The organism is Variovorax sp. VaC1 (genome assembly GCF_043658315.1).
Classification (GTDB): Bacteria; Pseudomonadota; Gammaproteobacteria; order Burkholderiales; family Burkholderiaceae_C; genus Variovorax.
Genome location: NZ_JBIGLT010000003.1, coordinates 112,792 through 168,199 on the forward strand (window position 1 = coordinate 112,792; position 55,408 = coordinate 168,199).

The window sequence follows — 55,408 nt, forward strand, 5'->3', positions numbered from 1 at the left end:
CAACCTCGTGGCGAGCGCTGCGGGCACCTTCCAGTTCTTCGCCGCCGCGCTGGAGACGCTCGAAGAAACCATCACCCCGTCGCGCGGCGCGTTCGTCACGATGAGCGTGCACGAGCCCATGGGCGTGGTCGCCGCGATCACACCGTGGAACTCGCCGATTGCGAGCGAAGCGCAGAAGCTCGCACCCGCGCTGGCGGCCGGCAACGCGGTGGTCGTCAAGCCCGCCGAAGTGACGCCGCTCATGGCGCTGGAACTCGCGCGCATCTGCGAGAAGGCCGGCGTGCCCAAGGGCATCGTCAGCGTGCTGCCGGGCAAGGGCTCGGTGATCGGCGACGCGATCACCAAGCACCCGCTGGTCAAGCGCGTGTCGTTCACCGGTGGCACCACCACCGGCAAGCACATCGCCCACATCGCGGCCGACAAGATGATGCCGGTGTCGCTGGAGCTGGGCGGCAAGTCGCCGACCATGGTGCTGGACGATGCCGACCTCGACCATGCGGTGAACGGCGTGCTCTACGGCATCTTCAGTTCGTCGGGCGAGTCGTGCATCGCGGGCTCGCGCCTGTTCGTGGCGCGCGGCATCTACGACGAGTTCCTCACGCGGCTGGCCGAAGGCGCCAACGCACTGCGCGTGGGCGACCCGGCTTCGGAGCGCACGCAGATGGGCCCGCTCATCACGGCCAAGCACCGCGAGGGCATCGAGCGCTACGTGGACCTCGGCGTGTCCGAAGGCGGCCGGATTCGCACGGGCGGCGTACGCCCGCACGGCGACGGCTATGACCGTGGCTACTTCTACAAGCCGACCATCATCGAAGGCCTGGACAACAGCGCGCGCATCAGCCAGGAAGAGATCTTCGGCCCGGTGCTGGTCGCGATGCCTTTCGACGACGAAGCCTCGCTGATCGCCCAGGCCAACGACAGCGTGTATGCGCTGGCAGCCGGCGTGTGGAGCCGCGACTTCAAGCGCGCCTGGAAGCTCGGCCGCGCGGTGCAGGCCGGCACGGTCTGGGTCAATACCTACAAGCAGTTCTCGGTCTCCACGCCCTTCGGTGGCTGGCGCGACAGTGGCCTGGGCCGCGAGAAGGGCCGCGAGGGCATCTTCCAGTACATGGAGCAGAAGAGCATGTACTGGGGCACGAATGAACAACCGCTCCCGTGGGCGAACTGAACAGGACACCACCATGAGCGTTCTCGGCATCGACCAGATCACCTACGGGGCAGACGACCTGCCCACCTGCCGCCGCTTCTTCGAAGACTGGGGCCTCGCGCTGAAGTCGGAAGCGACCGACGAACTCGTCTTTGAATGCCTCAACGGCTGCAAGGTGGTCGTCGCAGCATTGGACAAGCCGGGCCTGCCGCCCGCAATGGAAGAAGGCCCGACGCTGCGCGAAGTGGTGTGGGGCGTCGAAAGCGATGCGGACCTCGACCGCTACGCCGCCGCCATCGCACACGACACAGGCTTCTTCGACAGCACGGTCGATGGCGCGCGCCGCATCGGCTGCATCGACCCCAACGGCCTCGCCGTGCGTCTGCAGGTCAGCCGCAAGCACGCCGTCGACGTCGATTGCGGCGCCATGAACACCTGGAACGCCAAGCCGCGCATCAACCAGGCCGCGCCGATCTACGACCACGCGACGCCCATCGAAGTCGGCCATGTGGTGTTCTTCGTCAACGACGTGAAAAGCACCAGTGCTTTCTATGCCGAGCGCTTCGGCTTCATCGCGTCCGACAGCTACCCGAACCGCGGCGCCTTCATGCGCTGCGCGGCCGAGGGCGGCCACCACGACCTGTTCCTGCTGCAGATTCCCTCGGGCAAGCGCGGGCTGAACCACGTGGCCTTCACCGTGCGCGACATCCACGAGGTCTTCGGCGGTGGCCTGCACTTCTCGCGCCGCGGCTGGGAAACGCAGCTCGGCCCGGGCCGCCACCCGGTGTCGTCGGCGTACTTCTGGTACTTCAAGAACCCGGCCGGCGGCCTCATCGAGTACTACGCCGACGAAGACCAGCTCACCGCCGACTGGCAGCCGCGCGAGTTCGAACCCGGCCCGACGGTGTTCGCCGAATGGGCCGTCGATGGCGGCCTCGATGGCAACACCCGCCGCCAGAAGAACGCCGAAGGCCCGAAAGGCGCGTTCCTTACCGAAAAGAAATAAGTCCCTCGATCCGTCATGCAACAACGTCTTTCTTTCTCTCTCCTGTTTGCCGCGCTTGCGGCGTTCACGCTCGGCACGACCGCGCATGCGCAGCAAAGCGATGCCCAGAAGCAACTGGCCAGCGAGCGCTTCACCATCATTTCGCCGTTCCCGCCCGGCGGGCCGGTCGACACGTTGGCGCGCATCCTGTCGGACGGCCTGGCCCGGCGCTATGGCCAGCCGGCCGTGGTCGACAACCAGGTCGGCGCGGCCGGCAACATCGGCATGGAGAAGGTCAAGCGCGCCAAGGGCGACGGCCACACGCTGCTGGTGATTCCTGCGGGCAACGTGACCATCAACCCGACGCTGATGCCGAACTTTCCGTTCAACATGGACAAGGACTTCGTGCCCGTCACCATGCTGGCCAAGGCACCCAACGTGCTGGTGGCCTCGCCGGCGTCGGGCATCAAGAACGCGAAGGACCTGGTGGCGAAGGCCAAGGCCAAGCCCAACACGCTGTCGTATGCCTCGCCGGGCGTGGGCAGCGGCCTGCACCTGGCGGGCGAGCTGTTCAAGCAGCAGGCCGGCATCGACATGCTGCACGTGCCCTACAAGGGCACGCCGCCCGCGCTGAACGACGTGCTCGGTGGCTCGGTGCCGCTGATGTTCAGCAACCTGCCCGCGACGCTGCCGTTCCTCAAGCAGGGCAAGCTGGTCGCCATCGGCGTGACCGAGGCCAAGCGCAGCGCCGCCGCGCCCGACATTCCCACGCTGGCGGAGCAGGGCATCCAGGGCGTGACCGTGACCTCGTGGTACGGCCTGATGGCGCCGAAGGGCACGCCGCCCGCCGTGGTCGAGCAGCTCGCGAAGGACGCGGCCGACATGCTCGCGCAGCCCGACATGCGCGAACGCCTCAAGCTGCAGGGCATGACCGATGCGGCCATGAAGCCCGCCGAGTTCACCGCCTACATCCACGATGAGACGGCCGTGTGGGCCAAGATCATCAAGGCCCGCAACATCGTCGCCGAGTAAGCGCCGGCAACCACGACAGGGAGGAGACTACCCATGAAGACCAGCGAATCCACCATCGGCATCGTCGGCGCGGGCATCGGCGGCCTCGTGGCAGCCATCGCGTTGCGGCGCGCGGGCCACGACGTGGTCGTGTTCGAACAGGCGAAGCAGTTCGCCCGCGTCGGTGCCGACATCAACCTCACGCCCAATGCCGTGCGCGCGCTCGACGGCCTCGGCGTGGGCGAGGCGGCCCGCGTGACGGCGGCGCGCCCGTCGCACCGCATCAGCCGCACCTACGACACCGGCGAGGAAACCTCGCGCCTCGAAATGGCCGACTCGGCGGAGCAGCGCTACGGCGCGCCGCAGCTCACCATCCACCGCGCCGACCTGCTGGCTGCATTGGCCGACATGTTCCCGGCCGGGCAGGTCGCGCTCGGCAAGCGCGCGGAGAAGATCGCGGCGGACGACAAGGGCGTGAGCCTCTCGTTCGCCGATGGCACCAGCGCCCGCGTCGGCGTGCTGCTGGGCGCCGACGGCATCCACTCGTGCGTGCGCACCGCGATGTTCGGCGCCGAGAGCCCGCGCTTCACCGGCATCGTGGCCTACCGCGCCGTGGTGCCCGCGGAGCGCGTGGCCGGCGTGCCCAACCTGGGCGCCTTCACCAAGTGGTGGGGCCCGAACCCGCAGAGCCAGATCGTCACCTTCCCGCTCAATCGCGGCAAGGACATCTTCATCTTCGCCACCACGCCGCAAGACAGCTGGCACCTCGAGTCGTGGACCGCGCCGGGCAGCGTCGACGAACTGCGCGAGCAGTACGTGGCCTACCACCCCGAGGCACGCGCGCTGCTCGACGCCTGCGACACGGTGCTCAAGACCGCGCTGTACGAGCGCGATCCGATGCCCGCCTGGGCCGTCGGCCGCATGGCGCTGCTGGGCGATGCCGCGCACCCGATGCTGCCGTTCATGGCGCAGGGCGCGGGCATGGCGATCGAAGACGCGGTCGTGCTGTCGCGCCATCTCGAAGGTGTCGCAATAGCCAATGCGGTCGATGCAGCCGATGCACTCCAGCGCTACGAGCAGGCCCGCATCGAGCGTGCGAGCCAGGTGCAGCTCGGCTCGCGCGGCAACAACTGGCTGCGCGAAGGCGGCAACGCCGACTGGGTCTACGGCTACGACGCCTGGGCCGTGCCGCTCGGCGCGCCCGCCAGGGCGAACGCCGCCACCGCCTGATTCCATTTCACCTCACCCCACGGAGGCACACGATGCAACAAGACCGCTATCTCCAACCGCACCAGGCGCGCCAGCGCCCCGCGACCACCTACGAAGACCTGCTGGGCGACGTGATCGAACGCGCCTTCGCCGATGGCATCCACGACCTGGCCGCCCTGGTGCAACGCCTGAACGACAGCGGCCTGGCCACGCCCGGCGGTCAGCCCTGGACCGAGGCGCTGTACCGCAAGGAGATGGCCGCGCTGGCCGCCTGAGAGGAATCCATCATGACCATCGCCATCCAACCCGTTCCCGCAGACCCGGTCGATCACCTTCTGGAGATCGGACTGAAAGACCTCTGGTACCCCATCTGCCCTTCGCACTTCATCAAGGAGAACCCCGTCTCCCTGCGCCGCCTGGGCCGCAAGCTTGCGCTGTGGCGCGACGGCGAAGGCGTGCTGCATGCGCTGGAAGACCGCTGCCCGCATCGTGGCGCGCCGCTGTCGCAGGGCGTGATCCTGGGCGACCGGCTCTCGTGCCCGTACCACGGCGTCGAGGTGCGGCATGACGGCGTCGTCACGCGCGTGCCCGGCAGCCCGGGTTGCAAGCTCGAAGGCTCGCAGGCCACGCGGCACTTTCATGTGCAGGAGCGCGCGGGTGCGGTGTTTCTCTACAACTCGAAGGAGTCCGTGGACACACCGCCGCCGCTGGTGCTGCCCGAGCAACTGACGGACGACGCCGAGTACAGCAGCTTCCTTTGCTACACCGAGTGGAAGGGCGACTACCGCTATGTGCTCGACAACGTGATGGACCCGATGCACGGCACGTACCTGCACAAGCAGTCGCATTCGATGGCCGAGGGCGACTCCAGCGCCAAGTTCGGCATCCGTGCGACCGATATCGGCTTCGTGTTCGAGAAGGAAGGCCAGCGCAACGTCAACTTCGACTGGACCGAGTGGGCCGACACCGGCATCCACTGGATGCGGCTCGAAATTCCGTACCCGAAGACGGGCGGCCCCGGCGGCAACTTCATCATCATCGGCGCCTTCTCGCCCATCGTGAAGGGCATGACGGCCACCTTCTTCTGGCGCGTGCGCAAGCTGCAGCCGGGCTGGCAGCGCGACACCTGGCGCTTTCTCTACAAGAACCGCCTGGAGGCACGCCACTGGCATGTGCTGGAGCAAGACCGCGTGATGCTCGAAGAGATGGAGGCCGACGCCAACCAGCACGAGAACCTCTACCAGCACGACCTGGGCATCGTTCGCCTGCGCCGCCACATGCGCAACCTGGCGCAGGCGCAGCTGGCCGAAGCGTCCAAGGCGGCCGAGGCCGCCACGGCCTGATCGGGGAAGCGATCGCCATGTCTTCTCCCACGCTCAACGCCCTCGTGCACACCATGCGCTACGAGGCTGACGGCATCGTGAGCGTCGAGTTCCGGCCGGCCACGCCCGCCGTGGACTTTCCGGCCTTCGAGGCCGGCTCCCACATCGACCTGCACCTGCCCAACGGGCTGGTGCGCAGCTACTCGCTGTGCAATCCGGCCAGCGACCGGCAGCGCTACGTGGTCGGCGTGCTCAACGACCGCAAGAGCCGGGGCGGCTCGCGCTACGTACACCAGCAGTTGCGCGTGGGCATGATGCTGCCGATCTCGGCGCCGCGCAACAACTTCAAGCTGGAAGAGGGGGCCGACCGCTCGGTGCTCGTGGCTGGCGGCATCGGCGTGACGCCCATCTGGTGCATGCTGCAGCGGCTCGTGGCGGTCGGAAAGCCGGTCGAAATTCTCTACTGCGCACGCACCCGCAAAGAAGCCGCCTTCTGCGATGCCATCGAAGCGCTGGCCGCTGAAAAGTCGGTGCAGATCACCTGGCACTTCGACGACGAGAAGGGCGCACCGCCTGACCTCGCGAAGCTGCTGGCCGGCAAGGGCGCGGCCAGCCACTACTACTGCTGCGGCCCCACGCCGATGCTCGATGCCTTCGAGAAAAGCTGCGAGCAGCTCGGCTATGCCAACGCGCACATCGAGCGCTTTGCCGCCGTGCACGTCGAAGCGCCGAGCGCCACGCAGGGCTGTGTCGTGCAGTGCGCCAAAAGCGGCAAGAGCGTCGAGGTACCGGCCGGCAAGTCGATTCTCGACAGCCTGATCGACGCGGGGCTCAACCCCGACCACAGCTGCAAGGAAGGCGTGTGCGGCGCCTGTGAAACAGCGGTTCTCGAAGGCGAAGTCGAGCACCACGACGGCATCCTCACCAAGATCGAACGTGCGTCGAACAAGACCATGATGATCTGCGTCTCTCGCTGCAAGGGCGAGCGGCTGGTGCTGGACATCTGAGGCCTTCACACCCGACGGCAAGAAAAAAAAGCCAACCGAGACATCCATGAAAAGTTACTTGATCGCGCTGGCTGCGGCCAGCACGGCTGGCGGAGCGCTGGCCCAGTCTTCCCTCACGCTCTTCGGCGTGGTCGATGCGGCCGTCACCTACACGCGCGGCAGCGGCGCCGGTTCGGGCAGCAAGCTGCAGTTGAGCAACAGCGGCAACATGTTCAGCCGCTTCGGCTTTCGCGGCACCGAAGACCTGGGTGGCGGGCTGTCGGCCAACTTCTGGCTCGAGATGGGGCTGCAGAACGACACCGGCACCGGCTTTCCGTCGAACTCGAACAACCAGGCCAGCGGCAACGGCCCCGCCGGCTCGCTCAGCTTCAACCGCCGCTCGACGGTGAGCCTGGCCGGCCCGTTCGGCGAAGTCCGCCTGGGCCGCGACTACGTGCCGGCGTTCTGGAACACGGCGATCTTCGATCCCTTCGGCACGGGCAGCGGCATCGGCGCCAACCAGATCTATTTTTCGGGCCTGGGCGGCCTCGTGGCCCCCACGGGCACGCGCGCATCGAACAGCGTGGGCTACCTGCTGCCGGCCGAGCTGGGCGGCTTCTACGGCCAGGTCATGTACGCGATGGGCGAGAACGACTCCACCTCGGTGCTGCCGGGCACGCTGGTGTCGAACCGGCACGACGGCGACCACACGGGCCTGCGCTTCGGCTACCAGGGCGGCGGGTTCAACGTGGCCATTGCCACCGGCCGCACCCGCTACGCCAGCGGCGACCTGCGCGTGACCAACCTCGGTGCCTCCTACACCTTCGGGCCGTCGCTCATGAACCTCAAGCTCACGAGCGAGCTGTACACCGAGTCGAAGGGCGCGACCGATGGCAAGGGGGCGCTCATCGGCTTCCACCTGCCCATCGGCCCCGGCGAGATCAAGGGCTCGTATGCGCGCTACAAGCTGCAGCCGGCCGGCGCGCTGTTGAACCCCACGTCGTCGAAGCTGGCCATCGGCTACGTGCACAACCTCTCGAAGCGCACCGCGCTGTACGCGACCATCGCGCGCATCAGCAACCGGAACGGCGCCACGCAGGCGCTATCGGGCGCCACCACGCTGCCGAACCGCGCCTCCAGCGGTGCCGAGTTCGGCATGCGCCACATGTTCTAGGCGCATCCGCGCATCACCCAACCCGCGGCAGGAGAACCATGCAGAGCAAGAACTTTCGTTGGTACGGCGTCATCACGCTGTTCGTGATCGTCGCGATCTCCTATGTGGACCGCATCAACATCGCCGTGCTCATCACCGACCCCGCGTTCCTGAACCACGTGGGCATCGCGCCCAGCGACCGCGTGAGCCAGGGCTTCCTGGCGACGGCCTTCATGCTGGGCTATGGCGTGTCGGCCTTCGTGCTCACGCCGTTCTGCTCGACGCTGTTCGGCGTGCGGCGCAGCCTGATCTACGGGCTGGTGCTGTGGGGCGTGGTGACCTGGGCCTCGCCCATGTTCCACAGCTACGGCATGCTGCTGGCCTCGCGCATCCTGCTGGGCGTGTCCGAAGGGCCGCTGTTCTCGCTGGCCTCGTCCTACATCAAGGCGCACTTCCAGAGCCACGAGAACGGCAAGCCCAACGCCATCGTCAACATGGGCACCGGGCTGGGCCTGGCCATCGGCTATCCGCTGGTCGGCTACCTGCTCACGCAGTTCGCTTGGGACAGCTCGTTCCACGTGCTGGGCGTGCTGAACATCGCGCTCGGCATTCCGCTGGTGCTGGCCTTCGTGCGCATGCCGCCCGCGCATGCCGACGGCGTGCGGCCGTCGTCGTTCGGCGATGCGATGGCGCGCGTGGGCAACATCGTGCGCGGCGCGCTGCAGACGCGACACCTGTTCCTCATCACGCTGCTGACCTCGGCGGCGTTGGCGTACCTCTGGGGCAGCAGCAACTGGCTGCCCACCTACCTGCGCGAGGCGCGTGGCTTCTCGATGCGCGAGATGGGCTGGCTGGCCTCGGCACCGCAATACGCCACCGTGCTCGCGGTATTCGCGGGCGGCCTGCTCATCGACAAGCTGGGGCGCGAGCGCGTGCCGTTCATCTTCATGGGCGCAAGCGTGGGCGTGGCGCTGTCGGTGCTGATGGCCATCAACGCGCACAACCCCTACGTGGCAGCCTCTTGCCTCGTGGCCGCCAATTTCTTCTGGGGGCTGCAGAGCCCGGCGATTCCGAGCACGGTGCAGCATTGCGCGCGGCCCGAGCACACGGCCAGTGCCTTCGGCGTGACCAATGGCGCTGGCAGTCTGGTGGCGGGCTTCATGCCCGCGCTGATGGGCGGCGTGATCACCGCGGTGTCGCATGGCACCGGCGCGGCAGGTGCGGCGGTGTCGCCGGCCGCATCGGCAGCGGGCTTCTTCGCGGGCTTCGCGCTGTTGATCGGAACGCAGCTGGTGGTGTTCGGATGCGGGCTCCTGCTGTGGCTTCGCGAGCGTTCGCGCAGCGCGGTTGCAGTTTCGGGTTCACAACTTTCGTAGCTCTGGCAGCCACACGAACCTTCGTACTGTGGCAGCGGTGTCACAGCCATCACGCTCAAATTTTGTCATCTGCGTGAGCATGTGTTGCAGCGGCTGAACCATCTTCGTATCGCACGAGATGCGTTGCACGCCATGACTCCATTCGGTCTATCGCGCGCGAACATTTTGAGAAAGAAAAGTTCCGCAAGTCGTTGAGCCGTCGCATTCGTTCAGATAAAACTGAGCGCACCTAATGGACGGGGGAATGCGCGTGACACCAACGAGAAGAGCCGCGAAGAATCTTGCCATTGCCACCACGGCACGTACGCTTTCTGCCTCGCAGAAGCGAATCGCGCCGGTGCGTGGACGCTGAAGGCGCATCACCAGCCTCCAGGCCACCCCCGCATCCCATCCACCCCGCGCATCGACGGGAATGGAACACATCACCCCTCGCATCCTGGGGCCGCCCGCATCGATTGCGGCGCGGCCTGGCGTGGCACGTCCGTGCCGTGCCGGGCCGATGAAAAACCGTGGCGTCTTCGTGTTGTTCTGACGAACGTTTCGTTCGCCGGAAGGGCTCGCTGTTGCCTGCCTGATTCGTTGTTCTTCATTCCATCACTCACCGCGCGTGCCCGCGCAGTACCGGCTACCCGCCGATGCCTGCAGGGCGGTGCATGTCCTTACCCAGAGGCGATCATGAAAAAACTCAACCAACCCTTCGTCAATCATCTTGCCATTACCGCAGTGACCCTTGCCGCCCTGACGGCATGCGGCGGCGGTGGAGACAGTGGCTCTTCGTTCGGCGGCGCAGGCGTGGGCCTAGGCGCCCCGTCGACTCCGGTGGCCAACAACATGGATACCGCGAAGAACGCGCCCGACGACGGCGTGCCCACCGCGGCGGCCGACGCCACGGCGGCGGCCGTCGACCGTTCGGCCAAGCCGATGGAGTTGCCCGACACCGTCTGGCCGAGCAACTACAAGCTGTGGTTCCGGCCCGATGCGGCGCTCAAGACCTTCGTGGGCCGCGGCGACGTGGAGATCGAAGTGCTCAAGCCGGTCGATGCGATCGTGGTCGCCGCGCACAACCTGAACTTTGCCAAGGGACGCACCACGCTGCGCAAGGTGTCGAACCCCGGCGTGGCGATACCGCTGATCCCCACGCCGCAGACACTGGGCGACTTCGTGCAGCTGCGCCTGAACGACGGCCAGATCGCCAAGGGCAAGTACCTGCTGCACATGGAGTGGGACGGCAAGATCCAGTTCTCGGATGCGGAGTACTGCCCGCCCGCCGAGGTACAGCGCAACCCGTTCTGCTCGGCCGCCACAGGCATCTTCAAGGTGGGCCTGTCGACGCCCGAGGGCGTGAGCAGCGATGCCATCGTGACGCAGGGCGAAACCAACTACGCGCGGCAATGGTTCCCGGGCTGGGACGAGCCGGCCTTCCGCCACACCTTCGAGATTTCGGCCGAGGTGCCGGGCGACTGGAAGACCGTGTCGAACGGCGCGCAGAAATCGGCGGTGAAGCTGCCCGATGGCTACCAGCAGGTGTCGTTCGAGAAGACACCGTCGATGCCGATGTACCTCACCTTCTTCGGCGGCGGCAAGTTCGACATCTTGCCGGACACCTTCAAGAACCCGCTGGACGGCACCGACATTCCGCTGCGCTGGTTCACGCCGCCGGGCCGCTCCACCTGGGCCACCTTCCCGATGGAGTGGACCAAGGTGGCCATGGACTACTACTACAAGTACACGGGCATTCCGCTGCCCATCAAGAAGTTCGACACCATCGCGGCCAACGACAGCTACAACAACAAGCCGAACACCGGCTTCGGCGGCATGGAGAACTGGGGCGCGATCTTCGAGTTTGCCGACGCGGTGCTCACCAAGCCGGGCGACAAGCCCACGCTGTATTCGGTGACCGTGGTCACGCATGAAATTGCGCACCAGTGGTTCGGCGACCTGGTCACGCTCGACTGGTGGGACAACGTGTGGCTGAACGAATCGTTCGCGCGCTGGTTCGAAAGGCGTACCACGATCAAGTTCCACCCCGAGTACTACAGCTTCTCGGACTACGTGCTCGACAAGCACAGCGTGATCGTGGCCGACCTGAAGAACACGGCGGTGCCGGTGCAACGCAACCTGAACGATGCAGGCTCGTTCGGCTTCATCAGCCCGTCGATCTTTGTCTACAACAAGGGCAGCCATGTGCTGGAGACCATCCAGAACTACATCGGCGAAGAGGCGATGCAGAAGGGCCTGCAGATCTACCTGAAGGACTACGCCTACGGCAACGTCACGCCCACGCGCCTGTGGACTTCGCTGGAGAAGGCGAGCGGCGGCAAGAAGGTGAGCGAGATCGGCGACAGCTTCATCCGCCAGACCGGCATTCCGCTGCTGACGGTGGACGCGCAATGCGCCGGCGACCGCACCTACGTGAACATCACGCAGGAGTCCTTCCCCAACCAGAACCTGTACCCGGCCTCGACGTGGAACATCCCCGTCACGCTGGCGTACGGCGATGCGATGGACCAGCGCAAGACCTTCGTGATGTCGACCAACAGCACGCAACTGGAGCTGCCGGGCTGCACGGCGGTGCTGGCCGGGCCGACCGGGCAGGACTACTACGTGAGCAACTACAGCGCGCAGTCGTGGAGCGACCTGCTGGCCAAGGCGCAGTACTTCGGGGCCAACAAGCCGCTGCTGCTGAACATCGAGCGCGATGCCTTCCGCCTGCTGGGCGTGGGGCGCATCACGCAGGCGCAGTACGACCAGATCAAGAACATCGTCAACCTGCCGGCGCCGATCCTGGCGAAGACGGAACTGAGCCAGCAGAAGATGGTGGCGCAGGACGCCGGAGCGCCGGAGGAGTACCCGCACGCGCTGCGCTTCCAGGGCAACCTGAAGCTGCGTGACAACGACAAGCGCTGAGCCTTCGAACCAACTGCATGACGCCGCCGGCCGGGCCATGACGGGCGCGCCCGGCGGCGCATGCCCTACATCAAGGGATCATCATGAACAGAGCATTGAAATGGTTGGGAGCCGGCGCCTGTGCCTTGATGCTGCTGGCCGCCTGCGGCGCAAGCAGCGGGCCCGAGGACGCGCTGGTCGGCGTCTATGCCGTCAAGCAAGACGGCGTGCTCAAGGAACTGGTCAAGATCGAGCGGCGAGGCGACCGCTACGTCATGCGCGACAAGGTGCGCACGCCCGACTGGAGCGAGGCCAAGATGCAGATGCAGCCGGTGACGCGCGAGCGCTGGAACAAGATCACCACCGACAGCGAGAACACCGCCTTCATCGGCGTGGCGAGCGATCAGCTCGGCATCTTCAAGGTGCCGGCGGGCTGGAAGAAGAACAACTTCAGCACGCAGACCGGCTACTTCCTGTTCTATTCGCAAGGGCCGGTGGAGGCGTACAAGCTTTGAGCCTGCACGCCACCGCAGCCGCAGCCGTCAGGCCGAAGGCGCGACGATCGCGCCTTCGATGCGGTGGCGCTTCAGCGCATCGGCCACGAAGCCGCTGGCCTTCATCTGCTCGACGAAGGCGGCGAGCAGGGCTTGCGCATCGGCACCGCGGCTGGCCGGCGTGCCCATGGCCTGCTGGATCACCATGAAGCGGCCCGGCAGCACGCGCACGCCGGGTGCGCGCTGTGCCTCGCCTTCGAGCAGCTGGCGGATGCCGGCCGCCACTTCGACGTCGCCCGAACGCACGGCGGCCAATGCCGGCCCGGCGCCCTGGAGGCGGACGATCTCGGCGTGCCGGATCTCGCGCGTGAGGAACAGGTCGTAGGCGCTGCCCGAGCCGACCGAGATGCGATGGCCCTCGGCATCGACCTGCGCGTTGTCGGTCAGCGGCGATGCCGTGGGCACGAGGTAGCTGCCTTCGATCAGCACATAGGGGGCCGTGAAGCGAAGCCCTTCGCTGCGCGCCGGATCGATGGCGAAGAAGCCGATGTCGGCCTTCTCGTTCTTCACCGCATCGACCGAGGCGGCGGCCTTCTCGAAGACCACGAGTTCGATGCCCACGCCGAGCAGTTGCGCGAACGCGCGCGCCAGATCGATCGACACGCCGACCGGCTCGCCGGTGGCCGCATCCTTGTTGGCAAGGATCGGGTTGCCGAGGTTGATCGATGCGCGCAGCGTGCCCTGGGGCGCGAAGGCGGCAACGAGGGCGGGGGTGATCGGAGGAAGGGGCTGTGTCATGGCGTCCATTCGTCGAGAAGGAGGGGGAAGAAGCGGAGCGATGGCCGCCAGTTTACGGGCCGGCCGCTTCAGCCCGTTCTCGTGCTAGACCCGCAGCACCAGCGGCATCCGCACCGTCACCTGCAGGCCCTTGCCCGTGCCCGTGTCGCTCAGCGCGATGGCGCCGCCGTGCGCATCGACCACCGCGCGCACGATGGCCAGCCCGAGGCCGCTGCCGGTCTGGGTCTGGTTGGGGTCGCGAAAGAAGCGGTCGAACACGCGCTCGCGCAGCGCCGGCGCAATGCCGGGGCCCTGGTCGGCCACGGTGAGCACGGCTTCGTCGACCACGCGCTGGATGCCCACGCTCACGACCGAGCCCACGGGGCTGTACTTGGTCGCGTTGTCGATCAGGTTGTCGATCATCGAAACGAGGCCGTCGCGGTCGCCGACGATCTCGACCGGCTCGTCGGCCACGAGTTCGATCTCGACCTCGCGCACGTGCGCCAGCGTCGACAGGGCGGCCAGCCGTTCCTGCACGAGGTCGTCCAGCCGCAGCGGCCGCGGCGCCGAGGCGTTCGCGTGGCTTCGCATGAGTCGCAGCAACTGGCCGACCAGGCGCTCCGCGCGGGCGTTGCTGCTGAGCACGCGCGCGAACAGCTCGTGCTGGCGCTCGGTGGGGATGTATTGCGTGAGCAGCGCCTGCAATGCCTCGACGTTGACGCGCATCGCGGCAATCGGCGTGCGCAACTCGTGCGCCGCATCGGCGATGAAGCTCTGCTCTCGCGCGATGCTTGCGCGCAGCCTTCCCATGAGCGCGTTGAAGTTGTGCACCAGCGGCAGCAGCTCGTCGTGCCGCGGCTTCACCGACACCGGTGCCAGGTCGTGCGGGCCGCGCGATGCGATCTCGTTCGCCACGGTGCGCCAGGGCCGCAGCGCGAGCCGGATCGACAGCCACGCGGGGAACAGCAGAAAGGGCACGCTGATGACCAGCGGCAGCAGGTAGTAGCCGCGCGACTGGAAGGTGAGCCACATCTGCATGCCGCCCGGCGCGATGAGCGTGACGCTCGTCTTGCCCGAAGGCGACGCGATGGTGCGCGCCCGCCATGACTTTCCATCGGCTTCGACCGACTCGATGACGTCCGGCCGCGTGTTCGCGATGTCCGACGGCACGCCGTCGGAGCGGTAGATTTGGCGGCCGTTCTGCCACACGATGACGCTGGGCGACAGCGTGGCGCTGTTGCCGTTGCCGAAGGCATCGCGCAGCGCCAGGTCCATGGCGCGCAGGCTCTCGTACTGCTTGGTGGGCCGGTCGACCAGGGTCTGCGCGACCAGCAGAATGCTGCGCTGCGAGGCGTCGATGGACGACAGGTCGTCGTTCATCGCGGAGCTGGCCACCAGCCCGGTCACCACGCTCCACAGCAGCGTCATCGTGACCATCTGCGCCAGCATGAGCCGACGCACCAGCGAGGGCCGCCGCACGCGGCGCCAGCCTTCGCGCAGCCACCGCCCCGACACCATGGCGAGCGATGCCACGCCGGTGCTCATGCGGCCTCCGGCGGCGTGTGGGCCGTCTGGTAGATCACGTAGCCGATGCCGCGCACCGTGCGGATGTAGCCTTCGCCGATCTTGCGGCGCAGGTTCGAGATGTGCACGTCGAGCACGTTGCTGTTCTGGCTCTGCCCGTTGGGCAGCACGAGCTGTTCGAGCGCGCGGCGCGCAACGACACGGTCGGCGCGCTTGACCAGCAGGCACAGCAGCTTGAATTCGCTGCGCGACAGCGACACGGGCATTTCGCGCACACGCACCCGCTGGGTCGGCTCGTGCAGCCAGAGGCCGCGCACCTCGAAGGTGGCGCCGTCGCCGCCGTAGCTGCGGCGGGCGAGCGCACGCACGCGCGACAGCAACTCGGCCAGCACGAAAGGCTTGACCATGTAGTCGTCGGCGCCGGTGTCCAGGCCCTTCAGCCGGTCGTCGAGCCCGTCTCGCGCGCTCAGGATCAGCACCGGCAGGCGCGCGCCGTCGCGCCGCAATTGCTCGAGCACCGAGAGGCCGTCGCCGTCGGGCAGGCCCAGGTCGAGCAGGATCAGATCGCACCCCTCCGTGTCGAGGACGCGCAGCGCCTCTTCGATCCGGCGCACCCACACCACCTCCATTCCCTGTGTCTGCAGGGCGACGCGTATGCCGGTGGCCAGGTCGAAATCGTCTTCGGCCAGGAGGATCTTCATGGGCGCGAATCTAACTGCCGAAGCTGAAGGAATCCCAAAGACAAGGGGGTTCGCCCGGGCCCGCAAGGCGCCGAATTTTCAGGAGACCTTCATTTGCGGAGATCACCATCGAGGGCGTTCATCCCGTCCATCGAAGAAGAAGACCACGCCCATGCATTCCAAGCTCAACACCGCGGCCGCGATGCTCCTGCTGTCCCTGGCGGCATCCGGGGCGAACGCGTACCGGCCCGATCCCTTTCCGCAAGACTTCCAGCCTTCCAGGCCGGTCTACCGCACCGAGCGGCAAGAGGCCCCTCGCGACAAGAAGGGCACGACGGGGGGCCGGACCCGCGCAAGGGCCGTCGCAGGGGCCGACGCGGGCGCGGCGTGGGGCGCGGGAGCCGGCGCAGGGTGGGGCACCGGTGCGGCCGCCGGCATGAGCCCGACCGGCTGGCGCCGCCACAGCCTCGAGCGCTACGACGGCTACCGCTATTCGAGCCGCGATGCCGACGGCGACGGCATGCCCGACCACTGGGATCGCCACCCCCAGGACCCGCGTCGGCAATGAACAGCCCGCAGACTCCGATGAACTCCGTCGACGCCAGTCTTTTCACCCGGCACTTCCGTTCGCCGGAGGCCCGGTCCTCGCTGCTGGATTCGTACGCCCGCGTGCTGGCCCGCTGGCCGGTGCCGTACGAGAGCCGCTATGTCGAGACGCGCTACGGCCGCGCGCACGTGCTGGCCTCGGGCCCCGCCTATGCGCCGCCGGTGGTGCTGCTGCACGGCAGCGGCGGCAATGCCACCACCTGGATTCACAACATCGCCAGGCTGTCGGGTGCGCTGCAGATCTACGCGGTCGACATCATCGGCGACGCAGGCCGCACCGAAGGGCGCCGGCCCGTGTCCGAGGACGCGTACTGCAACTGGCTCGAAGACGTGCTGATCGGACTGGGCCGGCCCAAGGTGGGGCTGTGCGGTGCGTCTTTCGGCGCGTGGCTCGCGGCGGCGTACCTGCGCCAGACCTCGCGCCGCGTTTCCAAGCTCGCGCTGCTGGCGCCCGCGAACCTCGACACGCTGCGGCCGGCCTTCGTTGCGCGCGCAGCCATGGCTGCGATGTTCCCGAGCGAAAAGCTGGTGCGCGGTTTCCAGGCCCGCGTGTCTTCGCCGATGGCGCCCGAGCCGCCCGGCTGGGCCATGGACGACCTGCTCGTGCGCTGGCGCTGCCAGCGCGGCAGCCCGAGGCCACCAGGCCGCATGAGCGACGCCGACCTGCGCGTGCTGCCCAAGCACACGCTGCTGATGCTCGGCGAAGACGAGGCGCTCTACGACCCGGTGCGCGCCCGTGCCCGTGTGCTGGCCCATGCGCCGCACGTGCAGGTCGAGATGCTGCCCGGCGCGGGCCACACGCTGGCCTACGACCAACCCGACAAGGTCGGCGACGCGCTGGTCGATTTCTTCCGGCGCGACGGCTGGACGCTGTAGCCGCACCGTTGTGCGTCAGCGCGCCGGTGCGCCGTCAACGCGCCGTCAGCGGCTCCAGCCCGGTCTTGGCGATGGTGGGCGCGGCAGCCGGCGAGTTGAGGTAGCGGATCAGTTGCCGCGCGGCCTCGGGCTGCTTCGACGCGGTGGCGATGCCGGCCGAGAACACCGTCACGCGCTGCACTTCGTCGGGCAGCGGGCCGATGTAGTCGATGCCCGCGATGGGCAGCAACTCGCTCACCTGCTGCAGGCCCAGCGCCGCGTCGCCGCGCGCCACGACCGTGCCGACGCGCTCGCTCAGGATGCGCTTGCTCTTGGGCTTCACCTGGTCTTCGATGCCGAGCTTCTTGAGCAGCTCGGTCTCGTAGTAGGTGCCGCTGGCGCTGGCCGAATAGGCGATGGACGGCGCGGCAAGCAAGGTGCGCTTGAGCGCATCGACCGTGCCGATGTCGGGCCGTGGCGCGCCCTTGCGCACCGCGAAGCCGATGGACGAACGCACCAGGTCGACCTGGCTGCCCGGCACCACCTTGCCTTGCGCGACCAGCGCATCGAGCGCGGGGCGCGCAAGGATCACCACGTCGGCCGGTTCGTTGCGTGCCAGGCGACTCGGAATGGAATCGTCGGCGTTGCCCATCGACGCGCCGTAGGCCGTCTTCACCGTGCGGCCGCTGCTGCGCTCGAACGCTGGGCGCAGGTCGTTGTAGGCAGCGGTGAAGCCGCCCGAGGTCATGACGTGGATGTCGCCGGTGGTGGCGGGCTTGCCGGCGTTGTCGAGGCTGCCGCAGCCGGCAAGGGCGAAGGCCGCGAACAGCGGGAGCGCCGCGCGGCGGGTCAGGGAAAGAAGGGGCTTCAACGATGTCTCCTGGTGCGAAGGGTGCAAGGGGCAGCAGCGTGGTCGCCGCCTGCACCGTCATCGTAGGGGGCGGGGCTGTCAATCCGCCTTCAGGAAATTAGTGGTTATCACCGAGGCGGCGCGGGCCTGCTTTTTCTGCGCTCCGTCTTCACGGCCTCCCGCAGGCACTGCGCGAACTGCGCGACGACAGGCGGGCTGGCCCGTGGCTTGCGCTGCAGAAGCCCGACTTCGCGATGGAACGTGGACTTGCCCAGCGACAGCATGCGAACGCCGGGCGGCAGCGGTAGGTGCGCTTCAACCAGCGGCACGAGGGCAACGCCCAGGCCCCGGGAGGCCATGTGGATGAGCGCGGGGATCTCGTCCACCTCGATGGCGTCCGTCACCGCGAGCCCTTCGCGCCGGAGGAATCTTTCGACCATGCGGCCGCCGAACGAGGCACGGTCGTAGCGCAGGAACGGCTGCGCCTGCAGAAGCGCGCGCCAGTCCTTTCCGGGGGCGTCTGCCGGTGCGATGAGAACGTAGGGCTCGTGCACCAGCGTTTGCCACGTGAGGTCCGGAAGGATGCCGAAGGGCGGGCGGATGATGACGGCCGCGTCGATCTGGCCGGCATCGAGGTCGTCCATCAGCCGCATCGATACGCCGGGCGACACGTGCACGCGAAGCAACGGGAAGCCCTTGCGCAATGCCTCGAGTGCCCGCGCCACCAATGTCGATTGCGTGGAGGCAATCGCGCCGATCCGCAGCAGCCCCGAGTGCGTGGCGTCTTCGGGCAGCTCGCCCAGCTTGGCATAGAGGGCGCAGATTTCTTCGGCCCGCTCCAGCGTGGTCTGGCCCGCCGCGTTCAAGGTGGCCGACCGGCCCGTGCGGTCGAACAGCGCGAACCCGAGGGATTCTTCGAGCCGCTTGATCTGGCTGCTGACGGCCGATTGCGTGAGGCCGATCCGCTCGCCTGCTGCGGCGAAGGTGCCGTGGCGGCACACGGTGATGAAGGTGCGAAGCTCTGTGATCATGGCGGACTCATCGAATTTGGTGGGGCTCAGTCGCAAAATATATCGTTTTCGGTTATGCGAGCCGCTGCTTAAAGTCCGGCCATCCTGAACTCCATTTCGCGGCAACATCCATGAGCGCTCCCGAGACACGCATTCCGTTCCACCTGGCCTTTCCTGTTCGCGACATCGCCGAAGCCCGCGCTTTCTACGGCGGGTTGCTCGAATGCCCGGAAGGGCGCAGCGCGCCCAGCTGGGTCGACTTCAACTTCTACGGCCACCAGATCGTGGCCCACCTGGCACCCGACGAATGCGGCCACAAGGCACTGAGCGCCGTGGATGGCCACGACGTGCCGGTGCGCCACTTCGGCGCCGTGCTGCCGATGGACAAGTGGCAGGCCATGGCCGACAAGCTCATCGCGCGCCAGACGCAATTCGTGATCGAACCCTACGTCCGCTTCAAGGGCGAGCCGGGCGAGCAGGCGACGATGTTCTTCCTCGACCCGTCGGGCAACGCCATCGAGCTGAAGTCTTTCGCGGACCTGGATTCGCTCTTCGCCGTCTGAGCGCGCCGCTGTCAGAAATCGACGCCTGCCCGCAAGGCACCCCCCGGGCGCAGGTAAAGACGGCCGGCTTTACCTGCGGTTTACGGCCTCGCAACGCCCGCTACAGCCGGGGCTCCTGAAATGCACGATGGCCCTTCGAGGGCCTGACGACCCAGGAGCCAGGATGATGAAAGACACCCTTCGCAGGTTCGCGCTCGCCGCGACCCTGATCGCCGTGAGCGGCTACAGCTTTGCGCAGTTCGGCGGCATGGGCGGCGGTGGCGGGCGCCGTGGCGCACGCACCGACAGCACGGCGAGCCCGCGCAGCAGCGACAGCCTTTCCACGCCCGCCACGGCGGCGAGCAAGATCCGCGACAAGCTCTACGACCTGCGCCTGCAACTGATGATCACTCCCGAGCAGTCGGCGCCGTGGGACCACTTCTCGGATGCGGTGTGGGAGCTGGCCGGCCGCAGTGGCATGGCGAGCGCGGCGCCTTCGGACGACCAGACCGGGCTGCAGCTCGTGCAGCAGCGCACCGCGCAGGCGCAAGACCGGGCCCGGCGCATGCAGGCCGTGAGCGATGCGCTGTCGAAGCTTTATGAAGCGCTCACGCCTGAGCAGCGGCACGTGGCCGACCAGAACCTTGGCGCCGTGATTCCCTGATTCCCTGATCTTTCAGGCGAGCTGCCCGCTCGCCAGCGCGGCGGCTGCCGCCCGTGTTTCGACGCCCAGCTTCTCGAAGATGTGCTCCAGGTGCTTGTTCACCGTGCGCGGGCTGGTGCCCAGAATTTCACCGATGTCGCGGTTGGTCTTGCCTTTGGCGAGCCATGACAGCACTTCGGTTTCGCGCGGCGTGAGGGCCGCTTCGGCCAGCCGCGCCGAAGAAGCGCCCGCCGCGCCGTCGCGTTGAATGGCGAACAGCAGCATCGTTTCGCCGAGCGCCGCCGCGCCGAGGTTGCGCACCGACAGCCGCATGCCGGTCGCCGTATTGACGACGATGGCCGCGCCGGGCGCCAGCGCCGCTTCGAGCGAATGCGGCAGCAGCCCCGGCGCCACCGGGTCTTCGAGCGCATGCAGCCACAGCGCGGCCTGCGGCGAGCGCCATGCGATGCGCCCGCGCGTGTCGACGAACACCACGCCCATGCCCGCCACATCGACCGCATCGCGTGCCATGCGCGTGATGCGGGCGTTGCGCGCATGCGTGTGCAGCCGCACCAGCACTTCCTGCGCGCGGATAGGTTTCACCACGTAGTCGACGCCGCCGCACTCGAAGCCTTCGACCACGTGCGCGGTTTCCGAAAGACCGGTCATGAACAGCACCGGGATGTGCGCCAGCGCCGGGTTGGCCTTGATGCGCCGGCAGGTCTCGAAGCCCGAAAGGCCGGGCATCAGGCCGTCGAGCAATATCGCGTCGGGCACCACCAGTTCGAGCCGCTGCAGCGCGGCCTCGCCGTCGGCGGCCACCAGCACGGTGTAGCCGCTGGCCTCCAGCGTGTCGCACAGCATGCCCAGGCTGCTGGGGGCGTCGTCGACCACCAGCACCACGGGGCGTTCGGATTCAGGGCGAGGCGAATGGAGTGTCTGCATCTTCTGCCAGTGCGTTGCGGAGGTTGTCGAGTTCAAAGCGCGTGACCATGCCGCGCAGCCAGGTGCAGGTGGCGGCGGCCGAAGGCGATGCGGCCGCCAGCCGGTCGAGCGCGGTGTGCAGGCCGCGCACGTGGCCCATCTGCACGAGGCGCATGAGTTCGGCGCGGTCGTCTTCCGTCAGCGCGAACTGCGGCGGGCGCCGGGCTGCTTCTTCTTCATCGGCCTGCGAAGGCAGCGCATCGTTGGAAGAAAGCCATTCGAGGCCCAGGTGCCGCTCCAGCGTGTCGATCAGCTCCGACTCGATCACCGGCTTGCCGACGAAGGCCTGGCAACCGGCCGCGCGCAGCCGCTCGGGCTGGTTCTCGAACATGTTGGCCGAGACGATGATGATCGGGATGTCTTTGAAGCCCGAGGCCCGCACCGAGGTGGCGGTCTGCCAGCCGTCCATGTCGTCCATCGTCAGGTCGAGCAGGATGGCCGAGGGCAGCTCTTCGCGCAGGCTGTCCAGGCACTCGGTGCCGCTGGCGGCCTCGCGCACCTCGAAGCCCAGCGGCACGAGCATGCCGGCGAGCATCTGGCGCTGCACCGGCTGGTCGTCCACCACCAGCAGCGTGCGGCGCGCGCCGATGTAGCCGCTCACCGATTGTCCGAGCGATCCGCTCCTGGCCTGCGGGCCGGGGTCGGCCACTTCGCGCAGGTACACGCGCACGCTGAAGGTGCTGCCTTGCGAAGAAGTCTGGGCCAGCTTCAGCTCGCCGCCCATCAGCGAGGTGAGCAGGCCGGTGATGGTCAGGCCCAGCCCGGTGCCCGGCTCGCCGCGCCGGCGGCCCGCGGCCCCGCGCTCGAAGGGCAGGAAGATGCGCTGGTGGTCTTGCGGCGCCACGCCGATGCCGGTGTCGACCACGTCGAAGCGCAGCACCTCGCGCCGCGCATCCACATGCAGCGTGACGGTGCCGCTGTCGGTGAAGCGCACGGCATTCGTCAGCAGGTTGATGAGAATCTGCCGCAGCCATTTCGCATCGGCATGCACCCATGGTGGCAGGGGGCCCGCGTGCGTGAAGACGAAAGCCAGGCCCTTGTTCTCGGCCTGCGGGCGAACCATGTGCACGAGCTGGTCGAGAAAGGCGGGCAGGGCGAGCGGCGCCGGCTCCAGTTGCAGGCGGCCGGCCTCGATGCGTGCGAGGTCGAGCAGGCCGTCGATCAGCCCGAGCATGTGCTCGCCGCTGCGGTGGATGGTTTGCACCGCCTCACGCGGCGGCGTTATCGCATCGCCCTTGAGCAGGATCTGCGAATAGCCCAGGATGCTGTTGAGCGGCGTGCGCAGCTCGTGCGTCATGCCGGCCACGTAGCGGGTCTTGGCCTGGTTGGCGGCCTCGGCGGCTTCCTTGGCGGTTTGCAGCGCGGCGTCGGTGCGGCGGTGGGCCTCGATCTCCAGTGCGAGCAGGTTGTTGTGCCGGTTCGATTCTTCCTGCGCCATCTGCCGGCTCTCGCTGCCCAGCACCACCCACCATGCGGCCACGGCGGCCACCACCGACAGCAGTGCGAACACTTTCAAAAAGGCCGTGCCCATCGCGGCGTTGTCGGGCCCCAGCAAAGCCTCTTGCGCATAGACCACGCCCACCACCGTGGCCAGCAGCGCGATCAGCGAGGCGGCCACCAGCAGGTAATGCGCCACGCGAAAGTTCAGGCGCGCCGACAGCGCAGGCGGCAACAAGGCCTGCAGCCAGCCGCTCATCTGCTCGGCGGCGCGCGAGTCGGTCTTGCAGCGGTCGTGGCAGCGCGATTCGAGCGTGCAGCACAGCGAGCAGATCGGTGCGCTGTAGGCCGGGCAGTGGGCCATGTCTTCCGACTCGAAGCTGTTGTCGCACACCGAGCACTTCACGCTCTGGCCGGGTGCCCATCGGTCGATGTCTGTGCGTGCGAGGTAGTAGCGCCCGCGCGTCTTCCACGCCAGCAGCGGCGAAACGAGCATGGCCGTGGCCAGCGCGACGAAGGGCGAGAAGGCCTTGGCCCATTGGCCAAGCACGCCCGAGTACGCCAGCATCGCAAGCCCTGCCGCCACCAGCATTGCGACGAGGCCGACCGGGTTGATGTCATACAGGTGCGCGCGCTTGAACTCGATGGTCTTCGGGCTCCAGCCCAGCGGCTTGTTGATGACGAGGTCGGCCACCAGCGCGCCGACCCAGGCGATGGCGATGTTGCTGTAGAGGCCGAGCACGCGCTCCAGCGCACCGAACACGCCCAGCGTCATCAGCAGCACCGCGATGACCACGTTGAACACCAGCCACACCACGCGCCCCGGATGGCTGTGCGTGAGCCGTGCGAAGAAGTTCGACCACGCCAGCGAACCCGCATAGGCATTGGTCAGGTTGATCTTCATCTGCGAGACGACCACGAACAGCACGGTGATGGCCAGCACCCAGGCCGGGTCGTGCAGCGCGTAGGCAAAGCCGGTGAGGTACATCTGCGTCGGCTCGATCGCGTGGTCGGGGTGGATCTCGTGCTGCAGCGCCAGGAACGCGAGGAAGGCCCCGCCCATCATCTTCAGCATGCCCGGAACGATCCAGCCGGGGCCGGCCACCAGAACGGCGGTCCACCAGCGGCGCCGGTTGGCGGCGGTCTTCTCGGGCAAAAAGCGCAGGTAGTCGACCTGCTCGCCGATCTGCACCACCAGCGAGAAGGCCACGGTGGCGGCGGCGCCGAACATGAGCGGGTCGAAGCCGCTGCTGTCGGACACGCGGCCGCGCAGGCTGGTGAAGTCGGCGAACAGCTCGGGCTTTTTGAGCAGCACGGCCGCGAAGGGGCAGATGAACAGCACGATCCAGATCGGCTGCGTCCACAGCTGCAGCCCCGAGATGAGCGTGATGCCGCGCGCCACCAGCGGAATGATGACGATGGACGACACCACGTACAGCAGCCACAGCGGCCAGTCGAGGTACATCTGCAGCGCCAGCGCGAGGATGGCGGCTTCGAGCGCGAAGAAGATGAAGGTGAAGCTCGCGTAGATCAGCGACGTGAGCGTGGAGCCCAGGTAGCCGAAGCCCGCGCCGCGCGTGAGAAGGTCCATGTCCACGCCATGCCGCGCCGCGTAGTACGAGATCGGCAGGCCCGTGAGGAAGGTGATGAGCCCCACGACCAGGATGGCCCACAGCGCGTTCGAAAAACCGTAGCTCAGCGCGATCGCCCCGCCGATGGCCTCCAGCGCCAGGAACGAGGTGGCGCCGAAGGCCGTGTTGGCCACGCGGAACGCCGACCACTTGCGAAAGCTGCGCGGCGTGTAGCGCAGCGCGTAGTCCTCCAGCGTTTCGTTCGCGACCCAGGCGTTGTAGTCGCGGCGGATGCGAAAGATCTTCTGTCCGGAGACGGATGTCATGGCGGGTTCTCGCGGCGGCGGTGGCATGCGGCGGGTACAGCAAGAAGCGCTCCCTGTGCCTCCTGTTGCCGATGTCTGTCTCGCGAGTCTGGGGGCTCGGCAGAGGGGCGCCGCTACGTTGAATGACGTATTCGCCGGCAGGCAAGTGATTTCTAAAGTACCAGCCATGGTGCTCGGGGCACCGTCTGATGCACTTCGATGGTGCGCGGCTGGCCCATCACTTTTTCTATCTCTCTTTTTTCTTCAACCTGCTGGAGTTTCCTGATGTCGCGTGATTCCGATCTTTCTCTCGATGCCCTGGCATTGCGCCGTCGCCGCCTGCTGCAGGGCGCCGCCGCCTTGCCCATGCTGGGCCTCAGTGGCCTGAGCTTCGGCCAGGGGCAGTTCCCCACGGCCAAGGTCAACACCACCAAGCTCGCGGTGACCGACACCGAAGTCACGGTGGGCCAGCTGCATTCGTCCACCGGCACCATGGCGATTTCGGAGACCGGCTCGATCCAGGCCGAGCAGCTCGCCATCGACCAGATCAACGCCATGGGCGGCGTGCTCGGCCGCAAGATCAAGGTCATCAAGGAGGACGGCGCCTCCGACTGGCCGACTTTTGCCGAGAAGTCGAAGAAGCTGCTGGTCAACGACCACTGCGCGGCCGTGTTCGGCTGCTGGACCAGCGCCTCGCGCAAGGCCGTGCTGCCGGTGTTCGAGAAAGAGAACGGCTTGCTGTACTACCCGACCTTCTACGAAGGCCTGGAGCAGAGCAAGAACGTGATCTACACCGGGCAAGAGGCCACGCAGCAGATCCTCTGGGGCCTGGACTGGGGCGCGAAGGAGAAGAAGGCCAAGACCTTCTTCCTGGTCGGCTCCGACTACATCTGGCCGCGCACCTCGATGAAGATCGCGCGCAAGCACATCGAGAACTTCCAGAAGGGCTCGGTCAAGGGCGAGGAGTACTACCCGCTGGGCCACACCAACTTCAACTCGCTGATCAACAAGATCAAGGTGGCCAAGCCCGACTGCATCTTCGCGGCCGTGGTGGGCGGCTCGAACGTGGCCTTCTACAAGCAGCTCAAGGCCGCGGGCATCACGGGCGACAAGCAGTTCCTGCTGACCCTGGCCGTGACCGAAGACGAAATGACCGGCGTGGGCGGCGAAAACTTCGCGGGCTTCTATTCGTCGATGAAGTACTTCCAGTCGCTGGACAACGAGAACAACAAGAAGTTCGTGGCCGCCTTCAAGGCCAAGTACGGCAAGGACGCGGTGATCGGCGACGTGACCCAGGCGGGCTACCTCGGGCCCTGGCTGTGGAAGGCGGCAGTGGAGAAGGCCGGCAGCTTCGACGTGGACAAGGTGGTGGCCAGTTCGCCGGGCATCGAGCTGAAGACGGCGCCCGAGGGGTACGTGAAGCTGGACGCGAACCACCATCTGTGGAGCAAGGCGCGGATCGGGCAGGGGCAGCTGGATGGGACGTTCAAGGTGGTTGCGGAGTCGGCTGAGTTGATCAAACCCGATCCATTCCCCAAGGGCTACCAGTAAGCCTCTGATGACTTTCTCCCTCCCCCTCTGGGGGAGGGCAGGGGTGGGGGCAAGCGGCCGTTGATGAGGCCTTGTGCTTGCGAAGGCCGCCGTGCCCCCATCCCAACCTTCCCCCAGAGGGGGAAGGAGTCAATCCAATACCCAACACCGGAACCTGTCGCCATGACTCTGTCGGACATGATGAACATCGGCCTCATGCAGGGCTTCGCGGGGCTGAGCCTCTTCGCGGTGCTGCTGCTCATGGGCCTCGGGCTCGCGATCATCTTCGGGCAGATGGGCGTCATCAATATGGCGCATGGCGAGTTCATGACCATCGGCGCCTATTCGATCTACCTGGCCGCGCAAGTGACGGAGCGGATGGCACCCGCATTCATGCCGTACTACTTCCCGATCGCCATCGCGCTGGCCTTCGTATTCGCCTTCATCGTCGGCTGGATCGTGGAGTGGGTGCTGATCCGCCACCTCTACAAGCGGCCGCTCGACACGCTGCTCGCCACCTGGGGCGTGAGCCTGGGCCTGCAGCAGATCTTTCGCACCTTCATCGGCCCGAAGGAAGTGAGCCCGACGCTGCCCGAGTGGCTCATGGGTTCGTGGACGCCGCATGAGGGCCTGGACATTCCGATCAACGGCCTGTTCGTGCTGGCACTGACCGCGCTGGTCACGGGCGGCGTGCTGATTGCATTGCACAAGAGCCGCTGGGGCCTGCGCGTGCGCGCCACCGTGGCCAACCGCGTCATGGCCAATGCCACCGGCATCGACACGAAGAAAACCGACCGCCTGACCTTCGCCATCGGCTGCGGCATTGCCGGCGTGGCGGGCGCGGCCTTCACCACCATCGGCTCGACCGGTCCGACCTCGGGCTCGCTCTACATCGTCGACGCCTTCCTGGTCGTCACCTTCGGTGGCGCGGCCAGCCTGTTCGGCACGGTGGTCTCCGCCTTCGGCATCGCGCAGACGCAATCGATCTCCGAGTTCTTCATGACCGGCTCGATGGCCAAGGTGCTGACGCTGTCGCTCATCGTGCTGATTTTGATGATGCGACCGCAAGGCCTGTTCGCCGTGAAAGTGCGCCGCTGATGAACCCGATTCCCTTGCAGGAGAACGTTCCGATGAATTTCATCAAGGCCTCGATCCAGCGCTACCAGCTCGGCAGCCTGCTGCTCCTGGTGCTGCTGCTGGCGGTCGTGCTGCCGCTGTCGCTCGACATCTTCCGCCTGAACCTCGTGGGCAAGTACCTCACCTATGCCTTCGTGGCCGTGGGCCTTGTCATGGTGTGGGGCTACGGCGGCGTGCTGAGCCTGGGGCAGGGCGTGTTCTTCGGCATCGGCGGTTATGCGATGGCGATGTTTCTCAAGCTCGAAGCCTCCGACCCGGTGTCGACCAAGATCCAGACCACGCCCGGCATTCCGGACTTCATGGACTGGAACCAGATCACCGAACTGCCCACGCTGTGGCTGCCGTTCAAGAGCCTGCCGCTGAGCCTTGCGCTCGTAGTGCTCGCGCCGATGGCGCTGGCTTGGCTCGTGAGCTTTGCGATGTTCAAGCGTCGCGTGGGCGGCGTGTACTTCGCGATCATCACGCAGGCCGTGGCGCTGATCTGCACCGTGCTCATCATCGGCCAGCAGGGCTATACGGGAGGCGTCAACGGCATGACCGACCTGAAGACCATGCTGGGCTGGGACACGCGCACCGACGGCGCCAAGTACGTGCTGTATTACGTCTGCGTGGGCTTGCTGGTGCTGAGCATCCTGCTGTGCCGCTGGATCCAGACCAGCAAGCTCGGCACGCTGCTGTTGGCCATGCGCGACAAGGAAGACCGCGTGCGCTTCTCGGGCTACGACGTGTCGAACTTCAAGGTCTTCATCTTCTGCCTTGCGGCCGGGCTCTCGGGCATCGGCGGTGCGATGTTCGCGCTGCAGGTCGGCTTCATGTCGCCGAGCTTCGTGGGCATCGTGCCGTCCATCGAGATGGTGATCTTCTGCGCCGTCGGTGGCCGCATGAGCCTGGTGGGCGCGGTGTATGGCGCGCTGCTGGTGAATGCGGGCAAGACGCTGTTCTCGGAGAGCTTCCCGGACCTGTGGCTCTTCCTGATGGCGGGGCTCTTCATCGGCGTGACGATGGCCTTCCCGATGGGGCTGGCCGGCGTGTGGGAAGAAAAGATCCGGCCGTGGTGGAAGGCCCGCCGCCAGGCCCTGCGCGAGGCTTCGGTGCAACCGCCGGTGCAAGCCGCAACGCCGCCGGCAGCCGTGCCTGCATCGCCGTCACCCGAACCCCATCTGCCCGAAGGTATCGGCAGCCAGCGCGCCTGAACCCGGAGCACCCTCATGAGCAACACAGACTTCGCGCTCGCGGTGGAAGACCTCACCGTGTCCTTCGACGGCTTCAAGGCCATCGACGACCTCACGCTCTACATCGACAAGAACGAGCTGCGCGTCATCATCGGCCCGAACGGCGCGGGCAAGACCACGCTGCTCGACCTGATCTGCGGCAAGACGCGCGCCAGCGCCGGCAGCATCAAGTTCAGGAACACCGAACTCACCAGGATGGCCGAGCACAAGCGCGTGCGGCTGGGCATAGGACGGAAGTTCCAGACGCCCTCGATCTACGAGAACCTTTCGGTGTTTCAGAACCTCGAGGTTTCATTTCCCAAGGGTCGTTCGGTGTTCGGCGCGCTGGCTTTCAAGTGCGACGAAGAGGTCCGCGCGAAGGTGCAGGCCGTGGCCGAAGACATTGGCCTTGCCAACAAGCTCGACACCGAGGCAGGATTGCTGAGCCACGGCCAGAAGCAGTGGTTGGAGATAGGCATGCTGCTGATGCAGGAGCCCGAGCTGCTGATGCTCGACGAACCCATTGCGGGCATGAGCGCGCGCGAACGCGAGCTCACGGCCGAGCTGCTCAAGCGCATCTGCCAGAACCGTGCGGTGATCGTCATCGAACACGACATGGCCTTCGTCAAGCAGATCGCGCACAAGGTCACCGTGATGCACCAGGGAAAGATCCTCGCCGAAGGGCCGATGGAGAAGGTGCAGGCCGACCCGAAGGTCATCGATGTCTATCTGGGGCACTGATGAAGCTCTGTCCTTTGACTTCTCTCGTTGTGCCTGGAGTCCGTCGTTCAGGGCGCGACCACGCCGACGGGGTGCCTTGCTCCGCGAATGTCCCCCGGCCTTCGGCCTCCTCCTTTATTTCGCTGCGCAAGGCACCCCGCCAGCGTGATCGTTGTTCAGTGCGGTCGTGTATCGGCCGCAAGCCGGCAGCGTGTCCAGGTGCGCAGAGCACCGGGTGCTCCCCGCAGCGAAACAAAGGAGGATGGGCGCAGCCCCGGGGGACATTCGCGGAGGGGAGTACCCGGTGATCTGTGCACACGCCCCGAACGACAGCACCCGAAGCAAACGCAAAGCGGAGCCAAAGAGATGAGCAGCATCATGTTGAAAGTAGAAGACCTGCACGTCGCTTACGGCCAGAGCGAGGCCCTGCACGGCATCTCGTTCGAGGGCCATGCCAACGAAACCATTGCCATCATGGGCCGCAACGGCATGGGCAAGACCACGCTGTTCAAGAGCCTCATGGGCGTGCTGCCCCTGAAGAGCGGGCGCATCGAAGTGGCGGGCAACGACGTGTCGCGCGACGAGAGCTTCCGCCGCGTGGCCAAGGGCATCGCCTACGTGCCGCAGGGCCGCATGATCTTTCCGACGCTCACGGTCGAAGAGAACATCCAGACCGGCCTGGAGAACTCGAAGACCCGCCGCATCCCCGAAGAAATCTATGCGCTGTTCCCCGTGCTGTGGGACATGAAGAGCCGCAAGGGCGGCAACCTCTCCGGCGGCCAGCAACAACAGCTTGCCATTGCGCGCGCACTCGTCACCGACCCCAAGGTGCTGCTGCTCGACGAGCCCACCGAAGGTATCCAGCCTTCGATCATCAAGGACATCGCGAAAGCGCTCAACGAGATCCGCAAGCTGCGCGGCATCACCATCGTCGTGTCCGAGCAGGTGCTCAGTTTCGCGATGGACGTGGCCGACCGGCTCTTCGTCATCGAAGGCGGCCGCCTCGTGCACGAGACCGCGCGCGACAAGACCGATGTGGACCACATCAAGGCCTATCTCTCCGTTTGATTCTTCCGTTCAACCACCACCCAAGGAGCCATTGCAAATGACGGACACGCTGATCAAGGTTGACCTCTCGAAGTCGCCCACCGAGAACGAGAACATCCACAACCGCTGGCACCCGGACATTCCGATGGCCTGCTGGGTCAACCCGGGCGACGACTTCATCCTCGAGACCTTCGACTGGACCGGCGGCTTCATCAAGAACAACGACAGCGCCGACGACGTGCGCGACATCGACCTGAGCACCGTGCACTACCTCTCGGGCCCCGTGGGCGTGAAGGGCGCCGAGCCCGGCGATTTGCTGGTGGTCGACCTGCTCGACATCGGCGCCAAGCAGGACAGCCTCTGGGGCTTCAACGGCTTCTTCTCGAAGCAGAACGGCGGCGGCTTTCTGACCGATCACTTTCCCGAAGCGCAGAAATCGATCTGGGACTTCAAGGGCATGTTCACCAGCTCGCGCCACATCCCGCGCGTGAACTTCGCAGGCCTCATCCACCCCGGCCTCATCGGCTGCCTGCCCGACAAGCCGATGCTCGACATGTGGAACGAGCGCGAGAAGGCGCTCATTGCCACCGACCCCGACCGCGTGCCCGGCCTTGCCAACCCGCCGTTCGCCGGCACCGCCCACATGGGCAAGATGACCGGCGAAGCCCGCGCCAAGGCTGCAGCCGAAGGCGCGCGCACCGTGCCCCCGCGCGAACATGGCGGCAACTGCGACATCAAGGACCTGTCGCGCGGCTCCAAGGTCTTCTTCCCCGTGTACGTCGATGGCGCAGGCCTCAGCGTGGGCGACCTGCACTTCAGCCAGGGCGACGGCGAGATCACCTTCTGCGGCGCCATCGAAATGGCCGGCTGGGTGCACATGAAGGTCACGCTCATCAAGGGCGGCATGGCCAAGTACGGCATCAAGAACCCGATCTTCAAGCCCAGCCCCATCACGCCGCAATACAACGACTACCTGATCTTCGAGGGCATCTCGGTCGACGAGAGCGGCAAGCAGCACTACCTGGATGTGAACGTGGCCTACCGCCAGGCCTGCCTGAACGCCATCGAGTACCTGAAGAAGTTCGGCTATTCGGGCGCGCAGGCCTATTCGATCCTGGGCACGGCGCCGGTGCAGGGCCACATCAGCGGCGTGGTCGATGTGCCCAACTCCTGCGCCACGCTGTGGCTGCCGACCGGCATCTTCGACTTCGACATCAACCCGAATGCGCTGGGCCCGATGAAGATGCTCGACGGCAGCGTCGACATGCCGCTGTCGCACGACCTGCGCTGAAGAAGAAAGAACGGAGCCAACGACCATGCCGACCTACGACTACGCCTGCGGGCAATGCGGCGGCTTCGAGTCGCTGCGGCCTTCGGTCCAGCGCGACGAGCCGGCCGCGTGCCCCGATTGCGGCACCGCCTCGCCGCGCGTGCTGTCCGCCGCGCCGCGGCTGGCGCTGATGGCCTCGGGCACGCGCCGCGCGATCGAAACCAACGAGCGCGCCCGGCACGAGCCGGGCAGCTCGCGCGACTACGCGCGCTTCAAGCACCCGGCAGGGTGCGGCTGTTGCAGCTCGGGCAAGCGCGGGGCGACGGTGACGGCACCCAACGGTGCCAAGTCCGCGCCTTCGCGGCGGCCGTGGATGATCAGCCACTAGCCGAGGGCTGCCGCTCGTTCGTTGCTGTCCGGGAAGCGGATCGTCACGCAGGTGCCACCCGAGGCACTGCGCGACAGCACAACGGTCGCATCGTGGATCTCCGCGATGTCGCGCACGATCGCCAGCCCCAGGCCGCTGCCTTCGCCTTCCACGTGCTGGCCGCGCACGAAGCGCTCGAACACGGCTTCGCGCCGGTCGTCGGGCACGCCGGGCCCGTTGTCGGACACGCTCAGCGACGGTTGTGCGGCATCGAACTCGATCAGCACCTGTCCGCCCGGCGGCGTGTAGCGCAAGGCGTTGTCCAGCAGGTTGCCGAGCGCTTCGCTGAACAGCTCGGGCTGCAGCGGCACCACGACCGGTTGCGCCGGCGCATCGAGTTCCAGCGTGACCGAGCGCGCGGCCGCGAATTCGAGAAAGGTGCTGCCCACGTCATGCGCGAGCGCGACGATGTCGGTGGGCACGAAGCTCAGGTTGCCGCGCACTTCGGGGTCGAGCCGGCCCAGAGCCAGCAACTGTTGAACGAGGCGCGCAGTGCGCTGCACCGTGTGGCCCAGCTCGCCCAGCACCTGCCGGCTGCCGGCGAGGTCGCCCGCTTCGGCGGCGCGCGTCACGCCCAGTTGCAGGCCGGCGAGCGGCGTGCGCAACTGGTGCGCCACGGTGGCCGCGAACTGCTGCTCGCGCGCCAGCATGGCCCGGATGCGCGCCAGCAGGTCGTTCAGCGCGGTCGCGAAGGGCATCAGCTCGCGTGGCATGTCGTCGGCGGCAATGGGCTGCAGCGAGGCGTGCGAGCGCTCGTTCCAGCGCGCGGCGATGGCTTCGAGCGGGTTGAGCGTGCGGCGCACCGCGAAACCGATGGCGGCGGCGGCGGCCAGCAACAGCGCGCCCACGGGCACCAGCATCATCAGCACCTCGTTCTGCGCGCGTTGCCGCTTGCGGGTGGTTTCGGCCACCAGCACCTGCACGTGGTTGTCTTCGCCCGCACCCGGAACCCGTGCCGCCGCCACGCGCACGGGGTGGCCCGCGTAGAAGGCATCGAAGGCCTGGCCGGCGCGGTAGCTGGCCAGCCGCGTGCCGGTGTGGGGAATGCCGTGCTGCCCGGCCAGCAGCTGGCCGGACTCGCTCACGCTGAAATAGACCTGGTCGATCTCGTCGTAGCCCAGCACGGCTTCGGTGGAGGCCGGCAGGTCGATGCGCGCCTTGCCATCGACGAAGCGCACCTGCGAGGCCACCGAGCGGGCGGTGTCCAGCAGCCAGCGGTCGAAGGCCTTGTCGGTCAGGCGTTGCGCGGTGAAGGTGCCGACCGCGCCGGTGGCCGCCACCACGGCCAGCAGCGGCAGCATGAGCCAGATCAGCAGGTCGCGGCGCAACCACCAGGCGCGGCGGGTGCCGCTCACGACTCGGCCTCCAGCACGTAGCCGAAGCCGCGCAGCGTGCGGATCGCCAGACCGGAGCCGGCCAGCTTGCGCCGCAGCCGCGAGACGTACACCTCGGCCGCGCTGTCGCTGACTTCCAGGTTGCGCTCGGCCAGTGCGTCGATCAGCGCGCGCTTGGGCACGAGCCTCGGCGCGCGGCGCACCAGCAGGCCGAGCACTTCGAACTCGCGCGGGAACAGCACGAGCGATTGGCCGGCGATGTCGACGCGGCCTTCGTTGCCGTACCAGGTGAGCTGGCCGTACTGCACGAAGTCTTCGCGCGAGCGCTGGGCGCGCCGCGTGAGCACCTCGACGCGCGCATCCAGTTCCTCGACGGCGAAGGGCTTGACCAGGTAGTCGTCGGCGCCGGTGCGCAGGCCCTCGACGCGGTCGGCCACGCGGTCGCGCGCGGTCAGCACTAGCACCGGCGTCGAGCGGTTGTTGCGCCGCAGCCGGGCCAGCCAATGCAGGCCGTCGCCATCGGGCAGGCCGAGGTCGAGCACCACGAGGTCGACCGGCCGCAGCGCGAGCATGGCATCGGCCGCCTGCAGCGTGCCCGCCACATCGACGGCCCATGCGTTGCGCTCCCAGCGAAGAACCAGTTCGTGCGCAATCACGGCATCGTCTTCGACCAGTAGCAGGCGCATCGCTTCGGCAGTTCAGGAAGAAAGAAGAAGAGGGGGCGGGCCTTCGGGCACGGCGCCATTGGCATTGATAGGTTCTTGCAAGCTTGCAAACCTAGGCTCGCGTTTACTTTCAGTTTAACGGTGCCGTGTCGGGTTGCGGTGCCTGGAATTCGCATGACAAAAAAATGGACCGTGCCGGCCTTGTCGGGGCTTTTCGTCGTCTCCTGCACCGCATGGTTTCTCTGGGCCCGAAGTCCAACGGAGTCGCGCGCCGGCACCGAACGGCCGGCGCAGCCCGCCACCCAGTTGGGGGCCGAGACCTTGCGCTATGCCGAGGGCGCGCCGCAGCTTGCGATGATCCGCGCGCAGGAAATTCCACCCTCGCGCGTGCCGTTGGGCGATGTGCTGAGCGCGCGCGTGACCTATGACGAGGACGTGACCGCGCGCATCGGCGTCGGCGTCTCCGGGCGCATCGTCGACATCAAGGTGTCGCCGGGCGATGCGGTCAAGGCGGGCCAGGTGCTCGCCGAAATCGACTCGCCCGACTTCGGCACCGCCGCCGCCGACCTGAACAAGGCGAAGGCCGACGAGGAGCGCAAGCGCCTGGCCGTCGAGCGCGCGCGAGACCTGGTCTCGGGCGATGCAATTCCGGTCAAGGAATGGGAGTCGATGCAGTCCGACCTGGCACAGGCGCACGCCGAGACGCAGCGCGCCGAGCAGCGGCTGAAGAACCTCAACCCGCGCGGCCTGCCCATCAGCGGCCAGCGCGTGAAGCTGACCAGCCCGATCGATGGCGTGGTCACCGACCGCACGGCCACGCCCGCGCTGGAGGTGAGCCCCGGCCTGGCCGCGCCGCTCTTCGTGGTCACCGACCCGAAGCGGCTGTGGCTGATGATCGACCTGCCCGAGAAGCTGCTGGGCCGCGTCAAGCTCAAGAGCGACGTGAGCGTGGAAAGCGACGCCTTCCCCAACCAGCAGTTCATGGCGAAGGTCGTGCAGCTCGGCCAGGTGGTCGACATCAACACGCGCCGCGCCACCGTGCGCGCGGTGCTCGCAAACCCGCTGCAGGAGCTGCTGCCCGAGATGTTCGTGCGTGCCCGCGTGCTGCAGGCCGGTGGCATGGGCGTGCGCGTGCCCAACAGCGCCATCGTCAACCACGGCGTGTACGCCTACCTTTTCGTGCAAGAGGCGCCCGGCGAATTCCGCCGCCGCAAGATCGCGCTGCTGACGCAGGGCGGCGACGCCAGCTACGTGGGCGAAGGCCTGCAAGGCAGCGAGCAGGTGGTCGTGAAGGGCGCGCTGCTGCTGGACGCCGAACTCACCGCACGCACGGGTGACAAGTCGTGATCGACCGGCTGATCGCGTTCTCGCTCACGCAGCGGGTGTTCGTGCTGGTGCTCGTCGCGGCGCTGATGGGCTTTGGCGCCTATGCGTTGTCGAACCTGCCCATCGAGGCCTTCCCGGATGTGCAGGACGTGCAGGTGCGCGTGATCTCGCAACTGCCGGGGCAGGCACCCGAGGACATGGAGCGCACCGTCACGCTGCCGATCGAGCGCGAGGTGTCGGGCATTCCGAGGTTGTCGAACGTGCGCTCCGTCACGATGACGGGGCTGTCGATCGTCACGCTCACTTTTGCTGACGGCACCGACGACTACTTCGCGCGCCAGCAGGTCACCGAGAAGCTCTCGACCGTGACGCTGCCGACCGGCGTGCAGCCCCAGCTGGCGCCGCTGTCCACCGCGGTGGGCGAGATCTATCGCTACACCATCGAGGGCGGCGGTTTGTCCGACGCACAGGTGCGCACGCTGCAAGACTGGACGGTGCGCCCCTTCCTGCGCATGACGCCCGGCGTGGCCGACGTGGTGAGCTTCGGCGGTGCCATCCGCGAATACCAGATCGAGGTCGACCCGCTCGCGCTGCGCAAGTACCAGGTCACGCTGGACCAGCTCAACCAGGCCATCGGCAACGGCAATGGCAGTGCCGGCGGCGGGTTGATGCGGCAGGGCGATGCATCGCTGGTGGTGCGTTCGGCCGGCCTGTTCGCGAGCCTGGCCGACATCCGCAACGTGGTGATCGCCTCGCGGCAGGGGCGGGCCATCACCGTGGCCGACGTGGCGGAGGTGCGCGCGGGCGAGCGGCCGCGCTTCGGCATCGTGGCGGTCGATGCGCGCGACAGCGTGGTCGAGGGCATCGTCTCGATGACCAAGGGCGGCAACCCCGCCAAGATCAACGCCGAACTCAAGGAGCGCGTGGCGCAGCTGCAGGCCAAGCTGCCCACGGGCGTGCGGATCGTGCCGGTGTACGACCGCACCGAGCTGGTCAGGCACACGGTGTCGACCGTGGCCGAGAACCTGGTGGTCGGCGCGCTGCTGGTGATGGCGGTGCTGATCGTCTTCCTGTCGAGCTGGCGGGCGGCGCTGATCGTGGCCACCGTGATTCCGCTGGCGCTGCTGTTCGCGTTCATCCTCATGAATGCGCGCGGCGTGTCGGCCAACCTGATCTCGCTGGGCGCGGTGGACTTCGGCATCATCATCGACAGCGCGGTGGTGATCGTCGAGGCGCTGATGGTGCGGCTGGCGGCCAAGGCTGCGACCGACATCGCATCGCCCGAGGCCCGGCACCAGCGCATGGGCGTGCTGCATCGCACCTTGTCGGACCTGGCGCATCCGGTGCTGTTTTCCAAGGCCATCATCATCCTGGCCTTCGTGCCGATCTTCACGTTCCAGCGGGTCGAAGGAAAGATCTTCACGCCCGTGGCGCTCACGCTGAGCTTTGCGTTGCTGGGCGCCGTGCTGCTGACCTTCACGCTGCTGCCGACGCTGCTGTCTTACGCCTTGCAGCGCCGCACGCTGGCCGAGAAGCACAAGCCGTGGCTCGACTGGCTGCAGATGCGCTACCGCCGTCTGGTGATGTTCACCATGCGGCGCGGCCGCATCACGCTGATGCTGTCGGCGGTGCCGGTGGTGCTGGCACTGCTGCTGGCGCCCCGGCTGGGCAGCGAGTTCCTGCCCAAGCTCGATGAGGGCAACATCTGGCTGACCATCACGCTGCCGACCTCGGCCGCGCTGGAGACCACGAAAGAAGTGGAGCACGTGGTGCGCGCCAAGCTGCTGGGCTATCCCGAGGTGGCGCGCGTGATCGCGCAGGTCGGCCGGCCCGATGACGGATCCGATCCGAAGGGGCCGAACAACCTGGAGATATTGGTCGATCTCAAGCCGCGCAGCGAGTGGCGCTTCAGCTCCAAGGAAGCGCTGGTGGCCCACATGTCGAACAAGCTCGATGCGATCCCGGGCATCAGCGCCAACTTCTCGCAGGTGATCCAGGACAACGTGGAAGAGGCGCTGTCGGGTTTTCGCGGCGAGATCGTCGCCAAGATCATCGGCAACAACCTGGACATCCTCGACGACAAGGGCGCTGAAGTGGCGTCGGTCATCAAGGGCATCCGCGGTGCGACCGACGTCGATGCGACGCGCATTGGCGGCCAGACCGAGGTCGTCATCACGCCCGACCGGGCGCGGCTGGCGCGCTATGGCCTGGCGATCAACGACGTCAACACGCTGGTGAACCAGGCCATGTCGGGCACCTCGGTGACCGGCTACTACGACGCCGACAAGCGCTTCGACGTGGTGGTGCGCGTGGGCGAGAAGAACCGCAACAGCGTCGATGCCATCGCGGGCCTGCAACTGGCGGTGCCGGGCACGCAAAGCGGCAACGGGCCGGGCACGATCGCGCTGGGCGACGTGGCGTCGGTCGAGGTGCGGCAGGGGGCGTCGCGCATCTTCCGCGAGTCGGGTTCGCGAATGGTGATCGTCAAGGTCAACCTGCTGGGCCGCGACCAGGGCAGCTTCGTCGAGGAAGCGCAGCGCACGGTGGCCGATCAGGTCAAGCTGCCGCCCGGCTACGAACTCACCTGGGGCGGCCAGTTCGAGAACTCGCAGCGCGCGGCCAAGCGGCTGATGGTGATCGTGCCGCTGACGGCGTTGCTGATCTTCTCGCTGCTGTTCTGGGCCTTCCGCTCGGTGCGGCTCGCGGGGCTGGTGTTGGGCATGATTCCGTTCACCCTGGTGGGCGGGCTGGCCGCGCTGGCGCTGGCCGACCTGCACCTGTCGGTGTCGGCGGCGGTGGGCTTCATCGCGGTGGCGGGCATCTCGGTGCAGAACGGCGTGATCCTGGTCGAGGAGGTGACGCAGCGGGTGCGCGATGGCTCGGCCGTGGCGCGCGCCATCGTGGAAGGCGCGGCCGTGCGGCTGCGCCCGATTCTCATGACCGCGCTGATGGCCGGGCTGGGCCTGTTGCCGGCGGCGCTGTCGCACGGCATCGGCAGCGAAACGCAACGGCCCTTTGCCTGCGTGATCGTCGGCGGCATCGTGAGCGGCACGCTGTTCACGCTGCTGGTGCTGCCGCTGGCCATCGGCATGTTCGGCAATTTCTACGACGAAGCGGAAGAAGAAGAGGCGGCGCGAAACAAGAAGAACGCCCCGGCTGGTCCTTCGCACGAACCCGTTGCCGGTCATTGATGCGATGGCACGCGGAGCAACCTCATCCATGCAAACACTTCCGATGAACCGATCGACGAGGCCGGGCCTCCTGCACACCGTGGCGCTGGCGAGCGCGATGCTGATTGCCGGCTGCGCCGTGGGCCCGGACTATGTGCGCCCGACGCTGGCGGCGTCGAATGGTTTCTCGCCGAAGCCGCTGCCCGAGGCGACGGCTTCGGCGCCTGTGCCCGCGGGCGAGGCGCAGCGCTTCGATGCCACGCGCGACATCCAGGCCGACTGGTGGACGCTGTTCGGATCGAAGCCGCTCGATGCGGTGGTGCGCAAGGCCTTTGCGGCCAACCCAACGATCGAGTCCGCGCAGGCGGCGCTGCGCGTCGCGCAAGAGAACGTGCGGGCGCAGCGAGGCTTTTTCTTTCCGTCGGTGCAGGCCAGCTATTCACCGGCACGCACGAAGATCGCGGGCAATCTCGGTGGCAACTCGCCGGGTGTGCAGGGCAACGGAACGGTGATCAGCACCACCGCGAACACGCCCGCCAAGGACGGCGGCACCGCGCCCTTCAATGCACCGGTGATCTACAACTTTCACACGGCGCAATTGACCGTGGGCTACACGCCCGACGTGTTCGGCGGCAACCGGCGCCAGGTCGAGGCGCTGCAGGCGCAGGCCAGCTACCAGCAGCTGCAGCTGGAGGCGACGTACCTCACGCTGGCGGTCAACGTGGTGGCCGCGGCGATACAGGAAGCCTCGCTGCGCCAGCAGATCGCAACGACGCGCGAGATCATCGAGGTCAACACCCAATCGGTCGCGCTGCTGCAGCGGCAACTCAAGGCCGGGTACGCCTCGCGGCTGGACCTTGCCGTGCAGGAGAACGCGCTTGCACAGGCCAACCAGTTGCTGCCGCCGCTCGAAAAGCAGTTCGAGCAGACCCGCAACCTGCTTCGCGCGCTCACGGGTGGTGTGCAGGACGTGGAGTTGCCCGAGTCCTTCGACCTTGCGTCGTTGACGCTGCCGCGCGAATTGCCGTTGAGCCTGCCTTCGCAGCTTGTGGCACAACGCCCCGACGTTCGCGCTGCAGAGGCGCAGTTGCAGGCGGCGAGTGCGCAGGTCGGCGTGGCCATCGCGAACCGGCTGCCGCAGTTTTCCATCGACGCGACATGGGGCGGCGCCGCCAGCCGCTTCGGCCAGATGTTCCTGGACTCAGGCCGCTTCTTCAGCCTGGCCGGCAACATCACGCAGCCGTTGTTCGATGGCGGCGTGCTGCGGCATCGCCAGCGCGCGGCCGAGGAAGAACTGCGCCAGGCCGACGCGCAGTACCGCGCGACGGTCATCACCGCCTTTCAGAACGTGGCGGACAGCTTGCAGGCGATCCATGCGGATGCCAGGGCATTGCAGGCGACCGTCGAGCTGGAGCGCACGACGAAGACGTCGATGGAACTGATCCGCCGGCAACTGGGTCGTGGCTACGTGGACCGCCTTGCGCTGCTCACGGCGGAGCAGGCGCATCACCAGGCCATGCTGGCGCTGGCACAGGCGCAAGCCACGCGGCTGGGAGATACCGCCGCGCTGTTCCAGGCGCTGGGCGGTGGATGGTGGAACCGGGAGGCAGCAGCACCTTCTGGCGAATGATGTGCGCGCTTCAGGGGCTGTCGCGCATGTTGTTTCATTGTTGTTGGAGGTGTTTGTATTTGTTGCGGCGCCTCTTTGATGGAGGCTGGTAAACCCCACCTGCTTCATAGGAGAAAATTCGGGCAACCCCTATTGACCCGCAGCTTTTCAAGGGCCGCATTGTTTCAATCCTGTGAACGCCGTGGTTCATTTCGCAAGCGTTTTTTGATGCGCTTCAGGCTCACACTTCATCTCACCAACCAACCCCTGAAGGAGATTGAAATGAATGCCTCGAAGATCCTCGCTGCTGCTGCTCTCTCGCTCCTGGCTGCTGCCGGAGCACATGCAGAAACCTATGACGGCGTGCACACCGTGAACTCCACGATCTCGCGTGCCGATGTCGCATCGCAAGCCGTTGTCGCCGCACACGCTGGCAACGTCTACGGTGACGGCTCCACCGCTGGCGCACAACCCTTCACCTCGACGGCCGACCGCGCTGTTGTTCAGGCTGAAGCCGTTGCCAAGGCCCACGACCCGCTCGCCAGCCTCGATCGCCGCGCGTTCTACCGCGACGAAGTGCCGGCTGCCTACAAGAAGCCCAGCGTGTCGTTCACGCGCCAGGCTGGCCTGTAAGCCAAGTCCGCAAGCCGACGCGACGGGTCGGCTGCACAAAGAACAAACGGGCCTTCGGGCCCGTTTTTTCGTGGGCGATCCGGATCAGGCTTGGATGCGAAAGGCCACGGGCTTGCCCGCGCGCTCGGCACGCAGCAGATCGCCTTCGATGCGCATGCCGGTCCACGTGCCGGCAACGCCGTCGTGGCCGATCAGCTCGATGCTGTCTTCGGAAAGAAACCGGTAGCGAAAGAGCGGCGCGCACACGGGGCCGTCGCTGACACCGGTGATCGCACGAACGAAACCATTCGACTGGAACCAGTAGGTCTCGACTTCGCTGTCGCTGTCGGCGACGAGTTGCAGGCGCGATTCGGCGGGAATGATGGAGTTCATCGGGTGGTGGGGCTTGAGGTGAAAGTGCTCATCGAAAGTCGCGCCTGTACTTGATGAAGCCTTTCTTCTTCGAGTCTGAAAAGCCGCAGTGCGCAAAGAAGCGATGCGCGTTGCTGCGTTCGACGGCACTGAGAAGCATGATCTTGGAACAGCCCCGGTCTTTGCAGTCCTCTTCGATCCATTGCACGAGCGCCGTGCCCAATCCCTGGCCGCGACACCGCGAGTCGACGACGATGTTCTCGACCACGGCAAAGGGTTGAGAGCCGAACATCACGTCGGTACAAAAATTCAGCAGGGCACTCGCGCATACGACACCGTTGCTTTCCAGAACGAGCAAGGCGCTTCGCGGATCGTCGGCCACCTCCGCGAGGCGTGCCGGCAGCACGCGCACCAGCGGGTCGTCAACCAGTTCGCGGTACAGCGCCTCGATGGCTTTGGCGTCATCGGGTTGGGCGTGCCTGATCGAAGGGGGTAGGGCTTTGGCGGACTTCACTGCAGGGCAACTGTTTGCGGATGCGGAACGGCCGAATATAGGGCTTGAATCACGGGCTCGCTTGCGCGCAGGCCATCGTCCTCGGCAGGTCGGGTGTTCTACGGTTGCGAGTCGGTCCCGCTGCGATTCCGCGCATGTCGCAGGTGGCCTTCTCACACGCTGCTAAGCGAGTTCTCACAGGCCGGTAAGTGCAGCGTCCTAGAGTGAAAGCGTCATCACTCATGGAGACTTTCATGAAAGTTCGTATCGCTACCTTGTGCATCGCGGCCGTGCCGGCACTGGTGCTGGCTTCGTTCGCGCATGCGGGCGGGCGCGCCGACCCCGACTATCCGCAGATCTCGCACTCGACCCAATCGCGCGACGCAGTGGCCGCGGATGCGGTGCGTGCCAACACGGGCGTTCATGCGACCGAGATCGCCGAGTCGCAGGTGGCTCCGTTGATGGGCGGCGCCGATCGTGCGCAGGTTCAGGCCGAGGCGGTGCGCGCCAACAACGGCATCCACCCGACCGAGATTCCCGAATCGCAGGTGCTGCCGCCGGTGGCATCGGCACACATGTCGGCGCCTTCGACAGTGAGCGGCGAATAGGTCGCGAACACGCGGTGCATGCCCCGCGCATGCACCGCGCGGTTCAGTCGCGGGTGAGCACGAAGTGCCTGCGGATGCCGCTCGCGGCGGAAGGCGCCACCCACAGATCGAACTCGCCCGGTTCCACCGTGGGCTTCATGTCGCGACCGATGAACTGCAGGTCGGCGGCCGTGAGCGTGAACTCGACGACGGTCGATGCGCCGGGCGCGATGCGCACCTTCTGAAACCCCTTGAGTTCGCGCACCGGCCGCGTCACGCTGGCGGCGCGTTCGGCGGTGTAGAGCTGCACCACTTCCTCGGCCTCGCGCTGGCCGGTGTTGGTGACGGTCGCGCGCACGCGCAGCGTGTCCGACAGCGTCATGCGGTCCTGGCTCAGTTCGACGTTGTCGTAGCGCACCGGCGCATAGCCGATGCCGAAGCCGAAGGGGTAGAGCGCTTCGTTCGTCGCGTCGAGGTAGCGCGTCTTGAAGAGCGTGCCCGGTGCGCCTTCGGGCGTGGGGCGCCCCGTGCGCTTGTGGGCGTAGTAGTAGGGCACCTGGCCCGCCGTCTGCGGAAAACTGACGGGCAGGCGGCCAGAAGGATTGAAGTCGCCGAACACCACGTCGGCAATCGCGTTGCCGGTCTGCACGCCGAGGAACCAGGTCACGAGGATGGCGCGCGCATTGCGCACCGCGCCCTTGAGCGCCATCGCGCGGCCATTGCTCAGCAGCACGACCACGGGCTTGCCGGTGGCGGCCACGGCTTCGGCCAGGTCCTGCTGTGCCTGCGGCATGCCGATGTCGCTGCGCGAACGCGCCTCGCCCGACATCTTCTCGCTCTCGCCGATGGCGAGCAGCACCACGTCGGCGTCGCGGGCGGCAGCCACTGCGGCGTCGATGCCGCCGGGCAGCGGCGATTCGACGTTCGAGCCGCGCACGATGGTCAGCGATGAGTTCGTGCCGAGCGCGGCGCGCAGCCCCTGGTCGATGCCCACCGGTGCGGTCTGGCCCGGGAACAGGCTCCAGGCGCCCAGCAGGTCGGTGGTGCCTTCGGCAAAGGGGCCGATCAGCGCGATCTTCGTGCCGGCCTTGGGCAGCGGAAGCAGCATGCGCTCGTTCTTCAGCATCACGATGGAGCGGCGCGCGCTTTCGCGGGCCAGTGCGATGAACTCGGGGTTCTCCGCGCGGGCCGCGGCGGGCGGGCCGTCGAGGCCGCGCAACGGATCGTCGAAGAGCCCGAGCTTGTACTTGACCCACAGCACGCGGCGCACGGCCTCATCGAGCCGCGCCATCGGCACTTCGCCGGTGGCCACGAGGTCGGGCAGGTAGCGCATGTACAGGCCGCTCTGCATGCTGACGTCGGTGCCGGCCATGAAGGCCTGCCTGGCGGCTTCGCGCGGATTGGCGGCATAGCCGTGCTCGACCAGTTCCTCGTCGGCCGTGTAGTCGGACACGACGAAGCCCTTGAACTTCCATTCGTCGCGCAGCACACCGGTCAGCAGCGCGGGGTTGGCGGTCGAGGGAATGCCGCCGATCTCGTTGAAGGCGCTCATGACCGACAGCGCACCGGCATCGATGGCCGCGCGAAACGGCGGCAGGTAGACCTCGCGCAGCGTGCGCTCCGAGACCTCGCTGGGGTTGTAGTCGAGCCCGCCTTCGGCCGCGCCGTAGGCCGCGAAGTGCTTGGGCGTGGCGAGCATCGAATCGGCGTTCGACAGCTGGCTGCCCTGGAAGCCGCGCACCCGCGCAGCCGCGAACTGGCGCGCAAGGTACACGTCTTCGCCCACGCCTTCGAGGCCGCGGCCCCAGCGCGCATCGCGCGCGATGTCGACCATGGGCGCGAGGGTCCAGCGAAAGCCGTCGGCCGTGGCCTCGACCGCCGCCGCGCGCGCGGTGCGCTCGGCCAGCGCGGGCTCCCAGCTCGACACCTCGGCCAGCGGCATCGGGAACATGGTGCGAAAGCCGTGGATCACGTCGGCGCCGAAGATCAGCGGAATGCCCAGCCGCGATTCGCGCACCGCGATCTGCTGCAGCCGCAGCTTGCCTTCGAGGCCCGCGTTGTTGAAGAGGCCGGTGATGCGCCCGGCGCGCACGTCGGCCGTCTCCTGCTGCCCGTTGCGCCAGCCGGCTTGCGGGTTGTTGGGGATGTTGATGTCGGCCGGGCCGTACAGGCTGAGCTGGCCGGCCTTTTCCTGGGGCGTCATGCGCGCGATCAGGGCCTCGATGCGGGCAAGGCCTGCATCGGGCGGATCGGTCGGGGGTTTTTCTGCGGCGGAAGAGAAAGAGATGCACGCCAGCCCGAGCAGGCTGGCGACGCCAAGGTTTCGAACGCTCATGGCCGCCCATTCTCGGGCGAAAAGAAGGCGGCCCGTTTGAATGCCTTTCGATCCTGGGTCTTCAGTGGCCCGGCGCCCGAACCGCAACGGGTTGCGGCCTGCGCAGCAGCAGCCAGCCAAACAGCGGCGCGGTGACGTACATCACCACCGAGTAGATGGCGGCCGGCAGTGCCAGCGGAAAGCTGCCGAGCACGCTCACCGCGATGAAGATGGCGAGCGTGGAGTTGTGGATGCCGATCTCGTAGCTGATGGCGGTGGCCAGCGGCTTGTCGAGGCCGGCGGCGCGGCTCAGGTAGTAGCCCGCGAGCAGGCTCACGAGGTTGAACAGCAGCACGGGCAGGCCGATCTCGGCGAAGGTGGCCGTCATGGTCTTCCACTCGTTCGCGATGGCCAGCACGGTCACCACCGCGAGCACCACGCCGCTGAAGATCTTGGTCGGCTTTTCCATGCGCGCCGCAAAGCCGGGCCGGCGCGAGGCGACAAACATGCCGATGGCCACAGGCACGAGCACGATGGCGATCACCTCCACCAGCTTGCGCGTCTGCAGCGGCACCACTTGGCCACTCTGTGCAAAATGGCCGATGGCCCAGTTGGCGATGAGCGGCAGCGTGACGATCGACAGCAGCGTGTTCACGGCAGTGAGCGAGATGTTCATGGCCACGTTGCCGCCGAACAGGTGCGAGAACAGGTTGGCCGAAATGCCGCCCGGCGAGGCCGCCAGCAGCATCAGCCCGATGGCGAACACCGGCGACAGGCCGAAGCCCACGATGATGGCGTAGCAGGCCAGCGGCAGCCCGACCACCTGCAGCAGCAGCGCGATGGCCACGGCCTTCGGATGCCTGAACAGGCGCCGGAAGTCGGCGAGCGAAAGCGAAAGCCCGAGCCCGAACATCACGAGCGCGAGCGCGCCGAACAGGAAGCGGGTGACGATGACGGTGCTGTCCATGGTGCTTGTCTCCTCTTTTGGTTCTTATAAAAAAATGGCTGCCGGCACCTGTCGTGCAGGCGCTGGCAGCCGTGGAAACCGGGGATCGACGGGTCTTATTGTTTGTAGCTGTCGTCGATGCGGTCGAGCTTGCGGATCAGCGAAGGCCAGACGAACAGGCCGCCCAGGCCGCCGCTCTGCACCTTCATCGCCTGGCCCACGCCATCGATGATCCTGGGGTCCACATGCGTGAGTTCGCTGCCGCCCGACTGCGCCGCAATCTGGATCTGGCAGGTGTTCTCGAAGGTGTACATCGAAAGAAAGGCGTCGGCAATGGTCTTGCCGCAGGTCAGGAGGCCGTGGTTGCGCAGCATCAGGAAGTTGGCGTGCCCCATGTCGGCCTGCAGGCGCGGCTTCTCGTCATCGCGGAAGGCCACGCCTTCGTAGTCGTGGTAGGCCAGCGAATTCAGCACGAAGGTCGATTGCTGGCTGATGGGCAACACGCCGTTTTTCTGCGCGCTCACGGCAATGCCGGCCTTGGTGTGGGTGTGCAGCACGCACTGGATGTCTTCGCGCGCGGCATGCACGGCGCTGTGGATCACGAAGCCGGCCGGGTTCACGGGGTAGGGCGAGTCGATGATCTTGTTGCACTGCTGGTCGACCTTGACCAGGCTCGACGCGGTGATCTCGTCGAACATCAGGCCGTAGGGGTTGATCAGGAAGTGGTGCTCGGGGCCGGGCACGCGCGCGCTGATGTGCGTGAACACCAGGTCGCTCCAGCCATAGAGCGCCACCAGGCGGTAGCAGGCGGCGAGGTCGACGCGAAGCTGCCACTCCTCGGCGGAGACGAGCTTCTGGATTTCGGGTTGGGCAAAGGCGTTCATGGGGTGTTTCCTCGGGGTGGGTCAGGCGGCCGCGGGTTCGGTCAGCGCGGCCTTGTAGATGCTTTGCTTCGGCTGCGCCATCACCCGGCGCAGCATGGGCTCGAATTCGCTGATCGGCAAGGTCTCGGCCTTGGGGTCGAAGGCCGGGTTGTCGTAGAGCGCGCAGAACTCGGCGGTGCGTTCGTAGTGCGGGTGGCCCTTGAAGTTGTCGCGCATGTTGCGGTCCAGACCGATGTGGTGAAAGAAGTAGTGGCCCTGGAAGATGCCGTGGTTCTGCACCATCCAGTGGTTGGCTTCGCTCACGAAGGGCTTGAGGATCGCGGCGGCGATGTCGGGGTGGTTGAAGCTGCCGAGCGTGTCGCCGATGTCGTGCAGCAGTGCGCACACCACGTATTCCTCGTCGCGGCCATCGCGCAGGGCGCGCGTGGCGGTCTGCAGCGAGTGGGTGTAGCGGTCGACCGGAAAGCCGCCGTAGTCGCCTTCAAGAATCTGCAGGTGCTTGATCACGCGCGCGGGCAGGCCGCCCGTGAACTGCATGAACTCGCCGCCGATCAGTTGCCAGTCTTCACGCGTGCTTTCCTGCATGCTCTTGAAACTTGCGCGTGCGTTCATCGTGTCGTCTCCGTTGTTGCCGGTGGTTGTCTGTGTGGGGGTGCCGGTCACTGTAGACCTGTGCTTGACGCTGAACTGTCAAGAATTTGACAATGCGGGGTGCTGGTAAACCCCTGTCCCCGGACGCTTTCTCCCTGATGCCTGCCTCTGCCAAGCCGCGACTTTCTGCCCCGCACCGCGCTGCGCTCGAAGGCAACCCGTGGTTCACCAGCATTCCGCGCGCGCAGCGCGAGGCCCTGCTGGGCGCGGCCGAACTCATCCATGTGCGGCGCGGCACGATGGTGTTTCGCCAGGGCGATCCGATCCATGCGGCGGGCGGCGGCTTCTATGGGCTGGTGGCGGGCACGATCAAGATTTCATCGCTGCGGCAGGACGGGCGCGAGGCCATCCTCGCGGTGCTGGAGCCGGGCAACTGGTTCGGCGAGATCACGCTGATCGACGGCTCGCCGCGCACGCACGATGCCACCGCGCTCGAAGCGCTCGACCTGCTCGTGGTGCCGCCCGAGGCCTTCGTGCAGCAGATGCGCGACGGTGTCTTTGCCAACGCCATCGCGGCCATGCTGGCGGCACGTGTACGAATGCTCTACGGCCTGACCGAAGACGCCACGTTGCGCAGCCTGCGCGCGCGCGTGGCACACCGGCTGCTGGTGCTGGCGCGCGGCGACGCCACGCAGTCGGTGCACCTGCGGCGCAAGCTGATGCTGTCGCAGGAAGCGCTGGCGATGATGCTCGGCGTGACGCGCCAGACGCTGTCGAAAGAACTCAATGCGCTGGCGGGCGAGGGGCTGATCTCGCTGGGCTACGGGCGCATCGAATTGCTGTCGGTCGATGCGCTTCAGGGGTTGGTGAGCACGGGGTGAGGTCATGTCATCGCGCTGGCGGGGCGGCGGGGGTATAAAAGCCGGCCGGTTCGCCGCCATGGCGGGCCGGTTCATCAATCAACCAGGGAGCAATTTCAAAAATGAGCAACAAACCTACCGTCGTTCTGGTCCATGGTTTCTGGGGCGGCGCCGCGCATTGGAACGGCGTCATCGCCGAACTTCTGCGCAAGGGCTACACCTCGCTGCACGCGGTCGAACTGCCGCTGACCTCGCTGGCCGACGATGCAGAGCGCCTGCGCAAGATGGTCGTGCAGCAGCAGGGCCCGGTGCTGCTGGTCGGCCACTCGTATGGCGGCGCGGTGATCACGCAGGCCGGCGACTTGCCCAACGTGACCGGGCTGGTCTACATCGCGGCCTTTGCGCCCGACGCAGGCGAAAGCCCTGGCGGCATCACGCAGGCGCATCCGCCGGTGGCAGCAGCCAACCTGGCACCCGACAGCGACGGCTACCTGTGGGTGGTGCCCGAGAAGTTCCACGAGAGCTTCTGCCAGGACCTGAGCGCCGAAGAAGGCCGCGTGATGGGCGTGACGCAGAAGGCGCCGCTGGCCAGCACCTTCGGTGATGCGATCACGGCACCGGCGTGGAAGAAGAAGCCATCGTGGTACCAGATCTCGAGCGACGACCGCATGATCGCGCCGGCCAACCAGGAGCGCATGTCGGCCCGGCTCGGTGCAAGGAAGGTCATCACGCTGCCGGCCAGCCACGCGTCGCTGGCGTCGAAGCCGGTTGAAGTGGCCGCGCTGATCGACGAAGCCGCACAGGGCTGATCAGCCCTTTGCCGGAGGGCGTCGCGTCAGGACGCGCGCCCTTCGATGCGTGTCGCCCGCGGCCTGGCCCACCAGCCCAGCGCGGCGACCGAGCCCGCGGCCGCGATGACGATCAGCACGGCCACGGCGATCACCGCGAAGAAGGCCTGGTCGAACGCCGTGTGCGCGAGCGTGACGAGTTGCGACGCCACCTGCGTCGGCAGTGTCTCTGCGGCGAGCAGCGCGGCATCGATGCCGTCGCTGGCGGATGCGGGCACGGCCAGCCCCTCGGGGACCACCATCGCTGCCGTGTAGCTCGACGACAGCACGCTGCCCAGCAGGGCGATGCCCAGCACGCCACCCAGTTCGTACGAGACCTCTTCGATCGATGCGGCCATGCCCGCATGCTCCACCGGTGCGTTGTTCATGATCGCGTTGGACGCGGCCGTGATGGTCGCGCCGATGCCCAGCCCCAGCAGGACCAGCACGCCCAGCTTGCCCGGGCCCTGCGCATCGGCGAACAGTGCCAGCCCACACAGCGCCAATGCCGTGGTGAGCAGGCCCAGCAGGATGATGCGGCGCGAACCCAGGCGCGCCAGCATCAGGCCCGCGACCGGGCCCGACACGAAGGCGGCCAGCGGAAGCGGCAGGATCGCAAGGCCCGCCTGCAGCGGCGTCAGGCCGGTCACCAGTTGCAGCCGCTGGCTGAAGACCAGCTCGACGCCGATCAATGCCACCGACGCCACGACGGCCGCGATCACGCCGCCCGAGAAGTACGGGTTGCGGAACAGGCGGAAGTCGATCAGCGGCGCCGCGCTGCGCCGCTGGCGCCGCACGAAGAAGAACATGGCAAGGGCGGCCAGCGTTCCGGTCAGCGCGGCCGTTGTGGCCGATGGCGCGTACTTGGCGAACTCCTTGATCGTCAGCACCAGGCACACCAGCGCGGCCAGCACCTGCACCGAGCCGATGAAGTCCCACGGCCTGTGGCTGGTGGCACGCTGGCGCGGCAGCAGCCACAGGCCCAGCACCAGCGCCAGGACCACCACCGGCACGTTGATGAGAAAGACCGAGCCCCACCAGAAGTACTCGAGCAGGACGCCGCCGATCACCGGTCCGAGCGCGGCGCCACCCGATGCCACCGACGCCCACACGCCGATGGCCACGGCGCGCTCGCGGTCGTCGGTGAAGGTCAGCCGGATGATGGCCAGCGTGGCCGGCATCATCATCGAAGCGCCCACGCCCAGCAGCGCGCGCGCCGCGATGAGCGCGCCCGACGTCGGCGCATAGGCCGCGCACAGCGAGGCCAGGCCGAAGATGGCCAGCCCCGCGACGAACATGCGCCGGTAGCCCACGCGGTCGCCCAGCGCGCCCATGCCCAGCAGCAGGCCGGAGACGACGACGGTGTACGCGTTGATGATCCAGAGCTTGGCGGAGGTCGAGGCGGCCAGGTCGTGCGTGAGCGTGGGCAGGGCCGTGTAGAGCACGGTCATGTCGACCACGATCAGCAGCAGCGCCATCGAGACGATGGCCAGCGTGAGCCATTTCTTTGTGGTGTGGGTCATGGCTCAGCCTTCCAGCTCCTTGAGCATCGTGACCGACACGGGCGTGCATCCGCGTGCCTTGAAGAAGCGGTGCGCGTCTTCGTTGCCGATGCCGCTTTCGAGAAAGAGCCGCGCGATGCCGCGCTGTTGCCGCAGTTCGGCGCAGAGCCAGTCGAACATCAGCGAGCCCAGGCCGGAGCCCTGGAAGGGCGCATCGACCACGAGGTCGTCGAGGGTGGCGAAGGCGCGTGACGCCAGCCTGGCTTCATCGATCGATACCAGCGCGATGCCGGCCAGCGTGTCGCCGCTGTGTGCGGTTGCGACCAGCGTGTTCGACGTTGCGATCGGTTGAGCCAGGGCCTGGCGCACCTGGGCCCGCAAGACTTCGGGCAAGTCGCTGCGCCATTCGCCGATGGCCACGGCGCGGCGCTCCTGCAGTTCGGAGTGCGAGATGTAGTGAGGGCTGAGCTGCCGCAGGAACAAGGCGGCAATGGCCTCGGCCTGGGAAAGATCGCTGCACCAGCTCAGCGTGAACGGTGCCATGTGTGTACGAGAAATCGTCATGGTCGCATGTTGCGCCATTAAAATGGATGAATAAAGATGAAATCCATCTGAAAAATAGATGAGTCGCCCGCATGGAATGGACCGTCGATCAACTCCGCCAATTCGTGACGACCGCTGACTGCGGCTCGTTTTCGGCGGCCGCACGCTATCTGGGCAAGGCGCAGTCGGCCGTGAGCACGGCCATCGGCCTGTTGGAGGTCGACCTGGGCGTGGCGCTGTTCGACCGCTCGCGCCGGAACGCGCAGTTGTCCGAGGCAGGGCAGGTGCTGCTGCTCGAAGCACGCGAGCTGTTGCGCCAGGCCGAGCAGCTCGACCAGCGTGCCCGGTCGCTGAACGCGGGGAGCGAGGCTGCGTTGTCCATCGCCCTGGACGAAGCCTTGCCATTCACGGCCATCCGGACGCTGATGCGCGAGATCTCGGTGAAGTTTCCCAACCTCGAACTCACCGTGCTCAATGGCACCGCGACCGAGGTGGCCGACTACGTGGAGCAGGAGCGCGCCAGCGTCGCCTTTCACTTCGACCGCGGCCCGGTGCGGCCCTGCTTCGACATGCGGCGTATCGGCAGCGTGCCGCAGGGCGTGTTCGTGGCCATCGACCATCCGCTGGCCGACGGCCGCACGGTTCGCCGCAAAGACCTCGTGCAGCACCGGCAACTGCTGATGCATGCCGACGACGTGCACGAGGTGGCGCACAGCCCTCGCGTGTGGCGCTGCGACAGTTTCTACAGCACGGCCGAGATGGTGGCCGACAAGCTCGGCTGGGCGGTGCTGCCCGTCAACATCGCGCACTACGAGGGCTATCGCAAGGCCCTGCAGGAAGTGCCTTGCCCCTCGCTCGCGTTGCCCAGGCTCTCGGTGCGCATGCTCTGGCTGCAGGGCCGCATGCTGGGCGCCACGGCCACGTACGTGCAGACGCGCTTCACCGAACTGCTGCGCGATACCCCCGCGTGAGGGCGCCGGCGCCGCGCCTTACCTCAGGACGCGGCCGTCGGCGGAAATGCTGATCAGGTCGATGCTGCGCACGTTGTCGCGCAGGCCGGGCCGCAGGTTGATGCGGAAGCCGCCGACGTCGTAGTCGGTCATGCCGGTCATCACGCGCTGCAGGCTGGCGGTGGTGAAGCCGCGGCCCGCGCGGCGCACCGCTTCGCCGGCCGCCTTGGCCGCGATGAAGCCTTCGAGCCCTTCGTACGACGCCGTCTGGTCGGAGTTGTCGACGGCCGCCAGGTATTCCTTGACGATTGGTATGGCCGAAGGCCGCGGCGACGGCACCACCTGCGAGATCACGATGCCGCCGATGTCCTTGCCCAGCGTGGCGTAGAGCGGGTCGATGCCGACGATCGAGAAGGCCATGAAGTTGCCCGCATAGCCGCTCTTGCGCAGCTTGCGGATGGCGTTGGCCGTGGTGCCCGAGAGCGACACCAGCACGATGGCCTGGGGCGACTGCTGCTGCACCGTCTTCAGGGCGGCGTCGAGCTTGTCGCCGCTGGCGGGCACCAGCGCGGTCGCGACCAGTGGCGTGAGCTTCAGTTCGGTGATGGCCTGCTGCACGGCCGCGAGGCCTGCGCGGCCCATGGCGTCGTCGTCGCCCACCAGGGCCACGCGCGTCTGCCCCACGGTGGCGCACTGGCGCACGATCTTGAGGGCCTCGTCGATCATGCCGGGGCGCACGTGGAACACGTTGGGATGGTCGGCGCCGCGCAAGGTGTCGGAGGCGGCGAAGGGCGCGAAGAGCAGGCTGCCCTGCTGAGTGGCGACGTTCGCGCCGGCCTCGCTGCTGGCGGTGCCGACGAAGCCGAAGAGCATGTCGGCCTTGTTGGTGGTGAGCAGCGTGCGCGCGTTGGCGGTGGCGCGCGCTGCGTCGTAGCCGTCGTCGAGCTGCAGCAGCTTCAGCTGCAGGCCGGCGGCGGCATTGCGTTCGTTGAAGCCGCTCACCGCGAGCCGGCTGCCGGCCGCGAAGGCGTTGCCGATTTCACTGGCGCTGCCCGTGAGCGGCACCGACTGCCCGAGGAGCACGACGCGCGGCGTGCCGGCGGCTGCGGGCGCCGTCTTTGCAGACTGCGCCATCGCGGGGCCGGCCATGCCGCCGATGCCACTTCCCAGCAGCAATGCTCCGTATGCCTTCCCCAGCCATTCCCTGCGAGATGTGTTCATGCGACACCTTTTTTAACAGTAGTAAAAAAGTGTAGCAATATTGGGGCCAGCGGGGAAGTCGGGCGGCGGGGCGGAATTCCCTGAGGAAATCCGCCGGCCCCGCGATGCGCCTGGGCGCCGCACCGACACGCAATGCATGCCGATGCAGAAGGCAGAAGGAGAAAAAAGGCCCGCCGAAGAAGAGCGCATGCCGCTCCTCTTACGTCGCAAACGCAGTGGCGTGAATCAGGCGGCGGAAGTGCGCTCGAACACCAGGTCCCACACGCCGTGGCCCAGCTTGATGCCGCGGTTCTCGAACTTGGTCAGCGGCCGGTACTCGGGCTTGGGCGCATAAGCCTCGGCCGTGTTGCGCAGCAGCGGCTCGGCGGCCAGCACTTCGAGCATCTGCTCGGCGTAGGGTTGCCAGTCGGTGGCGCAATGGATGTAGCCGCCGGGGCGCAGGTGCTGCGCCAGCTTGGTCACGAACTCGGGCTGGATCAGCCGGCGCTTGTTGTGCCGCTTCTTGTGCCAGGGGTCGGGAAAGAACACATGCACGCCGGCCAGCGTGCCGGGCTGCAGCATGTGGTCGAGCACGTCGACGGCGTCGTGCGCACAGATGCGGATGTTCGACAGCGACTGCTCGCCGATGCGCTTGAGCAGCGCGCCCACGCCGGGCTCGTGCACTTCGCAGCAGAGGAAATTGGTGTCGGGCAGCACGGTCGCGATGTGCGCCGTGGCCTCGCCCATGCCGAAGCCGATCTCCAGCACGGTCGGGCCGGCACGGCCGCCGAAGGCTTCCGTCAGGTCGAGCGGCTCGGGCTTGTAGGGAACGAGGAACAGCGGGCCCAGTTCGGCGAAGGCGCGCGCCTGGCCTTCGGTGGTGCGGCCGGCGCGCTTCACGAAGCTCTTGAGGCGGCGGTGCAGCGGATGCGGCTTGGCGGTGTCATCGCCGCTGTTGTCGCCGTTGTTGCCATCGGCGGATGCGGGCGCGTCGTCGCTGCGCGGGAGGTCGTTGGGCACGGTGTCGGGGAAGTTCATGTGGGCCGCGAATTGTAGAGAGCGCGCCATTCGGGCACCCAGTCGGCCAGCGCGGCGGCACAGGTGGCGCCCGTGGCGGGGCGCAAACCGAGCACGCGCGCGGCGGCGTCGAGCGCGGCCAGGGCGGCTTGGGGTGTGCCGGTGTCGATGGCGGTGGCGCCGTTCTGTTTGGAGAGCTTGTCGCCATCGGCGCCGCGCACCAGCGGCGTGTGCAGGTAGCTGGGCGTCGGCAGGCCGAGCGCGCGCTGCAGCAGGATCTGGCGCGCGGTGTTGTCGGTGAGGTCTTCGCCGCGCACCACGTCGGTCACGCCTTGTTCGGCATCGTCGACCACCACCGCGAGCTGGTAGGCCCAGGGGCCGTCGGCACGGCGCAGCACGAAGTCGCCGACCTCGCGGCTGACGTTCTGGCACTGCAGGCCCAGTCGGCGATCGGTCCAGCAGAGCTCGCTGCGTGCTTCTTCGGATTCGCTGGTTTCGTCCCAGGGCACGCCGGGCGTGGGCGGACGGTCGGCCTCGAACTTCTCGGTGGCGAAGCGCCAGGCCCGCGCGGGCTTGCCGTGCAGCCCGTCGCGGCAGGTGCCGGGGTAGACCCGCTCGCCATGGCGTTCATGGTGCTGCCCCAGGCGCGCTAAAGCGGTGTTGATGTCCTTGCGCGAACAACCACAGGGATAGGCCAGGCCCCGTGCCTGCAGCGTGGCCAGCGCCGCCTCGTACAGGGCCGTGCGCTGCGTTTGCCGCACGGGTGCCTCGTCGGGCAGCAGGCCGCACTCGGCCAGTTGCTGGAGGATGTGCTCGCCCATGCCGGGCAGGCAGCGCTCGGTGTCGGCGTCTTCGATGCGGATCAGCCAGCGTGCCTGCGGGCCGCGGGCCCGCACGTCGAGCCAGCTTGCGAGCGCGGCCACCAGCGAGCCCGCATGCAGCGGCCCGGTGGGTGAGGGCGCGAAACGGCCGGTCTCCCCCATCCCCGGATCAGATCACCGCAAGCGCGAGCGAGAGGCCCGAGAGAAACGCGTCTTCCACGCGATGGCCGGTGCACCAGTCGCCCGCCACGCCGATGCGGGCCTTGGCGTCCCACAGGTGCGTCTGGCCAAGCGGCACTTGCGTCTGGGCTTCGTTCCAGCACAGGGCCTGGGCGTGCGCGGGCGTGGCATGGATGCCGGTGATTTCGGCGAAGGCGCGAAGCAGCTTGGCTTCGACGCGCGAAGGCGTGTCGCGCAGATGCTCTTGCGACCATGCGGCGCTGGCTTGCAGTGTCCAGCGCTCGATGGGGTCGCGGCCGGGCTTGGACGATTCGCGCGCCAGCCACGCCACGCGGTGGTGGGTGCTGCGTGCCGCATTCCATTGCGGGCCGAGGTGCGACATGGTGGGCTGGTTGGCCTGCGGGAAGGCGATCATCAGCGTCCAGCAGGGCGCGATGCGCACGGGTTCGATCTTGCGGCTGAGCGTGGCCGAGAGCTTGCCGTCGCCCAGCAGCGCACGCGTGCGCGAAGGCGGCACGGCGAGCAGCACGGCGTCGAAGCCCGAATACACGTGCTGCGAATCGTCGGCACCGGCGGTGCGCAATTGCCAGCGTTGGGGATCGAGCGCATCGGGCTCGATCTGCGTCACCTGCGTGCCGGTGACGAGGCTGTCGCCCAGCGGCGCGGCCCAGTGCGCGACCAGTGCATCCATGCCAGGTTGCGCCACCCAGTGCGCTTCGAGCGAGGGCAGCGCGGCCTCGGCCACGCGGCCGTGGGCATCGAGCACGCGCACGAGGTTGGCGCTCCAGCGCTTGCACAGGCCGGGTGTGGCTTCGAGGGCCAGCGCAAAGCGCGGGTCGCGCACGGTGAAGTACTGCGCACCGCTGTCGAAACGGCCGAAGGCGGTGTCGGCACTGGCCATGCGGCCGCC

51 protein-coding genes (2 of these 51 running past the window's edge) are annotated in these 55,408 nt (G+C 67.2%); 30 read left to right on the top strand and 21 right to left on the bottom strand.

Annotated features, from left to right (window positions below; translation table 11 throughout):
• The 11 genes from ACGLHS_RS12670 to ACGLHS_RS12720 form a co-directional block, all read left to right on the top strand.
• On the top strand, nucleotides 1-1,168 hold the 3' portion of the coding sequence (locus ACGLHS_RS12670) for an aldehyde dehydrogenase (protein ID WP_394480094.1). The gene continues 308 nt to the left of window position 1, outside the view; 1,168 of the gene's 1,476 nt are visible here — the last part of the coding sequence; its start codon lies off the left edge, out of view; the stop codon is at nucleotides 1,166-1,168.
• Between the two features lie 13 nt (nucleotides 1,169-1,181).
• Nucleotides 1,182-2,153 carry a VOC family protein gene (locus ACGLHS_RS12675; protein ID WP_394480096.1) on the top strand — a complete coding sequence of 324 codons (972 nt, stop codon included), beginning with the start codon at nucleotides 1,182-1,184 and terminating at the stop codon, nucleotides 2,151-2,153.
• 15 nt (nucleotides 2,154-2,168) lie between these two features.
• Nucleotides 2,169-3,164, top strand: a complete 996-nt coding sequence (locus ACGLHS_RS12680; RefSeq protein ID WP_394480098.1) for a Bug family tripartite tricarboxylate transporter substrate binding protein — start codon at nucleotides 2,169-2,171, stop codon at nucleotides 3,162-3,164.
• Between the two features lie 33 nt (nucleotides 3,165-3,197).
• Nucleotides 3,198-4,373: an FAD-dependent monooxygenase gene (locus ACGLHS_RS12685; RefSeq protein WP_394480100.1), complete on the top strand. Its 1,176-nt coding sequence runs from the start codon at nucleotides 3,198-3,200 to the stop codon at nucleotides 4,371-4,373.
• 32 nt (nucleotides 4,374-4,405) lie between these two features.
• A complete protein-coding gene (locus tag ACGLHS_RS12690; protein ID WP_093246893.1) occupies nucleotides 4,406-4,627 on the top strand; it encodes a recombinase-like helix-turn-helix domain-containing protein in 222 nt (73 codons plus the stop codon).
• A gap of 12 nt (nucleotides 4,628-4,639) precedes the next feature.
• Complete coding sequence (locus ACGLHS_RS12695; RefSeq protein WP_394480102.1) at nucleotides 4,640-5,695, top strand: Rieske 2Fe-2S domain-containing protein; 1,056 nt, start codon at nucleotides 4,640-4,642, stop codon at nucleotides 5,693-5,695.
• Between the two features lie 17 nt (nucleotides 5,696-5,712).
• Nucleotides 5,713-6,681: a PDR/VanB family oxidoreductase gene (locus tag ACGLHS_RS12700; protein ID WP_394480105.1), complete on the top strand. Its 969-nt coding sequence runs from the start codon at nucleotides 5,713-5,715 to the stop codon at nucleotides 6,679-6,681.
• 46 nt (nucleotides 6,682-6,727) lie between these two features.
• On the top strand, nucleotides 6,728-7,834 hold the full coding sequence (locus ACGLHS_RS12705) for a porin (RefSeq protein WP_093246896.1): 1,107 nt from the start codon (nucleotides 6,728-6,730) through the stop codon (nucleotides 7,832-7,834).
• Between the two features lie 38 nt (nucleotides 7,835-7,872).
• Entirely contained in the window at nucleotides 7,873-9,189 is a 1,317-nt protein-coding gene (locus ACGLHS_RS12710; protein WP_394480107.1) for an MFS transporter, read from the top strand.
• Between the two features lie 675 nt (nucleotides 9,190-9,864).
• Entirely contained in the window at nucleotides 9,865-12,096 is a 2,232-nt protein-coding gene (locus ACGLHS_RS12715) for a M1 family metallopeptidase (RefSeq protein ID WP_394480109.1), read from the top strand.
• Nucleotides 12,097-12,179: 83 nt separating this feature from the next.
• Nucleotides 12,180-12,590 (top strand): hypothetical protein, encoded by a 411-nt coding sequence (locus tag ACGLHS_RS12720; RefSeq protein WP_394480111.1) that lies wholly within the window; start codon nucleotides 12,180-12,182, stop codon nucleotides 12,588-12,590.
• A 27-nt stretch (nucleotides 12,591-12,617) separates the two neighbouring features.
• Here ACGLHS_RS12720 and ACGLHS_RS12725 read toward each other — a convergent pair whose 3' ends face one another.
• The 3 genes from ACGLHS_RS12725 to ACGLHS_RS12735 form a co-directional block, all read right to left on the bottom strand.
• Nucleotides 12,618-13,367: a transporter substrate-binding domain-containing protein gene (locus ACGLHS_RS12725; protein ID WP_394480113.1), complete on the bottom strand. Its 750-nt coding sequence runs from the start codon at nucleotides 13,365-13,367 to the stop codon at nucleotides 12,618-12,620.
• Nucleotides 13,368-13,451: 84 nt separating this feature from the next.
• A complete protein-coding gene (locus ACGLHS_RS12730; RefSeq protein ID WP_256327507.1) occupies nucleotides 13,452-14,891 on the bottom strand; it encodes a HAMP domain-containing sensor histidine kinase in 1,440 nt (479 codons plus the stop codon).
• Entirely contained in the window at nucleotides 14,888-15,571 is a 684-nt protein-coding gene (locus ACGLHS_RS12735; protein WP_093246901.1) for a response regulator transcription factor, read from the bottom strand. Before ACGLHS_RS12735 ends, ACGLHS_RS12730 begins: the two co-directional genes overlap by 4 nt.
• A 151-nt stretch (nucleotides 15,572-15,722) precedes the next feature.
• Here ACGLHS_RS12735 and ACGLHS_RS12740 point away from each other — a divergent pair, with 151 nt between their 5' ends.
• Nucleotides 15,723-16,118, top strand: coding sequence for a hypothetical protein (locus ACGLHS_RS12740; RefSeq protein WP_394480116.1), 396 nt, complete (start codon nucleotides 15,723-15,725; stop codon nucleotides 16,116-16,118).
• 17 nt (nucleotides 16,119-16,135) lie between these two features.
• Nucleotides 16,136-17,032, top strand: coding sequence for an alpha/beta fold hydrolase (locus ACGLHS_RS12745; protein WP_394480118.1), 897 nt, complete (start codon nucleotides 16,136-16,138; stop codon nucleotides 17,030-17,032).
• Between the two features lie 34 nt (nucleotides 17,033-17,066).
• On the opposite strand, the gene ACGLHS_RS12750 is transcribed toward ACGLHS_RS12745, so the two are convergent.
• Nucleotides 17,067-17,882 carry a substrate-binding domain-containing protein gene (locus tag ACGLHS_RS12750; RefSeq protein ID WP_394480120.1) on the bottom strand — a complete coding sequence of 272 codons (816 nt, stop codon included), beginning with the start codon at nucleotides 17,880-17,882 and terminating at the stop codon, nucleotides 17,067-17,069.
• 107 nt (nucleotides 17,883-17,989) lie between these two features.
• Nucleotides 17,990-18,892 carry a LysR family transcriptional regulator gene (locus ACGLHS_RS12755; protein WP_394480122.1) on the bottom strand — a complete coding sequence of 301 codons (903 nt, stop codon included), beginning with the start codon at nucleotides 18,890-18,892 and terminating at the stop codon, nucleotides 17,990-17,992.
• A gap of 110 nt (nucleotides 18,893-19,002) precedes the next feature.
• Between ACGLHS_RS12755 and ACGLHS_RS12760 the strand changes: the two genes are divergently transcribed.
• A complete protein-coding gene (locus tag ACGLHS_RS12760; protein ID WP_093246906.1) occupies nucleotides 19,003-19,434 on the top strand; it encodes a VOC family protein in 432 nt (143 codons plus the stop codon).
• A gap of 166 nt (nucleotides 19,435-19,600) precedes the next feature.
• Nucleotides 19,601-20,077 carry a Spy/CpxP family protein refolding chaperone gene (locus ACGLHS_RS12765; RefSeq protein ID WP_394480125.1) on the top strand — a complete coding sequence of 159 codons (477 nt, stop codon included), beginning with the start codon at nucleotides 19,601-19,603 and terminating at the stop codon, nucleotides 20,075-20,077.
• 12 nt (nucleotides 20,078-20,089) lie between these two features.
• Here the strand turns inward: ACGLHS_RS12765 and ACGLHS_RS12770 are convergent, their stop codons facing one another.
• Nucleotides 20,090-21,001, bottom strand: a complete 912-nt coding sequence (locus ACGLHS_RS12770; RefSeq protein ID WP_394480127.1) for a response regulator — start codon at nucleotides 20,999-21,001, stop codon at nucleotides 20,090-20,092.
• A complete protein-coding gene (locus tag ACGLHS_RS12775; RefSeq protein ID WP_394480129.1) occupies nucleotides 20,973-24,374 on the bottom strand; it encodes an ATP-binding protein in 3,402 nt (1,133 codons plus the stop codon). Before ACGLHS_RS12775 ends, ACGLHS_RS12770 begins: the two co-directional genes overlap by 29 nt.
• 264 nt (nucleotides 24,375-24,638) lie before the next feature.
• Between ACGLHS_RS12775 and urtA the strand changes: the two genes are divergently transcribed.
• The 7 genes from urtA to ACGLHS_RS12810 all read left to right on the top strand — a co-directional run bounded on the left by urtA (nucleotide 24,639) and on the right by ACGLHS_RS12810 (nucleotide 31,656).
• Entirely contained in the window at nucleotides 24,639-25,904 is a 1,266-nt protein-coding gene (gene urtA / locus ACGLHS_RS12780) for an urea ABC transporter substrate-binding protein (RefSeq protein WP_394480131.1), read from the top strand.
• Nucleotides 25,905-26,066: 162 nt separating this feature from the next.
• Nucleotides 26,067-26,981: an urea ABC transporter permease subunit UrtB gene (urtB, locus tag ACGLHS_RS12785; RefSeq protein WP_394480133.1), complete on the top strand. Its 915-nt coding sequence runs from the start codon at nucleotides 26,067-26,069 to the stop codon at nucleotides 26,979-26,981.
• Nucleotides 26,982-27,013: 32 nt separating this feature from the next.
• Nucleotides 27,014-28,213 carry an urea ABC transporter permease subunit UrtC gene (urtC, locus tag ACGLHS_RS12790; protein ID WP_394480135.1) on the top strand — a complete coding sequence of 400 codons (1,200 nt, stop codon included), beginning with the start codon at nucleotides 27,014-27,016 and terminating at the stop codon, nucleotides 28,211-28,213.
• A 15-nt stretch (nucleotides 28,214-28,228) separates the two neighbouring features.
• Nucleotides 28,229-28,972, top strand: a complete 744-nt coding sequence (gene urtD, locus ACGLHS_RS12795; protein WP_394480137.1) for an urea ABC transporter ATP-binding protein UrtD — start codon at nucleotides 28,229-28,231, stop codon at nucleotides 28,970-28,972.
• Between the two features lie 357 nt (nucleotides 28,973-29,329).
• Nucleotides 29,330-30,019, top strand: a complete 690-nt coding sequence (gene urtE, locus ACGLHS_RS12800) for an urea ABC transporter ATP-binding subunit UrtE (protein ID WP_394480139.1) — start codon at nucleotides 29,330-29,332, stop codon at nucleotides 30,017-30,019.
• 37 nt (nucleotides 30,020-30,056) lie between these two features.
• Nucleotides 30,057-31,289 (top strand): formamidase, encoded by a 1,233-nt coding sequence (gene fmdA / locus ACGLHS_RS12805; RefSeq protein ID WP_394480141.1) that lies wholly within the window; start codon nucleotides 30,057-30,059, stop codon nucleotides 31,287-31,289.
• Between the two features lie 25 nt (nucleotides 31,290-31,314).
• Nucleotides 31,315-31,656 carry a zinc ribbon domain-containing protein gene (locus ACGLHS_RS12810; RefSeq protein WP_394480143.1) on the top strand — a complete coding sequence of 114 codons (342 nt, stop codon included), beginning with the start codon at nucleotides 31,315-31,317 and terminating at the stop codon, nucleotides 31,654-31,656.
• On the opposite strand, the gene ACGLHS_RS12815 is transcribed toward ACGLHS_RS12810, so the two are convergent.
• Both ACGLHS_RS12815 and ACGLHS_RS12820 read right to left on the bottom strand, forming a co-directional pair.
• Nucleotides 31,653-33,050, bottom strand: coding sequence for a sensor histidine kinase (locus tag ACGLHS_RS12815; RefSeq protein WP_093246916.1), 1,398 nt, complete (start codon nucleotides 33,048-33,050; stop codon nucleotides 31,653-31,655). The genes ACGLHS_RS12810 and ACGLHS_RS12815 overlap by 4 nt on opposite strands.
• Complete coding sequence (locus tag ACGLHS_RS12820) at nucleotides 33,047-33,715, bottom strand: response regulator (RefSeq protein ID WP_394480145.1); 669 nt, start codon at nucleotides 33,713-33,715, stop codon at nucleotides 33,047-33,049. Before ACGLHS_RS12820 ends, ACGLHS_RS12815 begins: the two co-directional genes overlap by 4 nt.
• 153 nt (nucleotides 33,716-33,868) lie before the next feature.
• On the opposite strand from ACGLHS_RS12820, the gene ACGLHS_RS12825 reads away from it, so the two are divergent.
• The 4 genes from ACGLHS_RS12825 (at nucleotide 33,869) to ACGLHS_RS12840 (ending at nucleotide 40,432) form a co-directional block, all read left to right on the top strand.
• Complete coding sequence (locus tag ACGLHS_RS12825) at nucleotides 33,869-35,041, top strand: efflux RND transporter periplasmic adaptor subunit (RefSeq protein ID WP_394480148.1); 1,173 nt, start codon at nucleotides 33,869-33,871, stop codon at nucleotides 35,039-35,041.
• Complete coding sequence (locus ACGLHS_RS12830; protein WP_394480150.1) at nucleotides 35,038-38,211, top strand: efflux RND transporter permease subunit; 3,174 nt, start codon at nucleotides 35,038-35,040, stop codon at nucleotides 38,209-38,211. Before ACGLHS_RS12825 ends, ACGLHS_RS12830 begins: the two co-directional genes overlap by 4 nt.
• A 43-nt stretch (nucleotides 38,212-38,254) precedes the next feature.
• Entirely contained in the window at nucleotides 38,255-39,820 is a 1,566-nt protein-coding gene (locus tag ACGLHS_RS12835) for an efflux transporter outer membrane subunit (RefSeq protein ID WP_394480152.1), read from the top strand.
• Between the two features lie 261 nt (nucleotides 39,821-40,081).
• Nucleotides 40,082-40,432: an alpha/beta hydrolase gene (locus ACGLHS_RS12840; protein ID WP_093246920.1), complete on the top strand. Its 351-nt coding sequence runs from the start codon at nucleotides 40,082-40,084 to the stop codon at nucleotides 40,430-40,432.
• Nucleotides 40,433-40,516: 84 nt separating this feature from the next.
• Here the strand turns inward: ACGLHS_RS12840 and ACGLHS_RS12845 are convergent, their stop codons facing one another.
• Nucleotides 40,517-40,804 carry a hypothetical protein gene (locus ACGLHS_RS12845; protein WP_394480154.1) on the bottom strand — a complete coding sequence of 96 codons (288 nt, stop codon included), beginning with the start codon at nucleotides 40,802-40,804 and terminating at the stop codon, nucleotides 40,517-40,519.
• Between the two features lie 28 nt (nucleotides 40,805-40,832).
• Nucleotides 40,833-41,297, bottom strand: a complete 465-nt coding sequence (locus ACGLHS_RS12850) for a GNAT family N-acetyltransferase (RefSeq protein ID WP_394480156.1) — start codon at nucleotides 41,295-41,297, stop codon at nucleotides 40,833-40,835.
• Between the two features lie 233 nt (nucleotides 41,298-41,530).
• On the opposite strand from ACGLHS_RS12850, the gene ACGLHS_RS12855 reads away from it, so the two are divergent.
• The gene (locus tag ACGLHS_RS12855; protein ID WP_394480158.1) at nucleotides 41,531-41,884 is read left to right on the top strand and encodes a hypothetical protein; all 354 of its coding nucleotides are present in this window, start codon (nucleotides 41,531-41,533) and stop codon (nucleotides 41,882-41,884) included.
• Nucleotides 41,885-41,927: 43 nt separating this feature from the next.
• On the opposite strand, the gene ACGLHS_RS12860 is transcribed toward ACGLHS_RS12855, so the two are convergent.
• The 4 genes from ACGLHS_RS12860 to ACGLHS_RS12875 form a co-directional block, all read right to left on the bottom strand.
• The gene (locus tag ACGLHS_RS12860) at nucleotides 41,928-44,198 is read right to left on the bottom strand and encodes a glycoside hydrolase family 3 N-terminal domain-containing protein (protein ID WP_394480160.1); all 2,271 of its coding nucleotides are present in this window, start codon (nucleotides 44,196-44,198) and stop codon (nucleotides 41,928-41,930) included.
• Between the two features lie 61 nt (nucleotides 44,199-44,259).
• Entirely contained in the window at nucleotides 44,260-45,144 is an 885-nt protein-coding gene (locus ACGLHS_RS12865; RefSeq protein WP_394480163.1) for a bile acid:sodium symporter family protein, read from the bottom strand.
• Nucleotides 45,145-45,239: 95 nt separating this feature from the next.
• The gene (locus ACGLHS_RS12870; RefSeq protein ID WP_394480165.1) at nucleotides 45,240-46,007 is read right to left on the bottom strand and encodes a class II aldolase/adducin family protein; all 768 of its coding nucleotides are present in this window, start codon (nucleotides 46,005-46,007) and stop codon (nucleotides 45,240-45,242) included.
• A 21-nt stretch (nucleotides 46,008-46,028) separates the two neighbouring features.
• Nucleotides 46,029-46,619, bottom strand: a complete 591-nt coding sequence (locus ACGLHS_RS12875) for an HD domain-containing protein (protein WP_093246926.1) — start codon at nucleotides 46,617-46,619, stop codon at nucleotides 46,029-46,031.
• 137 nt (nucleotides 46,620-46,756) lie between these two features.
• On the opposite strand from ACGLHS_RS12875, the gene ACGLHS_RS12880 reads away from it, so the two are divergent.
• A complete protein-coding gene (locus ACGLHS_RS12880; protein WP_093246927.1) occupies nucleotides 46,757-47,479 on the top strand; it encodes a Crp/Fnr family transcriptional regulator in 723 nt (240 codons plus the stop codon).
• Nucleotides 47,480-47,580: 101 nt separating this feature from the next.
• Nucleotides 47,581-48,267 (top strand): alpha/beta hydrolase, encoded by a 687-nt coding sequence (locus ACGLHS_RS12885; RefSeq protein WP_394480168.1) that lies wholly within the window; start codon nucleotides 47,581-47,583, stop codon nucleotides 48,265-48,267.
• Between the two features lie 26 nt (nucleotides 48,268-48,293).
• Here the strand turns inward: ACGLHS_RS12885 and ACGLHS_RS12890 are convergent, their stop codons facing one another.
• Together ACGLHS_RS12890 and ACGLHS_RS12895 are read right to left on the bottom strand one after the other, a co-directional pair.
• Nucleotides 48,294-49,808 (bottom strand): MFS transporter, encoded by a 1,515-nt coding sequence (locus tag ACGLHS_RS12890; RefSeq protein WP_394480170.1) that lies wholly within the window; start codon nucleotides 49,806-49,808, stop codon nucleotides 48,294-48,296.
• 3 nt (nucleotides 49,809-49,811) lie between these two features.
• Nucleotides 49,812-50,351, bottom strand: coding sequence for a GNAT family N-acetyltransferase (locus ACGLHS_RS12895; RefSeq protein WP_394480172.1), 540 nt, complete (start codon nucleotides 50,349-50,351; stop codon nucleotides 49,812-49,814).
• A 71-nt stretch (nucleotides 50,352-50,422) separates the two neighbouring features.
• Between ACGLHS_RS12895 and ACGLHS_RS12900 the strand changes: the two genes are divergently transcribed.
• The gene (locus ACGLHS_RS12900; RefSeq protein ID WP_394480175.1) at nucleotides 50,423-51,301 is read left to right on the top strand and encodes a LysR family transcriptional regulator; all 879 of its coding nucleotides are present in this window, start codon (nucleotides 50,423-50,425) and stop codon (nucleotides 51,299-51,301) included.
• Between the two features lie 18 nt (nucleotides 51,302-51,319).
• On the opposite strand, the gene ACGLHS_RS12905 is transcribed toward ACGLHS_RS12900, so the two are convergent.
• The 4 genes from ACGLHS_RS12905 to ACGLHS_RS12920 form a co-directional block, all read right to left on the bottom strand.
• A complete protein-coding gene (locus ACGLHS_RS12905) occupies nucleotides 51,320-52,501 on the bottom strand; it encodes an ABC transporter substrate-binding protein (RefSeq protein ID WP_394480177.1) in 1,182 nt (393 codons plus the stop codon).
• 225 nt (nucleotides 52,502-52,726) lie between these two features.
• Nucleotides 52,727-53,518, bottom strand: a complete 792-nt coding sequence (trmB, locus tag ACGLHS_RS12910) for a tRNA (guanosine(46)-N7)-methyltransferase TrmB (protein ID WP_394480179.1) — start codon at nucleotides 53,516-53,518, stop codon at nucleotides 52,727-52,729.
• Complete coding sequence (gene gluQRS, locus ACGLHS_RS12915) at nucleotides 53,515-54,480, bottom strand: tRNA glutamyl-Q(34) synthetase GluQRS (RefSeq protein ID WP_394480181.1); 966 nt, start codon at nucleotides 54,478-54,480, stop codon at nucleotides 53,515-53,517. Before gluQRS ends, trmB begins: the two co-directional genes overlap by 4 nt.
• A gap of 7 nt (nucleotides 54,481-54,487) precedes the next feature.
• Nucleotides 54,488-55,408, bottom strand: the 3' portion of a protein-coding gene (locus tag ACGLHS_RS12920; protein WP_394480183.1) for an NAD(P)/FAD-dependent oxidoreductase. The gene runs 162 nt beyond the window's last position; the window shows 921 of its 1,083 coding nt (coding positions 163-1,083); its start codon lies off the right edge, out of view; its stop codon occupies nucleotides 54,488-54,490.

Excerpts from the sequence above, each read along its gene's own strand:
- ACGLHS_RS12675 (WP_394480096.1), top strand. The coding sequence starts at position 1,182 with ATGAGCGTTCTCGGCATCGACCAGATCACCTACGGGGCAGACGACCTG.
- ACGLHS_RS12680 (WP_394480098.1), top strand. The coding sequence starts at position 2,169 with ATGCAACAACGTCTTTCTTTCTCTCTCCTGTTTGCCGCGCTTGCGGCG.
- ACGLHS_RS12685 (WP_394480100.1), top strand. The coding sequence starts at position 3,198 with ATGAAGACCAGCGAATCCACCATCGGCATCGTCGGCGCGGGCATCGGC.
- ACGLHS_RS12690 (WP_093246893.1), top strand. The coding sequence starts at position 4,406 with ATGCAACAAGACCGCTATCTCCAACCGCACCAGGCGCGCCAGCGCCCC.
- ACGLHS_RS12695 (WP_394480102.1), top strand. The coding sequence starts at position 4,640 with ATGACCATCGCCATCCAACCCGTTCCCGCAGACCCGGTCGATCACCTT.
- ACGLHS_RS12700 (WP_394480105.1), top strand. The coding sequence starts at position 5,713 with ATGTCTTCTCCCACGCTCAACGCCCTCGTGCACACCATGCGCTACGAG.
- ACGLHS_RS12705 (WP_093246896.1), top strand. The coding sequence starts at position 6,728 with ATGAAAAGTTACTTGATCGCGCTGGCTGCGGCCAGCACGGCTGGCGGA.
- ACGLHS_RS12710 (WP_394480107.1), top strand. The coding sequence starts at position 7,873 with ATGCAGAGCAAGAACTTTCGTTGGTACGGCGTCATCACGCTGTTCGTG.
- ACGLHS_RS12715 (WP_394480109.1), top strand. The coding sequence starts at position 9,865 with ATGAAAAAACTCAACCAACCCTTCGTCAATCATCTTGCCATTACCGCA.
- ACGLHS_RS12720 (WP_394480111.1), top strand. The coding sequence starts at position 12,180 with ATGAACAGAGCATTGAAATGGTTGGGAGCCGGCGCCTGTGCCTTGATG.
- ACGLHS_RS12725 (WP_394480113.1), bottom strand. The coding sequence starts at position 13,367 with ATGACACAGCCCCTTCCTCCGATCACCCCCGCCCTCGTTGCCGCCTTC.
- ACGLHS_RS12730 (WP_256327507.1), bottom strand. The coding sequence starts at position 14,891 with ATGAGCACCGGCGTGGCATCGCTCGCCATGGTGTCGGGGCGGTGGCTG.
- ACGLHS_RS12735 (WP_093246901.1), bottom strand. The coding sequence starts at position 15,571 with ATGAAGATCCTCCTGGCCGAAGACGATTTCGACCTGGCCACCGGCATA.
- ACGLHS_RS12740 (WP_394480116.1), top strand. The coding sequence starts at position 15,723 with ATGCATTCCAAGCTCAACACCGCGGCCGCGATGCTCCTGCTGTCCCTG.
- ACGLHS_RS12745 (WP_394480118.1), top strand. The coding sequence starts at position 16,136 with ATGAACTCCGTCGACGCCAGTCTTTTCACCCGGCACTTCCGTTCGCCG.
- ACGLHS_RS12755 (WP_394480122.1), bottom strand. The coding sequence starts at position 18,892 with ATGATCACAGAGCTTCGCACCTTCATCACCGTGTGCCGCCACGGCACC.
- ACGLHS_RS12760 (WP_093246906.1), top strand. The coding sequence starts at position 19,003 with ATGAGCGCTCCCGAGACACGCATTCCGTTCCACCTGGCCTTTCCTGTT.
- ACGLHS_RS12765 (WP_394480125.1), top strand. The coding sequence starts at position 19,601 with ATGAAAGACACCCTTCGCAGGTTCGCGCTCGCCGCGACCCTGATCGCC.
- ACGLHS_RS12770 (WP_394480127.1), bottom strand. The coding sequence starts at position 21,001 with ATGCAGACACTCCATTCGCCTCGCCCTGAATCCGAACGCCCCGTGGTG.
- ACGLHS_RS12775 (WP_394480129.1), bottom strand. The coding sequence starts at position 24,374 with ATGACATCCGTCTCCGGACAGAAGATCTTTCGCATCCGCCGCGACTAC.
- urtA (WP_394480131.1), top strand. The coding sequence starts at position 24,639 with ATGTCGCGTGATTCCGATCTTTCTCTCGATGCCCTGGCATTGCGCCGT.
- urtB (WP_394480133.1), top strand. The coding sequence starts at position 26,067 with ATGACTCTGTCGGACATGATGAACATCGGCCTCATGCAGGGCTTCGCG.
- urtC (WP_394480135.1), top strand. The coding sequence starts at position 27,014 with ATGAATTTCATCAAGGCCTCGATCCAGCGCTACCAGCTCGGCAGCCTG.
- urtD (WP_394480137.1), top strand. The coding sequence starts at position 28,229 with ATGAGCAACACAGACTTCGCGCTCGCGGTGGAAGACCTCACCGTGTCC.
- urtE (WP_394480139.1), top strand. The coding sequence starts at position 29,330 with ATGTTGAAAGTAGAAGACCTGCACGTCGCTTACGGCCAGAGCGAGGCC.
- fmdA (WP_394480141.1), top strand. The coding sequence starts at position 30,057 with ATGACGGACACGCTGATCAAGGTTGACCTCTCGAAGTCGCCCACCGAG.
- ACGLHS_RS12810 (WP_394480143.1), top strand. The coding sequence starts at position 31,315 with ATGCCGACCTACGACTACGCCTGCGGGCAATGCGGCGGCTTCGAGTCG.
- ACGLHS_RS12820 (WP_394480145.1), bottom strand. The coding sequence starts at position 33,715 with ATGCGCCTGCTACTGGTCGAAGACGATGCCGTGATTGCGCACGAACTG.
- ACGLHS_RS12825 (WP_394480148.1), top strand. The coding sequence starts at position 33,869 with ATGACAAAAAAATGGACCGTGCCGGCCTTGTCGGGGCTTTTCGTCGTC.
- ACGLHS_RS12835 (WP_394480152.1), top strand. The coding sequence starts at position 38,255 with ATGAACCGATCGACGAGGCCGGGCCTCCTGCACACCGTGGCGCTGGCG.
- ACGLHS_RS12840 (WP_093246920.1), top strand. The coding sequence starts at position 40,082 with ATGAATGCCTCGAAGATCCTCGCTGCTGCTGCTCTCTCGCTCCTGGCT.
- ACGLHS_RS12845 (WP_394480154.1), bottom strand. The coding sequence starts at position 40,804 with ATGAACTCCATCATTCCCGCCGAATCGCGCCTGCAACTCGTCGCCGAC.
- ACGLHS_RS12855 (WP_394480158.1), top strand. The coding sequence starts at position 41,531 with ATGAAAGTTCGTATCGCTACCTTGTGCATCGCGGCCGTGCCGGCACTG.
- ACGLHS_RS12860 (WP_394480160.1), bottom strand. The coding sequence starts at position 44,198 with ATGAGCGTTCGAAACCTTGGCGTCGCCAGCCTGCTCGGGCTGGCGTGC.
- ACGLHS_RS12865 (WP_394480163.1), bottom strand. The coding sequence starts at position 45,144 with ATGGACAGCACCGTCATCGTCACCCGCTTCCTGTTCGGCGCGCTCGCG.
- ACGLHS_RS12870 (WP_394480165.1), bottom strand. The coding sequence starts at position 46,007 with ATGAACGCCTTTGCCCAACCCGAAATCCAGAAGCTCGTCTCCGCCGAG.
- ACGLHS_RS12875 (WP_093246926.1), bottom strand. The coding sequence starts at position 46,619 with ATGAACGCACGCGCAAGTTTCAAGAGCATGCAGGAAAGCACGCGTGAA.
- ACGLHS_RS12880 (WP_093246927.1), top strand. The coding sequence starts at position 46,757 with ATGCCTGCCTCTGCCAAGCCGCGACTTTCTGCCCCGCACCGCGCTGCG.
- ACGLHS_RS12885 (WP_394480168.1), top strand. The coding sequence starts at position 47,581 with ATGAGCAACAAACCTACCGTCGTTCTGGTCCATGGTTTCTGGGGCGGC.
- ACGLHS_RS12890 (WP_394480170.1), bottom strand. The coding sequence starts at position 49,808 with ATGACCCACACCACAAAGAAATGGCTCACGCTGGCCATCGTCTCGATG.
- ACGLHS_RS12895 (WP_394480172.1), bottom strand. The coding sequence starts at position 50,351 with ATGACGATTTCTCGTACACACATGGCACCGTTCACGCTGAGCTGGTGC.
- ACGLHS_RS12900 (WP_394480175.1), top strand. The coding sequence starts at position 50,423 with ATGGAATGGACCGTCGATCAACTCCGCCAATTCGTGACGACCGCTGAC.
- ACGLHS_RS12905 (WP_394480177.1), bottom strand. The coding sequence starts at position 52,501 with ATGAACACATCTCGCAGGGAATGGCTGGGGAAGGCATACGGAGCATTG.
- trmB (WP_394480179.1), bottom strand. The coding sequence starts at position 53,518 with ATGAACTTCCCCGACACCGTGCCCAACGACCTCCCGCGCAGCGACGAC.
- gluQRS (WP_394480181.1), bottom strand. The coding sequence starts at position 54,480 with ATGGGGGAGACCGGCCGTTTCGCGCCCTCACCCACCGGGCCGCTGCAT.